Annotated in this window: 57 protein-coding genes; 33 read left to right on the plus strand and 24 right to left on the minus strand. The window is 62.8% G+C overall.

Annotated features, from left to right (window positions below; all coding sequences use genetic code 11):
• On the minus strand, positions 1–1,160 hold a 1,160-nt coding region (locus ACQ5BM_RS22125; RefSeq protein WP_429815969.1), incomplete at its 3' end, for a glycine C-acetyltransferase.
• Between the two features lie 330 nt (positions 1,161–1,490).
• Between ACQ5BM_RS22125 and ACQ5BM_RS22130 the strand changes: the two genes are divergently transcribed.
• Positions 1,491–1,781, plus strand: a complete 291-nt coding sequence (locus tag ACQ5BM_RS22130; protein WP_429815972.1) for a GIY-YIG nuclease family protein — start codon at positions 1,491–1,493, stop codon at positions 1,779–1,781.
• Positions 1,782–1,995: 214 nt separating this feature from the next.
• Here ACQ5BM_RS22130 and recQ read toward each other — a convergent pair whose 3' ends face one another.
• On the minus strand, positions 1,996–3,873 hold the full coding sequence (recQ, locus tag ACQ5BM_RS22135; protein ID WP_429815975.1) for a DNA helicase RecQ: 1,878 nt from the start codon (positions 3,871–3,873) through the stop codon (positions 1,996–1,998).
• A gap of 202 nt (positions 3,874–4,075) precedes the next feature.
• Here recQ and ACQ5BM_RS22140 point away from each other — a divergent pair, with 202 nt between their 5' ends.
• A complete protein-coding gene (locus ACQ5BM_RS22140; RefSeq protein ID WP_429815978.1) occupies positions 4,076–4,915 on the plus strand; it encodes a glycosyl transferase in 840 nt (279 codons plus the stop codon).
• 55 nt (positions 4,916–4,970) lie between these two features.
• On the opposite strand, the gene dnaG is transcribed toward ACQ5BM_RS22140, so the two are convergent.
• Together dnaG and ACQ5BM_RS22150 are read right to left on the minus strand one after the other, a co-directional pair.
• Positions 4,971–6,983, minus strand: a complete 2,013-nt coding sequence (gene dnaG, locus ACQ5BM_RS22145) for a DNA primase (RefSeq protein WP_429815981.1) — start codon at positions 6,981–6,983, stop codon at positions 4,971–4,973.
• Between the two features lie 336 nt (positions 6,984–7,319).
• Complete coding sequence (locus ACQ5BM_RS22150) at positions 7,320–7,769, minus strand: GatB/YqeY domain-containing protein (protein ID WP_429815984.1); 450 nt, start codon at positions 7,767–7,769, stop codon at positions 7,320–7,322.
• Positions 7,770–8,096: 327 nt separating this feature from the next.
• On the opposite strand from ACQ5BM_RS22150, the gene carA reads away from it, so the two are divergent.
• Together carA and ACQ5BM_RS22160 are read left to right on the plus strand one after the other, a co-directional pair.
• Positions 8,097–9,302 carry a glutamine-hydrolyzing carbamoyl-phosphate synthase small subunit gene (gene carA, locus ACQ5BM_RS22155; protein WP_429815987.1) on the plus strand — a complete coding sequence of 402 codons (1,206 nt, stop codon included), beginning with the start codon at positions 8,097–8,099 and terminating at the stop codon, positions 9,300–9,302.
• 136 nt (positions 9,303–9,438) lie between these two features.
• A complete protein-coding gene (locus ACQ5BM_RS22160; RefSeq protein WP_429815990.1) occupies positions 9,439–10,077 on the plus strand; it encodes a glutathione S-transferase family protein in 639 nt (212 codons plus the stop codon).
• A gap of 30 nt (positions 10,078–10,107) precedes the next feature.
• Here the strand turns inward: ACQ5BM_RS22160 and ACQ5BM_RS22165 are convergent, their stop codons facing one another.
• Together ACQ5BM_RS22165 and ACQ5BM_RS22170 are read right to left on the minus strand one after the other, a co-directional pair.
• On the minus strand, positions 10,108–10,995 hold the full coding sequence (locus tag ACQ5BM_RS22165; RefSeq protein WP_429816638.1) for a LysR substrate-binding domain-containing protein: 888 nt from the start codon (positions 10,993–10,995) through the stop codon (positions 10,108–10,110).
• Between the two features lie 255 nt (positions 10,996–11,250).
• Entirely contained in the window at positions 11,251–12,453 is a 1,203-nt protein-coding gene (locus tag ACQ5BM_RS22170) for a pyridoxal phosphate-dependent aminotransferase (RefSeq protein ID WP_429815993.1), read from the minus strand.
• A gap of 164 nt (positions 12,454–12,617) precedes the next feature.
• Between ACQ5BM_RS22170 and ACQ5BM_RS22175 the strand changes: the two genes are divergently transcribed.
• The 4 genes from ACQ5BM_RS22175 (at position 12,618) to ACQ5BM_RS22190 (ending at position 17,197) form a co-directional block, all read left to right on the plus strand.
• On the plus strand, positions 12,618–12,944 hold the full coding sequence (locus tag ACQ5BM_RS22175; RefSeq protein WP_429815996.1) for a hypothetical protein: 327 nt from the start codon (positions 12,618–12,620) through the stop codon (positions 12,942–12,944).
• Positions 12,914–15,268, plus strand: a complete 2,355-nt coding sequence (locus ACQ5BM_RS22180) for a marine proteobacterial sortase target protein (RefSeq protein ID WP_429815999.1) — start codon at positions 12,914–12,916, stop codon at positions 15,266–15,268. The genes ACQ5BM_RS22175 and ACQ5BM_RS22180 overlap by 31 nt, the downstream gene beginning before the upstream one ends.
• Positions 15,225–15,926, plus strand: coding sequence for a class GN sortase (locus tag ACQ5BM_RS22185; RefSeq protein ID WP_429816001.1), 702 nt, complete (start codon positions 15,225–15,227; stop codon positions 15,924–15,926). Before ACQ5BM_RS22180 ends, ACQ5BM_RS22185 begins: the two co-directional genes overlap by 44 nt.
• 83 nt (positions 15,927–16,009) lie before the next feature.
• A complete protein-coding gene (locus ACQ5BM_RS22190; protein WP_429816004.1) occupies positions 16,010–17,197 on the plus strand; it encodes a PQQ-dependent sugar dehydrogenase in 1,188 nt (395 codons plus the stop codon).
• A 23-nt stretch (positions 17,198–17,220) separates the two neighbouring features.
• Here ACQ5BM_RS22190 and ACQ5BM_RS22195 read toward each other — a convergent pair whose 3' ends face one another.
• Entirely contained in the window at positions 17,221–17,652 is a 432-nt protein-coding gene (locus ACQ5BM_RS22195) for a hypothetical protein (protein ID WP_429816007.1), read from the minus strand.
• A gap of 92 nt (positions 17,653–17,744) precedes the next feature.
• On the opposite strand from ACQ5BM_RS22195, the gene ACQ5BM_RS22200 reads away from it, so the two are divergent.
• The 3 genes from ACQ5BM_RS22200 (at position 17,745) to ACQ5BM_RS22210 (ending at position 20,128) form a co-directional block, all read left to right on the plus strand.
• The gene (locus ACQ5BM_RS22200; protein ID WP_429816010.1) at positions 17,745–18,641 is read left to right on the plus strand and encodes a DMT family transporter; all 897 of its coding nucleotides are present in this window, start codon (positions 17,745–17,747) and stop codon (positions 18,639–18,641) included.
• A 701-nt stretch (positions 18,642–19,342) separates the two neighbouring features.
• Positions 19,343–19,558, plus strand: coding sequence for a cold-shock protein (locus ACQ5BM_RS22205; protein ID WP_057253168.1), 216 nt, complete (start codon positions 19,343–19,345; stop codon positions 19,556–19,558).
• Between the two features lie 147 nt (positions 19,559–19,705).
• Positions 19,706–20,128: a BA14K family protein gene (locus tag ACQ5BM_RS22210; RefSeq protein WP_429816013.1), complete on the plus strand. Its 423-nt coding sequence runs from the start codon at positions 19,706–19,708 to the stop codon at positions 20,126–20,128.
• 181 nt (positions 20,129–20,309) lie between these two features.
• Here the strand turns inward: ACQ5BM_RS22210 and ACQ5BM_RS22215 are convergent, their stop codons facing one another.
• On the minus strand, positions 20,310–20,951 hold the full coding sequence (locus ACQ5BM_RS22215; RefSeq protein WP_429816016.1) for an MBL fold metallo-hydrolase: 642 nt from the start codon (positions 20,949–20,951) through the stop codon (positions 20,310–20,312).
• 67 nt (positions 20,952–21,018) lie between these two features.
• The gene (locus tag ACQ5BM_RS22220; RefSeq protein WP_429816019.1) at positions 21,019–21,183 is read right to left on the minus strand and encodes a hypothetical protein; all 165 of its coding nucleotides are present in this window, start codon (positions 21,181–21,183) and stop codon (positions 21,019–21,021) included.
• Positions 21,184–21,332: 149 nt separating this feature from the next.
• Between ACQ5BM_RS22220 and ACQ5BM_RS22225 the strand changes: the two genes are divergently transcribed.
• Both ACQ5BM_RS22225 and ACQ5BM_RS22230 read left to right on the plus strand, forming a co-directional pair.
• The gene (locus ACQ5BM_RS22225; protein WP_429816022.1) at positions 21,333–21,956 is read left to right on the plus strand and encodes a DUF1236 domain-containing protein; all 624 of its coding nucleotides are present in this window, start codon (positions 21,333–21,335) and stop codon (positions 21,954–21,956) included.
• 336 nt (positions 21,957–22,292) lie between these two features.
• A complete protein-coding gene (locus tag ACQ5BM_RS22230) occupies positions 22,293–22,559 on the plus strand; it encodes a hypothetical protein (protein WP_429816025.1) in 267 nt (88 codons plus the stop codon).
• A 73-nt stretch (positions 22,560–22,632) separates the two neighbouring features.
• On the opposite strand, the gene ACQ5BM_RS22235 is transcribed toward ACQ5BM_RS22230, so the two are convergent.
• Positions 22,633–23,523: a branched-chain amino acid aminotransferase gene (locus ACQ5BM_RS22235; RefSeq protein WP_429816028.1), complete on the minus strand. Its 891-nt coding sequence runs from the start codon at positions 23,521–23,523 to the stop codon at positions 22,633–22,635.
• A 269-nt stretch (positions 23,524–23,792) separates the two neighbouring features.
• On the opposite strand from ACQ5BM_RS22235, the gene ACQ5BM_RS22240 reads away from it, so the two are divergent.
• Genes ACQ5BM_RS22240 through ACQ5BM_RS22255 form a run of 4 tightly spaced genes read left to right on the plus strand, consistent with a single transcriptional unit; the run spans position 23,793 to position 27,001 of the window.
• The gene (locus ACQ5BM_RS22240; RefSeq protein ID WP_429816031.1) at positions 23,793–24,269 is read left to right on the plus strand and encodes a MarR family winged helix-turn-helix transcriptional regulator; all 477 of its coding nucleotides are present in this window, start codon (positions 23,793–23,795) and stop codon (positions 24,267–24,269) included.
• A 55-nt stretch (positions 24,270–24,324) separates the two neighbouring features.
• Entirely contained in the window at positions 24,325–25,026 is a 702-nt protein-coding gene (locus tag ACQ5BM_RS22245) for a response regulator (RefSeq protein WP_065775033.1), read from the plus strand.
• Between the two features lie 32 nt (positions 25,027–25,058).
• Entirely contained in the window at positions 25,059–26,441 is a 1,383-nt protein-coding gene (locus ACQ5BM_RS22250; RefSeq protein WP_429816034.1) for an ATP-binding protein, read from the plus strand.
• Between the two features lie 56 nt (positions 26,442–26,497).
• A complete protein-coding gene (locus ACQ5BM_RS22255) occupies positions 26,498–27,001 on the plus strand; it encodes a tetratricopeptide repeat protein (protein ID WP_429816037.1) in 504 nt (167 codons plus the stop codon).
• Positions 27,002–27,004: 3 nt separating this feature from the next.
• Here ACQ5BM_RS22255 and ACQ5BM_RS22260 read toward each other — a convergent pair whose 3' ends face one another.
• The 5 genes from ACQ5BM_RS22260 to ACQ5BM_RS22280 form a co-directional block, all read right to left on the minus strand.
• On the minus strand, positions 27,005–27,568 hold the full coding sequence (locus ACQ5BM_RS22260) for a protein tyrosine phosphatase (protein WP_429816040.1): 564 nt from the start codon (positions 27,566–27,568) through the stop codon (positions 27,005–27,007).
• 5 nt (positions 27,569–27,573) lie between these two features.
• Entirely contained in the window at positions 27,574–27,915 is a 342-nt protein-coding gene (locus ACQ5BM_RS22265) for a tRNA-binding protein (protein WP_429816641.1), read from the minus strand.
• A gap of 278 nt (positions 27,916–28,193) precedes the next feature.
• Complete coding sequence (gene proC / locus ACQ5BM_RS22270; RefSeq protein WP_429816043.1) at positions 28,194–29,012, minus strand: pyrroline-5-carboxylate reductase; 819 nt, start codon at positions 29,010–29,012, stop codon at positions 28,194–28,196.
• Between the two features lie 2 nt (positions 29,013–29,014).
• Positions 29,015–29,515 (minus strand): YbjN domain-containing protein, encoded by a 501-nt coding sequence (locus tag ACQ5BM_RS22275; RefSeq protein WP_043618087.1) that lies wholly within the window; start codon positions 29,513–29,515, stop codon positions 29,015–29,017.
• A gap of 448 nt (positions 29,516–29,963) precedes the next feature.
• Positions 29,964–30,224, minus strand: a complete 261-nt coding sequence (locus tag ACQ5BM_RS22280; RefSeq protein WP_275024421.1) for an accessory factor UbiK family protein — start codon at positions 30,222–30,224, stop codon at positions 29,964–29,966.
• Positions 30,225–30,439: 215 nt separating this feature from the next.
• On the opposite strand from ACQ5BM_RS22280, the gene lgt reads away from it, so the two are divergent.
• Positions 30,440–31,279 (plus strand): prolipoprotein diacylglyceryl transferase, encoded by an 840-nt coding sequence (gene lgt / locus ACQ5BM_RS22285; protein ID WP_429816046.1) that lies wholly within the window; start codon positions 30,440–30,442, stop codon positions 31,277–31,279.
• A gap of 62 nt (positions 31,280–31,341) precedes the next feature.
• Positions 31,342–32,445, plus strand: a complete 1,104-nt coding sequence (locus ACQ5BM_RS22290; RefSeq protein ID WP_429816049.1) for a class I SAM-dependent methyltransferase — start codon at positions 31,342–31,344, stop codon at positions 32,443–32,445.
• A 27-nt stretch (positions 32,446–32,472) separates the two neighbouring features.
• Here the strand turns inward: ACQ5BM_RS22290 and ACQ5BM_RS22295 are convergent, their stop codons facing one another.
• The 3 genes from ACQ5BM_RS22295 to ACQ5BM_RS22305 form a co-directional block, all read right to left on the minus strand.
• Positions 32,473–34,221 (minus strand): TRAP transporter large permease, encoded by a 1,749-nt coding sequence (locus ACQ5BM_RS22295; RefSeq protein WP_429816052.1) that lies wholly within the window; start codon positions 34,219–34,221, stop codon positions 32,473–32,475.
• Complete coding sequence (locus ACQ5BM_RS22300; RefSeq protein WP_429816055.1) at positions 34,218–34,886, minus strand: TRAP transporter small permease subunit; 669 nt, start codon at positions 34,884–34,886, stop codon at positions 34,218–34,220. The genes ACQ5BM_RS22295 and ACQ5BM_RS22300 overlap by 4 nt, the downstream gene beginning before the upstream one ends.
• 168 nt (positions 34,887–35,054) lie before the next feature.
• Positions 35,055–36,197, minus strand: coding sequence for a TRAP transporter substrate-binding protein (locus tag ACQ5BM_RS22305; protein WP_429816058.1), 1,143 nt, complete (start codon positions 36,195–36,197; stop codon positions 35,055–35,057).
• A gap of 368 nt (positions 36,198–36,565) precedes the next feature.
• On the opposite strand from ACQ5BM_RS22305, the gene pgeF reads away from it, so the two are divergent.
• The 4 genes from pgeF (at position 36,566) to ACQ5BM_RS22325 (ending at position 40,547) form a co-directional block, all read left to right on the plus strand.
• Complete coding sequence (gene pgeF / locus ACQ5BM_RS22310) at positions 36,566–37,360, plus strand: peptidoglycan editing factor PgeF (protein ID WP_429816061.1); 795 nt, start codon at positions 36,566–36,568, stop codon at positions 37,358–37,360.
• A 1-nt stretch (position 37,361) separates the two neighbouring features.
• Positions 37,362–38,513, plus strand: a complete 1,152-nt coding sequence (locus tag ACQ5BM_RS22315; protein WP_429816065.1) for a M24 family metallopeptidase — start codon at positions 37,362–37,364, stop codon at positions 38,511–38,513.
• An 84-nt stretch (positions 38,514–38,597) separates the two neighbouring features.
• A complete protein-coding gene (locus ACQ5BM_RS22320; protein WP_429816068.1) occupies positions 38,598–39,407 on the plus strand; it encodes a hypothetical protein in 810 nt (269 codons plus the stop codon).
• A gap of 207 nt (positions 39,408–39,614) precedes the next feature.
• Positions 39,615–40,547, plus strand: a complete 933-nt coding sequence (locus ACQ5BM_RS22325) for a ribose-phosphate pyrophosphokinase (RefSeq protein ID WP_065775021.1) — start codon at positions 39,615–39,617, stop codon at positions 40,545–40,547.
• 70 nt (positions 40,548–40,617) lie between these two features.
• Here ACQ5BM_RS22325 and ACQ5BM_RS22330 read toward each other — a convergent pair whose 3' ends face one another.
• On the minus strand, positions 40,618–41,646 hold the full coding sequence (locus tag ACQ5BM_RS22330; protein WP_429816071.1) for an aldo/keto reductase: 1,029 nt from the start codon (positions 41,644–41,646) through the stop codon (positions 40,618–40,620).
• 116 nt (positions 41,647–41,762) lie between these two features.
• Here ACQ5BM_RS22330 and ACQ5BM_RS22335 point away from each other — a divergent pair, with 116 nt between their 5' ends.
• Together ACQ5BM_RS22335 and ACQ5BM_RS22340 are read left to right on the plus strand one after the other, a co-directional pair.
• Positions 41,763–42,668: a LysR family transcriptional regulator gene (locus tag ACQ5BM_RS22335; protein WP_429816074.1), complete on the plus strand. Its 906-nt coding sequence runs from the start codon at positions 41,763–41,765 to the stop codon at positions 42,666–42,668.
• 115 nt (positions 42,669–42,783) lie between these two features.
• Positions 42,784–43,491: an NYN domain-containing protein gene (locus tag ACQ5BM_RS22340; protein WP_429816077.1), complete on the plus strand. Its 708-nt coding sequence runs from the start codon at positions 42,784–42,786 to the stop codon at positions 43,489–43,491.
• 25 nt (positions 43,492–43,516) lie between these two features.
• On the opposite strand, the gene ACQ5BM_RS22345 is transcribed toward ACQ5BM_RS22340, so the two are convergent.
• The 3 genes from ACQ5BM_RS22345 to ACQ5BM_RS22355 form a co-directional block, all read right to left on the minus strand.
• Entirely contained in the window at positions 43,517–43,909 is a 393-nt protein-coding gene (locus ACQ5BM_RS22345; RefSeq protein ID WP_429816079.1) for a DUF779 domain-containing protein, read from the minus strand.
• A gap of 153 nt (positions 43,910–44,062) precedes the next feature.
• Positions 44,063–45,571, minus strand: coding sequence for an aldehyde dehydrogenase (gene adh, locus ACQ5BM_RS22350; protein WP_429816082.1), 1,509 nt, complete (start codon positions 45,569–45,571; stop codon positions 44,063–44,065).
• Positions 45,572–45,825: 254 nt separating this feature from the next.
• A complete protein-coding gene (locus ACQ5BM_RS22355; RefSeq protein ID WP_429816085.1) occupies positions 45,826–46,782 on the minus strand; it encodes a helix-turn-helix domain-containing protein in 957 nt (318 codons plus the stop codon).
• A gap of 248 nt (positions 46,783–47,030) precedes the next feature.
• Between ACQ5BM_RS22355 and ACQ5BM_RS22360 the strand changes: the two genes are divergently transcribed.
• The 6 genes from ACQ5BM_RS22360 (at position 47,031) to ACQ5BM_RS22385 (ending at position 53,692) form a co-directional block, all read left to right on the plus strand.
• On the plus strand, positions 47,031–48,212 hold the full coding sequence (locus tag ACQ5BM_RS22360; protein WP_429816088.1) for a benzoate/H(+) symporter BenE family transporter: 1,182 nt from the start codon (positions 47,031–47,033) through the stop codon (positions 48,210–48,212).
• A gap of 155 nt (positions 48,213–48,367) precedes the next feature.
• Entirely contained in the window at positions 48,368–48,976 is a 609-nt protein-coding gene (locus tag ACQ5BM_RS22365) for a 50S ribosomal protein L25/general stress protein Ctc (RefSeq protein WP_429816091.1), read from the plus strand.
• A 261-nt stretch (positions 48,977–49,237) separates the two neighbouring features.
• The gene (locus tag ACQ5BM_RS22370; RefSeq protein ID WP_429816644.1) at positions 49,238–51,622 is read left to right on the plus strand and encodes a putative bifunctional diguanylate cyclase/phosphodiesterase; all 2,385 of its coding nucleotides are present in this window, start codon (positions 49,238–49,240) and stop codon (positions 51,620–51,622) included.
• 92 nt (positions 51,623–51,714) lie between these two features.
• Positions 51,715–52,449 carry a substrate-binding periplasmic protein gene (locus ACQ5BM_RS22375; protein ID WP_429816094.1) on the plus strand — a complete coding sequence of 245 codons (735 nt, stop codon included), beginning with the start codon at positions 51,715–51,717 and terminating at the stop codon, positions 52,447–52,449.
• 67 nt (positions 52,450–52,516) lie between these two features.
• Complete coding sequence (gene pth, locus ACQ5BM_RS22380) at positions 52,517–53,236, plus strand: aminoacyl-tRNA hydrolase (protein WP_429816097.1); 720 nt, start codon at positions 52,517–52,519, stop codon at positions 53,234–53,236.
• 3 nt (positions 53,237–53,239) lie between these two features.
• Entirely contained in the window at positions 53,240–53,692 is a 453-nt protein-coding gene (locus ACQ5BM_RS22385) for a GNAT family N-acetyltransferase (protein ID WP_429816100.1), read from the plus strand.
• 3 nt (positions 53,693–53,695) lie between these two features.
• Here the strand turns inward: ACQ5BM_RS22385 and ACQ5BM_RS22390 are convergent, their stop codons facing one another.
• The gene (locus ACQ5BM_RS22390; protein WP_429816103.1) at positions 53,696–54,403 is read right to left on the minus strand and encodes a TetR/AcrR family transcriptional regulator; all 708 of its coding nucleotides are present in this window, start codon (positions 54,401–54,403) and stop codon (positions 53,696–53,698) included.
• A gap of 119 nt (positions 54,404–54,522) precedes the next feature.
• Between ACQ5BM_RS22390 and ACQ5BM_RS22395 the strand changes: the two genes are divergently transcribed.
• Positions 54,523–55,083, plus strand: coding sequence for a GFA family protein (locus tag ACQ5BM_RS22395; protein WP_429816106.1), 561 nt, complete (start codon positions 54,523–54,525; stop codon positions 55,081–55,083).
• A complete protein-coding gene (locus ACQ5BM_RS22400) occupies positions 55,067–55,369 on the plus strand; it encodes a DUF6958 family protein (RefSeq protein ID WP_429816109.1) in 303 nt (100 codons plus the stop codon). The genes ACQ5BM_RS22395 and ACQ5BM_RS22400 overlap by 17 nt, the downstream gene beginning before the upstream one ends.
• Before the next feature lie 39 nt (positions 55,370–55,408).
• Here the strand turns inward: ACQ5BM_RS22400 and clpS are convergent, their stop codons facing one another.
• Positions 55,409–55,720: an ATP-dependent Clp protease adapter ClpS gene (gene clpS / locus ACQ5BM_RS22405; protein WP_057253114.1), complete on the minus strand. Its 312-nt coding sequence runs from the start codon at positions 55,718–55,720 to the stop codon at positions 55,409–55,411.
• Positions 55,721–55,737 lie beyond the last annotated feature (17 nt).

The raw sequence follows: 55,737 nt of genomic DNA on the forward strand, positions 1-55,737 counted from the left end.
TCTTCGAAGGCGGCGATCGCCCGGCGCACGTCGTTGTCGCTGTGCGCCGCCGACATCTGCGTGCGGATGCGCGCCTGCCCCTTCGGCACCACCGGGAAGGAGAAGCCGATGACATAGACGCCCTTCTTGAGCATGCGCGCCGCCATCTCCTGGGCGAGCGCCGCATCGCCGAGCATGACCGGGATGATCGGATGCCCCTCGCCGGCAAGCGTGAAGCCGAGTTTCGACATCTCGGTGCGAAACAGCGCCGCATTGGCATAGAGCCGCGCGCGCAAGCCAGCGCCGTTCTCGATCAGGTCGAAGACCTTGAGCGAGGCCGCAGCGATCACCGGCGCCAGCGTGTTGGAGAACAGATAGGGGCGCGAACGCTGCCTGAGCCACTCGACCACCTCGGCCTTGGCCGCGGTATAGCCGCCGGAGGCGCCGCCGAGCGCCTTGCCGAGCGTGCCGGTGATGATGTCGATCCGGCCCTCGACGCCGCAGTGCTCGGCCGAGCCGCGGCCATTCCTGCCGACGAAACCGACCGCGTGGCTGTCATCGACCATGACCATGGCGCCGTATTTGTCGGCGAGGTCGCAGACCCCTTTGAGATTGGCGATGATGCCGTCCATCGAGAACACGCCGTCGGTGGCGATCAGCTTGAAACGGCTGCCCTCGGCCTTCTTCAGTTCCTCCTCCAGCGCCGCCATGTCGTTGTTGGCATAGCGGAAGCGCTTGGCCTTGGAGAGGCGCACGCCGTCGATGATCGAGGCATGGTTGAGCGCATCGGAGATGATCGCGTCCTCCTCGCCAAGCAGCGTCTCGAACAGGCCGCCATTGGCATCGAAGCAGGAGGAATAGAGGATCGTGTCTTCCATGCCGAGGAACGACGAGATGCGGGCTTCCAGCTGCTTGTGCTCCTCCTGCGTGCCGCAGATGAAGCGCACCGACGCCATGCCGTAGCCGTAGCGGTCGAGCGCCGTCTTGCCGGCCTCCGCCAGCGCCTCGTTGTCGGCAAGGCCGAGATAGTTGTTGGCGCAGAAGTTGAGCACCCGGTCGCCCGAGGCGACCGCGATCTCGCCCGCCTGCTTCGAGGTGATGACGCGCTCGGACTTGTAGAGCCCGGCCGTCTTCAGGCCCTCGAGTTCTAAACGAAGATGAGACAGAAAGGCTGAAGTCATGGCCGCTCTCGCTGTAAAAGAACATCGCGTGCCTGACGAGTACCATGACGGCTGGTGACTTGCAGCAAAATCCCACGCCCTTAGGGATCGAGCGCGAAAACGACAGAGCATTTCACGGCGGCATGGCGAGGCGGACATATTGTGTCGCAAGCATTGAAGCAAGCGACGCTTTCTTTCCGATGGCGACAGCCATGTCTGCCTCCCTCGCGCCGCCGACGCGGCGTTGCTGGATTCCTGTGACAAGCACAGGAATGAGGGCGGAGTTTGAGCCCTCCCTAGAGTTGCCAACTTTCGCTTGAACCGTTTGCGGAGATTGACAATCTTTGCGAGATGAAGGGTTACGTCTACATCCTTGCATCAAAGCGAAACGGCACGCTCTACATAGGCGTAACGCGGAATCTTCCGAGCCGGCTATACGAGCATCAAAACGAGCTTACGCCGGGGTTTACATCCAAATACGGTGTGAAAACCCTTGTCTGGTTTGAAGAGTTCGATCTGCTGACGACGGCAATCACGCGCGAAAAGACAATGAAAAAGTGGCCGCGCAAATGGAAAGTGAACCTGATCGAAGCGACCAATCCGGAATGGCTGGACATTTCGCACTATCTCCACGCGTTGTAAGTCTTCTCTCGATCTGCGGCGCAGACGGCGCGGCCCTCTTGTGAGTGGTCGCACGCGGTCGCTGATCCCCTCCTCCCTCATTCCTGTGCTTGTCACAGGAATCCAGCCGCGCCGCGTCGGCGGCGCGAGAGACCATCAAATACGAAACCGCAGTCGCTTCAACCGCTTGCGATCCGGAAGCCGCGCGACGGGACGATCGTGAACGCGACTGCCCTCACCCGTCGAGATAGCCGTCGATGACCGCGAGGAATGCCTCGCCGTAGCGTTCGCGTTTGCTTTCGCCGATGCCGGGGATGTCAAGCAGTTCGTCGAAATCCCGCGGGCGCTCCTTGGCGAGTGCGATGAGCGTCGCGTCGGGGAAGACGACATAAGGTGGGACGTTCAGGTCCTTGGCGATCGAGAAGCGCTCGGCGCGCAGCAGTTCGAACAGTTCGAGATCGGAGCCGGCGAGATCGGCGCGCTCGCGCTGCGAGCCCGACTTTGCGCCCCGCGCGGCCTTGCCGGAGGTCGGACGGTCCTTGCGGAAAAACACCTGACGCTCGCGCTTGAAGACGGCGCGCGCCTCCGGTTCCAGCTTCATCGCGCCGAAGGCCGTGTGATCGACGCTGATCAGCCCGGTCGCCAGCAACTGCCGGAAGACCGATTGCCAGGTGCGGGCGGGAAGATCCTTGCCGGCGCCGAAGACCGGCATATCGACATGGCCGAAGCGCTCGGTCTTCTCGTTGACCGTCCCCATCAGCACATCGATCACATGGCCGGTGCCGAAGCGCTCGCCGGTGCGATAGACCGCCGCCAGCGCCTTGATCGCGGCTTCCGTTCCGTCCCAGGTCTCGACCGGCTTCAGGCAGGTGTCGCAATGGCCGCAGCGCCCGGGATGAGCTTCGCCGAAATGCGCGAGGATCGCCTGGCGGCGGCAGCCGGCGGTCTCGCAGATCGCGAGCAGCGCATTGAGCTTGCCGCGCTCGATGCGCTTGATGTCGTCTGCCGCCCCGCCCTCGTCGATCATGCGGCAGCGTTGCAATACATCGGCCATGCCATAGGCCATCCAGACCTCCGACGGCTGGCCGTCGCGGCCGGCGCGCCCGGTCTCCTGGTAATAGGCCTCCACCGATCCCGGCAGATCGAGATGGGCGACATAGCGCACGTCGGGCTTGTCGATGCCCATGCCGAAGGCGACGGTCGCAACAAGGCAGAGGCTCTCCTCTTTCAGAAACGCGTCCTGATGCTTGTCCCTGAGCGTCCGATCCATACCGGCATGATAGGGCAGCGCCCGGATACCCTGCGCGTTCAGCCACTCGGCCGTATCCTCGACCTTCGCCCGCGACAGGCAATAGACGATGCCGGACGAACCTTTGAAGCGCGAAAGGAAGCGCAGCAATTGCTGGCGCGGCTGATCGCGCTCGACGATTTCATAGGCGATGTTCGGCCGGTCGAAACTGGTGGTGAAGACCTTGGCGTTGGTCAGCGCCAGCCGGTCGACAATGTCGTCCCGCGTGTGCGGATCGGCAGTCGCCGTCAGGGCAATACGCGGCACGCCGGGATAACGCTCCGCCAGCAACCCGAGCGCGCGGTATTCCGGACGAAAATCATGGCCCCATTGCGAAACGCAATGGGCCTCGTCGATGGCGAACAGCGCGATGCGGGCATCGCCGAGGAGATCGGTGAAGCCGTCGGTGACGATCCGCTCCGGCGTCACATAGAGAAGGTCGAGCGTGCCGTCATAGACCTGCCGCCGCACGGCGATCGCTTCCTCGCGGGTCAGCGACGAATTGAGGGCCGCGGCATTGACGCCGAGCTGCCTCAGCGCCTCCACCTGATCGCGCATCAGCGCAATCAAGGGCGAAACGACGATGCCGAGCCCGGGACGGCAGAGCGCCGGGATCTGGAAGCAGAGCGATTTTCCGGCTCCAGTCGGAAAGAGAACGACGGCATCGCCGCCGCCGGTCACATGCTCGACCACTTCCTGCTGTTTGCCGCGAAAGGCGGAATAACCATAGACGCGCTTCAGCACATCGAGCGGCGCCGGGCCGGCGTCGTCGAAGAGATGGCTGGCAGCGCTTGCGGCGCGCTTCGCCCTTTCGACAAACTCCATCACGTCTCCTTCACGGGAATCACTGTCTGCAATCATCGCAAGATGCGACCGCAATGCCATAGCCGTCAGGGCAAATGAAGAGAACGCCGTAATAATCCCGCGCGATCAGCAAGCTTCCCAAGGTCGGGGATTGAGCCTTTTGCCAGCTTGACCTTGACAACGCACCGGTACTTTAGTGGCTCGCAAAAATCAGGAAGTCATCATGGCGAACATTTTAGCGGCGAGCGGCGGCGTCAAGCAGATCATCTGCATCAACTGGGGTACGAAGTACGGCGCCCCGTTCATCAACCGGCTATATGCCATGGTGGCGCGCAACATCACCCCGCCCTTCACCTTCACCTGTTTCACCGACAGTTTCGAAGGGTTGCGCCCGGAAATTCTCTGCGAGGACCTGCCGCCGCTCAACATCGCGGACATGCCCACGAACACGCCGGGCATCTGGCAGAAGTCGCGGCTCTGGGGGCCGAAGCTCGGCAATCTCAAAGGCCCGGTTCTCTTTCTCGACCTCGACCTCGTCATTGTCGGATCGCTCGATTCCTTCTTCGAACTCGGCGAACCCGATGATGTGATTCTTGCCAGAAACCAGACGACACCCTTCGAGCGGCTCGGGCAGACCTCGCTGTTCCGCTTCCCCGTGGGCAAACTCGTGCCCCTGCAGCAGAAATTTGGCGCCAATCCCCAGGCGATTGCCGACGAATACCGTTTCGAGCAGCGTTTCGTCACGCGCAATGCACCCGGTGGCGTAAAGCTTTTTCCAAGGCGCTGGGTCCTGCATTTTCGGCAGGACTGTCATTGGACCTTCCCGCTCAATTACTTCTTCGCACCCCGCCTCCCGTCCGATGCGCGCGTGGTGCTTTTCCCGCGCAGCCTGCTGCCGCAACATGCGATCGATGGGCAATATGGCTATCGCGGCCGCATCGACACGCCGCTTGGACATATCCGCCGCCTGTTCAACGGCGACCGCCGCGAGAAGAATCCGTTCCGCTACCTGCGCCACTATATCCGCCCTGCTCCCTGGGTAGCCGAACATTGGCGCGAATAGTCGGAATTCCGTTAAGATCGGATCGGGCTTTGGCGGGGCGGCGCAGCTTTTTGGGTTAGCGTGCCGCCGGCCCCTTCACGCGGCCGGAAAGCACTCCGAAACCCTCGATGATCGCTTCCTGGTTTTCAAGTCGCGTCACTTCGAGCTGCACTTCCTGAAGCGTGCGCAGCAGTTGCGGCACCGCCTCGAGGTCGCCCTCCTCGGTCGCATGCGCAAGCTCGCGCTCCAGTTCACGTCGCTGCCAGTGCAGCGCCTTGGACCGCTGGTGCAAGGCCAGGGCCTGCAGATAGCCTTCGCGGGCATCCTCGGGTGCGGCCGCCGTCGTCGCGGTCCAGAGCCGCGCATAGCGGATCTGCTGGTCGATCGCGCCGATCAGCGGACCAAAGCCTTCCGCCTCCAATTGCTCGATCAGGCCTTCGCGCGTCAGGCGCGGCCCGTGCGCGGCGGCAGCATTCAGCACCGCCGCCCAGCAGCGTTGCAGATCGCGATGGTCGAACTCGATCGTCGAGATCTCGTCATACTCGTCGAACAGCAATTGCGGGTGGTTGACGATGGTGAGCGCCAGCACGCTTTCGCGCAGCAACGGCGCAATCTGCTGCCCGCTGACGAGCGAAGACCGCGCCAGCCGATCGGAAATCGCCGTGGGTCCGGCCGCATTCGGTCCCCTCGCCCCGCCGGCGCCTCGTGGTCCGCCGCCTTGGCGGCCGCCACGCTCGAAGGGACGCCGCTCGCCCCGCCCCGCCCCTGACGATTGCAGGAAAGCGTTCAGACGGTCCCGCATGTCCTGGCCATAGTGGCGGCGCACGCTTTCGTCGGCGATGACGGCAGTCACCTGCTTCAACCGCGCTTCGAGCTCGGCGCGCTTTTCCGGCGTGTCGAAAGAGCCGCCCTGGATCTCGCGCTGCCAGACCATGTCGGCAAGGGATCGTGCATTGGCGAGCACCTTGTCGAAGGGCGCCCGGCCCTCGTGGCGCACCAGATCGTCGGGGTCCTTGCCATCGGGCAGCATGGCGAAACGCACCGAGCGGCCGGGCTTCAGATGCGGCAGCGCCAGGTCGACGCCGCGGTTGGCGGCGCGGATGCCGGCGCCATCGCCGTCGAAGCACAGCACCGGCTGCGACGTCATCTTCCAGAGCAGGTCGAGCTGGTTTTCGGTCAAGGCCGTGCCGAGCGGCGCGACCGCGTTCTCGACGCCCGCCTGATGCAGCGCGATCACGTCCATATAGCCTTCGACCGCGATGATCGTTCCGGCAGCATCGTCCGGCCCGGCATCACCCACGCGGGAAGCGCCTTGCGCCGCGCGGCGGGCGCGGGCGAAATTGTAGAGCACATTGCCCTTGTGGAAGAGCTCGGTCTCGTTCGAGTTCAAATATTTCGCCGGCGCATCCGGCGACATGGCGCGGCCGCCGAAGGCGATGACCTTCTCGCGGGACGACAGGATCGGAAACATGATGCGGTCGCGGAAACGATCGTAGGAAACGGGCACGTCAGGTCCGTGCACCACGAGGCCGCAAGCCTCGATCTGCTCCTTGCCGATGCCCTTGCCGGCGAGAAATTCCTTGAGCGCATTGCGGCTATCGGGCGCATAGCCCAGGCGAAAGGTCTCGATCGTGCGGCCGGTCAACCCGCGCTCGCGCAGATAGGCGCGCGCCTTGGCGCCGTTGGCGGTCTGGAGCTGGTCCTCGAAAAACTGCGTCGCCAGTTCCATGACGTCGAGAAGGCTGGTGCGCTCCTTCTCCCGTCGTTCGGCCTGCGGATCGGGTTGCGGCATCGCAACGCCCGCCATGTCGGCGATCTGCTGCACGGCTTCCGGGAAGCTCAAGCCTTCGAGGTCGGTGAGGAAGCGAAAATGGTCGCCAGAAACGCCGCAGCCGAAACAATGGTAGCGGCCCTTGCGGTCCTCGCAGTGAAAGCTCGGCGATTTCTCCCCGTGAAAAGGGCAGCAGGCCCAATAGTCGCCGCGCGAAACATTGGTCTTGCGCCGGTCCCAGGTGACGCGCTTGGCGATCACGTCCGAAATCGGCACGCGATCGCGTATCTCGTCAAGGAAGGACTGTGAAAAGCGCATCAATACCTCTGGATCGCAGCGAGCCTGGTGCGATCCAGGTTCATCGCGATGGATTGCGGAAGCGGACGGGTCGCAGACAAGGCATCCTACGCTCGCCCACGCGCGATCGCCCATATAAGCAGCATGACGCGAGGAAGCCATCGCTTCCACCCGCCTTTCACGCAATTCACAGATCAAGCGATCGCCGACGACGGCGAGAAAGCGTGCCCGCCTCTTTCGAGACGGGCCTGCTGCATGTTTCCTTTAATCGTAGCCGGTTAAAGGACAAAGACATGCAGCAATTCAAAGTGCTACAGCGACCTTTGCGCGTCTGATAAGACGCGCGGCGCTGTAGGATTACTTCAGCAGTTCCTTCACCAGACCGGAAGCCTTGGCGAAGTCCATCTGGCCGGGATAACGCTCCTTGAGCACGTTCATGCACTTGCCCATATCGCGCAGGCCCTGCGCACCGGTTTCCTGGATGACCGCGGTGCAAAGCTCGCGAACCTCCTCTTCCGACAATTGGGCCGGAAGGAACTGGTTGATGATGCCGATTTCCTGGCGCTCCTGCTCGGCAAGCTCCGGCCGGCCGCCCTCGTCGTAGATGCGGGCCGACTCCTCGCGCTGCTTGATCATCTTGGCGAGGATCTGCAGGATTTCGTCATCGCTGACCGGGTCCTTGCCCTGGCCGCGATTGGCGATGTCCCGGTCCTTGATCGCCGCCTGGATCAGCCGCACGGTCGAGGTACGCCGTGCGTCCTTGGCTTTCAGGGCTTCCTTCAGTGCGTCAGCGAACTGGTCGCGCATGTTCATACTCCATGTCGAAACCGGCCCGCGGTGCTCTGCCCGGAACCGGTTCGAAACCATCATTGTTATCGTCGTCTTAAACCAGTGTGACAGGCGCAATCAAACGGAATACGCAACCGATTGAATTATAAGGAATTTTATTTCCTGACAATTCACTGCGGCCGGTTGACCCGGATAAGCGCTTTGGGTATTTTCCCGCACCTGCACAACATCGGCATGAGAGCACTTTCCGCGGGGTTTCCGCGCGTCCATGCCTGAGCACATGAAATGGCGATCGACCGCCGGGCTTTCAAGTCCCGCGCTTCACGCCGCAACGGGATAGGAACGATGACCGCGACACCCGCATGGACCACTGAAAAACCAACCGCACTGCTCGTTCTGGCCGACGGCACCGTGATCGAAGGCAAGGGCATCGGCGCGACCGGCAAGGTGCAGGCGGAAGTCTGCTTCAACACCGCACTGACCGGCTACCAGGAAATCCTGACGGACCCTTCCTATCTCGGCCAGATCGTCACCTTCACCTTCCCGCATATCGGCAACATCGGCGCCAATGACGAGGATATCGAGGACCTGACGCCGGCAGCCCGTCATGGCGCGGTCGGCGTCATCTTCAAGGCCGATATCACCGAGCCGTCCAACTACCGCGCCGCCAAGCACCTCGACGCCTGGCTGAAGGCGCGCGGCATCATCGGCCTCTGCGGCATCGACACCCGCGCGCTCACCGCCTGGATCCGCGAGAACGGCATGCCGAACGCCGTCATCGCCCACGACCCCGCAGGTGTCTTCGACATCGAAACGCTGAAGGCCGAAGCCAAGGCCTGGAGCGGCCTCGAAGGCCTCGACCTCGCCAAGGTCGCAACCTCGGGCCAGTCCTCGCGCTGGGACGAGAAGCCCTGGGTCTGGAACGAAGGCTATTCGACGCTCGGCGAAACCGATGCGGCCTACCACATCGTCGCGCTCGACTACGGCGTGAAGCGCAACATCCTGCGCCTATTCGCCGGCCTCGACGCCCGCGTCACCGTCATGCCGGCCTCGACCAGCGCCAATGACGTGCTGGCGCAGAAGCCGGACGGCATCTTCCTTTCCAACGGCCCGGGCGACCCGGCAGCAACTGGCGAATACGCCGTGCCGGTCATCCAGGACCTGCTGAAGACCGATATCCCGGTCTTCGGCATCTGCCTCGGCCACCAGATGCTGGCGCTCGCCCTCGGCGGCAAGACCGAAAAGATGCACCAGGGCCACCACGGCGCCAATCACCCGGTCAAGGACCACACGACAGGCAAGGTCGAGATCGTCTCGATGAACCACGGCTTCGCGGTGGATTCGAAGTCGCTGCCGGAAGGCGTTGAAGAGACTCACATTTCGCTCTTCGACGGCACGAATTGCGGCCTGCGCGTCGCCGGCAAGCCGGTCTTCTCCGTCCAGCATCACCCGGAAGCCTCGCCCGGTCCGCAGGACAGCCACTATCTCTTCCGCCGCTTCATGAACCTGGTGCGCGAGAAGAAGGGCGAACCGGCACTTGCCGAGCGCTGACGGAACCCGACAAAAGCGGTAGGGCCGCGTCCCTGCCGCCCCAGAATCAAACCCCTCTTGGCACTTGCCGGGAGGGGTTTTTTATGTCCGACATACCAGCGCGTACCGCAGAACCATTGCTGGAAGGGAGCAGGTCATGGCCAATCCCGTTGTGTTCGGCGCCGACTACAGCGTCTATGTCAGAACCGTTCGCCTGACACTCGAGGAAAAGGGCGTCGGCTATCGGCTGGTGCCCGTCGACGTCTTTGCCGCGGGCGGTCCTCCACGCGACTATCTTGAACGGCAGCCGTTCGGTCGCATTCCCGCCTTCGAACATGACGGCTTCAGGCTCTATGAGACGAGCGCGATCATTCGCTACGTCGACGAAGCCTTCGAGGGGCCGGCGCTCCAGGCTACGGATTTGCGGCAAAGGGCCCGCGGCAACCAGATCATCAGCATGATGGACGCCTATGGCTACCCGGTCATGGTGTGGGGCATCTACGTCGAGCGGATATCGAAACCCGCTGAAGGCGGCCTGACCGACGAAGCGCGCGTCAGAGAAAACCTCACAAAGGCCGCCACCCTGCTCAAGGCATTGAGCGACCTCATGCAGGACGCGCCCTGGCTTACGGGTGATCGGCTGACCTTGACCGATCTGCACACGGCTTCCGTGTTCGCCTATTTCCTCCTGACCCCGGAGGGCCAGACGCTCATCAAGGACCATCCCAATCTGGTGGATTGGTGGTCCCGAATATCCGAACGGCAGAGCGTGCTGGCCACGCGCCCCACGGCCTGACGGTTCGGTCAGCCGTTTCCTGGACGGGGATCACTCGCCGAGGCGCTCGGCGATGAAATCGACGACCGTGCGGACCGAGGGAAGCTGGCCGCGCCGGTGCGGCATCAAGAGCGTCGTCGTCACCAGCCCCGCCTGCCAATCGGGCAGCACCCGCACGAGGCTGCCATTGTCGATTTCGGCGCGGCACAGTTTGCGCGGCAGGGCGGTGATGCCGAGGCCTGAGAGCGCCGCCTCGAGGAGAACGCGGGACTCGTCGGCGACAAAACGCGGCTTCGGGCGAACGGAGGCGGCAACGCCATCCTGATTGTGAAGCCTCCAGCCGTCGCTTGCGAGCGACGTCAGCAGGCCATCATGGTCGTCGAGATCGCCGGGCTGGAGTGACGTGCCGCGCCGGGCAAGATAATCGGGCGCGGCAACCAGCCAGATGACCTCCGTTGCCACCCGCCGCTGGACGAGACCGGAATCGGGCAAGGGCGCGAAATGATCGCGCACCGCGATATCGAAGCCTTCCTGGATGAGGTCGACGAAGCGGTCGGTCGCGTGCAGCACCACCCGCATCTTGGGATAGGCCAGTGCCAGTTGCGGCAGCAGCCCGGCCAATGTCATTTGCGCCGTCGGCACCGAGGCGGTGATACGCACCGTGCCGCTCGGTTCCGCAAGCCTGCCCTTGACGACCGCCTCCGCCGCTTCCGCTTCGATCAGCATCGCCGCAGCGTGCCGATAGAAGTCCTCGCCGATCTCGGTCACGGTAAAACGCCTGGACGTGCGGTTGATGAGGCGTACGCCGAGCCTCTTTTCAAGCTCCCCCACGCGCTTGCTGAGCGTCGACTTCGGCACGTTGAGGACACGCGCCGCCGGCGCAAAGCCCTTGTGGTCGACGACATGGGCGAAGATGATGAAGTCGTTGAGATTGCGCATCATGGCTCGCCTCCTGTCCATAGGCGTGGACGATATATCCACGACAGCGCGAGATTCGCAACGTCGTCCACGAAACTTACCGGACATCGGATCGGGGCGATCTTCGAAAGAAGATCCGGCGGAAGAAGTGATTCTGTTTTCAGCGGCTTGGCCGGCCGATTTGAATCGGCTTGCTCGCGCCTTCTATCAAAGCACGAATGAAAAAGGGCCCGCCGGAGACGGCAGGCCCACTGTTTGTCTCGGCGTCGACCGAGCTTACTTGCAGGCAGCGCAGAAACGCTGGATGCGGCGGCAGGCTTCCTCAAGCTGCGCTTCCGAGGTCGCGTAGGAGATGCGGAAGTTCGGGCCGAGACCGAAGGCCGAACCATGCACGACGGCCACGCCTTCGGCTTCCAGCAGTTCGGAGACGAAGTCTTCGTCCGTCTCGATGACCTTGCCCGACGGCGCGGTCTTGCCGATCAGGCCGGCGCAGGACGGGTAGACGTAGAAGGCGCCTTCCGGCGTCGGGCACGAGATGCCCTTGGCCTGGTTCAGCATCGACACCACGAGATCGCGGCGGCCTTCGAAGATCTTCTTGTTCGCGGGGATGAAGTCCTGCGTGCCGTTCAGCGCCTCGACGGCAGCCCACTGCGCGATCGAGGTGGCGCCCGAGGTCTGCTGGCCCTGGATCATGTCCATGGCCTTGATGAGCTGCAGCGGGCCGGCAGCGTAGCCGATGCGCCAGCCGGTCATGGCGTAGGCCTTGGAAACGCCGTTCATGGTGAGCGTGCGGTCGTAGAGGCCGGGCTCGACTTCGACCGGGGTCGCGAACTTGAAGTCGCCATAGGTCAGGTGCTCGTACATGTCGTCGGTGAGCACCCAGACATGCGGATGTTTCATCAGCACGTCGGTCAGCGCCTTGAGCTCGGCATGGCTGTAGGCAGCGCCCGACGGGTTGGACGGCGAGTTGAAGATGAACCACTTGGTCTTCGGCGTAATCGCCTTTTCGAGATCCTCGGCCTTGAGCTTGAAGTTGTTTTCCTGCTTGGTCGAGACGAAGACCGGCGTGCCGCCGCACAGCGCCACCATTTCCGGATAGGAAACCCAGTAGGGTGCCGGGATGACCACTTCATCGCCCGCGTTCAGCGTCGCCATGAAGGCGTTGAAAAGAATCTGCTTTCCGCCGGTGCCGACGATTGTCTGGGCCGCCGTGTAGTCGAGGTTGTTCTCGCGCTTGAACTTCTTGGCGATGGCTTCGCGCAGTTCCGGAATGCCGGAGACCGGCGTGTACTTCGTCTCGCCGCGGTTGATCGCGTCGATCGCAGCCTTCTTGATATTGTCGGGCGTATCGAAGTCCGGCTCCCCGGCGCCAAGGCCGATCACATCGCGGCCTTTCGCTTTCAGCTCACGGGCTTTCTGCGAAACGGCGATGGTGGCGGAAGGCTTTACACGGGAAAGGGCATCGGCAAGGAAGGCCATGGGTGAAGGTCCTGATCGTTTCGAGACGAGGTGATCGCTACGGAACGTAAAAAACCAGGCTCCATAGCGGTTAGGTCTATGTCGAAAGACGCCCGGTCTTGCAAGCGCCGGAACGGCAAAAACGCCGGAAACGCGGGCAAAAAGCGTCACCATGACAAAGTTTCATGAATGCCATCAGCACGGTCGATCGCGCGCAGGCCCCGAACGAAGCTCGGTCGTGGGTCGACGGCAGCGAAAAACGGAATTATGGCGACCGTTTGATCGACCACGAAACGTATCAGCCGGAAACGGTTGTTGATCGCGATTTATTCAAAAAAATCAGCGCAATCGCACAATTTCGCAAATGCCATAATTTGGCCACGACAACTGTCGCGGAACGCCGCAATTCCGTCCTGCAAGAGCCGGTTTCCGGGCCTCTTCTTCGATCATCCGAACACATTCGCATTACGGGGGTTATGCAATGTTTCTCGACGACGAAATCGCCTCATTAAAGACCGGACGGAATGAAGCGCGCTGGGGCATGTATCTGGCGATCGCGGCGCTCGCCGCCTGCATCCTGATGCTCATCGGCCTGATGACCCAGGCTGCCGCGCAAACGCCAGACGCCAAACCCCAGCAGATGGCAGGCTATGTTCGCCCCAACGATCTGGGCACCGGCGCCCTGCTCTTTCCGTCGAAGGAACCCGGCTATTTCGTCGAGGCGCCGCGGCTGGCGACGGACGTGACGATCGACGTCAACGGCCCGATCATGCGCACCCGCGTGACCCAGCGCTTCGAGAACCCCAGCAAGGGCTGGGTCGAAGGCACCTATGTCTTTCCGCTCCCCGAGGACTCGGCCGTCGATACGCTGAAGATGCAAATCGGTGACCGCTTCATCGAGGGCCAGATCAAACCACGTCAGGAAGCCAAGGAGATTTACGAGCAGGCGAAGGCCGAGGGCAAGAAGGCGGCACTGCTGGAACAGCAGCGCCCGAACATCTTCACCAACCAGGTCGCCAATATCGGCCCCGGCGAAACGGTCGTCGTGCAGATCGAGTATCAGAGCGCGGTCCGCCAATCGAACGGGCTTTATTCCCTCCGCTTCCCGATGGTCGTGGCACCCCGCTTCAACCCGCAGCCGATCGTTCAGACCGTCGATCTCGACAGCCGCACCGGTTATGCCGTCAACGATCCGGTTCCCGATCGCGAAAAGATCGAGGCTCCGGTTCTCGATCCCAAGGAGAACGCCAAGGTCAACCCCGTCACGCTGACGGTCAATCTCAAGGCAGGCTTCCCGCTCGGCGAGGTGAAATCCGCCTACCACGACGTCGATATCGCCAACCTCGACGATCTCAGCCGCCGTGTGACGTTGAAGGGCGACAGTGTTCCAGCCGACCGCGACTTCGAGCTCACCTGGAAGGCGATCGAGGGCAAGAGCCCCTATGCCGGCCTCTTTCGTGAGACGGTGGGCAAGAAGACCTATCTGCTCTCCTTCGTGACGCCGCCGGCCGCAGCAGCCGACGCCGGCGCCAAGCCGGTCAAGCGCGAGATCGTTTTCGTCATCGACAACTCCGGCTCCATGGCCGGCCCCTCGATGGAGCAGGCCAAGGAAAGCCTGGCGCTGGCGATCTCGAGGCTGAAGCCCGAGGACCGCTTCAACGTCATCCGCTTCGACGACACGATGACCGTGCATTTCCCTGATCTCGTCGAGGCGACGCCGGACAAGCGCGAGGATGCGATCGCCTATGTCCGCGGCCTGACCGCCGACGGCGGTACGGAAATGCTGCCGGCGCTTGAAGCGGCGCTGCGCAGCCAGGGTCCGGTTCAGGCCGGCGCCCTTCGCCAGGTCGTCTTCCTGACCGATGGCGCGATCGGCAACGAGACGCAGCTCTTTGACGAGATCCAGAAGAACCGCGGCGACGCCCGTGTCTTTACCGTCGGCATCGGCTCGGCCCCGAACAGCCATTTCATGACCAAGGCCGCCGAATACGGCCGCGGCAGCTTCACGCTGATCGGTTCGGAAAACCAGGTGGCCGAGCGCATGGGCGAGCTCTTCACCAAGCTCGAAAGCCCTGCGATGACCGATATCTCCGCGAGCTTCGAGGGCGCATCGGCAAGCGACATCACGCCGAACCCGATGCCCGATCTCTACCGCGGCGAACCGGTGGTGCTGACGGCCGAACTCGACGGCGCCGCACCCGCGGGCAAGCTGCAGATTCTCGGCAAGGCCGGCGACCAGCCCTGGCGGGTCGAAATGGACATCGCCAAGGCCTCGACCGGTCAGGGTATCGCCAAGCTCTGGGCGCGTCGCAAGATCGATGATCTCGAGGCAAGCGCCGCTTCGATTGCCGATCCCGCCACGCTCGACAAGCGGATCGAGACCGTCGCACTCGCCCACCACCTTGTTTCCCGCGTCACCAGCCTCGTCGCGGTCGATGCCACGCCGTCGCGCCCGGCGGGCGAGCCGCAGGCCGAAACGAAGCTGCCGCTCAACCTTCCGGCCGGCTGGGACTTCGGCAAGGTGTTCGGCGAAAAGCCCGCCGGGAGCACCCCCGGCAAGGTTGACGAACGCGACGCCGCGATCGAAAGCCGGACCAAGCTTGCCATGGCGACGGCAGACCGGATGCTGGCGGCACCGACGGCGCGTGCAGCGGGCCTGATCGCCGAGGCCAACAATCAGGTAAACCTGCCGCAGACGGCAACGGAAGCGGACAAGCAGATCCTGATCGGCCTGATGCTGCTGGCTTTCGCTCTCCTCGCCGGCACGGCGTTCGTCTTCTGGCGCGCGCCGATTGCCGCCGTCGTGCTCGCGGGAGTGCGCCGTCGTGGCCGCTGACAATCAAAGGCCCGAGCCTCGCCCGGGCTTTCTCGCCCGCCTCTCGGCGGTCGAAACGATCGTGCTCGCGGTGATCGCCCTCATTGCCCTTGCCGGCCTGATGCTGATCGGCAAGGGCTTCTACATGAAGGCCAAGGCCGAAGTCTCCCAGGTGCTTCTGAAGCGCACCTTCGAGGCGCAACTGCACGGCAACCCGGACGGCAAGCCCTGGCCTTGGGCCGACTTCCAGACGACGGCTGAAATCACCGCGCCACGGCTCAACCGTTCGGCGATCGTGCTCGAAGGCGCGAGCGGCGAGGCGCTGGCCTTCGGCCCCGCCTGGCTGACGACGACGCCGCTGCCCGGCGACGAAGGCACCTCCGTCATCGCCGCCCACCGCGACACGCATTTCCGCTGGCTGAAGGACGTCAACCCCGGCGATCTCCTGGTGCTGACACGCAAGGATGGCCGGCGCTTCCTGTTCCGGGCCGGCGAGAGCCGCGTCGCCCGCTGGGACGAAAGCGGCATCAACGCATCGGCCACCGGACACCATCTGGCGCTCGCCACCTGCTGGCCCTTCGATGCGGTCGAACGGGGGCCGATGCGCTACATCGTCAATGCCGATCTCATTGGCGAACAACGGCCTGTGCCGCTGACGACAGGCTCGATCTCGAAATAAACCGCTTTTGATCGGATGTGACTTGAACCGCTTCGTCTCCCGCTCCAGCTTGCCTGTTGAACGAATCGGCCCGGAGAAGCGGAATGCGGCGAGCGGATGCAGAAGCGTCGAGACACTTGGGCAAGCGGCGGCGCATCCCGGCGTTCGCGGTGCTCGCCGCTCTGGCCACGATCGTCGCGCCCTCCGGCGCCCGCTCCCAGGAGGCGCGTGAATTCCCGAGCCAGCACGGCACCCTGCGGGTCGAAACCCTGGCGACCGGCCTCGAACACCCGTGGTCCGTCGAAGCGCTTCCCGGCGGCGGCCTGATCGTCAGCGAACGTCCCGGCCGGTTGAGGATCCTGCGTGATGGCAAGCTGTCGAAACCCCTGAAGGGCGTGCCCGAGGTCGCCGAACACGGCCAGGGCGGCCTGCTCGACATCGCCCTCGACCCCGGCTTCGCCGAGAACAGGACGCTCTATCTGACCTTGGCCGCCAACGGCAAGGGCGGCTATGGCACCGCCGTCGTACGGGCAAAACTGGCCGATGACGAGAGCGGCCTTGCCGACGTCAAGGAACTCTTCCGGATGAAGAAATTCACCGGCAAGGGACAGCATTTCGGTTCCCGGATCGCAATCGCAGCCGACGGCAGCCTGTTCTTCGGCATCGGCGACCGCGGCGAAGGCGATCGGGCCCAGGACCCGCGCGATCATGCCGGCGCCATCCTGCACATCAACGCCGATGGCAGCATTCCCGGATCGAACCCCTATCGCGGCGGCACCGGGGGACTGGCGGAGATCTGGTCGAAGGGCCACCGCAATCCCCAGGGCATCGCCTTCGACCCGAAGGACGGCACGCTGCTGACCGTCGAGCACGGTGCCCGCGGTGGCGACGAGATCAACAATCCGCAGGCCGGCCACAACTACGGCTGGCCGATCATCACCTACGGCAAGGACTATTCCGGCGCCGAGATTGGCGAAGGCACCGCGAAGGAAGGCCTCGATCAGCCGCTCTTCTATTGGGATCCCTCGATCGCCCCCGGTGCGCTTGCCGTCTATCGCGGCAAGATGTTTCCTGAGTGGGATGGTGACCTGCTGGTCGCCGCGCTGAAGTACCAGCTTCTCGTCCGCCTGGAGCGTGACGACAGCGGCGCCATCGGCTCCGAAGAGCGGCTGTTCGACGGCGAGTTCGGCCGCATCCGCGACGTCGTCGTCGCGCCGGACGGTGCATTGCTGATGGTGACCGACGAGGAGGACGGCGCCGTTCTGCGCGTCTCCAAGGGCGCGACGCAGTAGGAATTCAGGCCTTCGCTCTCACCTCACGACAGCCGGTCGCGAAACTCCCTGCGGAACATGAACTTCAGCCCGGACCAGACCGCATCGACGGCGCAGACCTTCACGTCGACGAGGCCGAGTGGCAGGAAGACGTCGCGCAGCACATCCTCCGTCAAGGTCGTCGGCACCTTCGACGCCTTCTTCGGCCAGGAAATCCAGAGCATGCCGTCAGGCCTCAGCCGGGCCGCAACCTCCGGCGCCAGGCCATCCAATAGGGACCTCTGCGCCTCGAACACGTGGATATAGTCGTAGTCGCGCCCGGCGGCGCGACTGATCGAGCTTTCGCGGGTCGAGAAGCCGGAAAAGTCCGTGATTTCGCCGAGCCCGAGCGGAACGCCAAGGAGCAGCGCCGCCTGCCCCGTTTTCAAGCCGAGCTTGCGGGCAAGCGGGGTGCCGGAATATCCGCTGTCATTCATCGCCATCTCCGAGCGCCATGAACGCCGACGATGAGCCTTGCCCGCCCAGAACGCAACTGCTAGACGGCGGCCTGTCCGAGGAGAGAAACGACATGCCCCGCATTCAGGCCAATCTGCTGCTGTTGATATCAGGCGCGATCTGGGGCGCCGGCTTCGTCGCGCAGTCGACGGCCATGGATACGATCAGCCCGCTGTGGTTCATCACGCTTCGTTTTGCGATCGCGACATTGGTTGCGATGCCCTTCGCCGTCATCGAAACGAGGCGCGCGGCCGAGCCTCTGCGGCTGGCGACCGTGCGCAATTTCATCTTCATCGGCCTCGCACTTTTTGCCGGCGCAGCGACCCAGCAGTTCGGCCTTCTCGACACCAGCGTCACCAATTCCGGCTTCCTGACCGGGCTCTATGTCGTCTTCGTCCCCGTGCTGACGGTCGTCTTCCTGCGCCGCAAGCCGCATTGGGTCATCTGGCCAGGCGCGCTGATGGCTCTCTTCGGCATCTTCCTCTTGAGCGGCGGCACCCTGTCGGCATTGAGCGGCGGCGACTACCTGACGATCCTGTGCGCCCTCTGCTGGGCGGTGCAGTTGCTGCTCGTCGGCCTCTTCGCCCCCAGCAGCGGCCGGCCGATGTTGCTCTCCATGACGCAGTTCGCCGTCTGCGCGGTGCTCGGTTTCCTCCTCGCGGTGAAGACGGGGCCGTTGAGCCTTGCGGCCGTGGAGGGCGCCCTCTTCGAAATCCTCTATGCCGGCATCTTCTCCAGCGGCCTCGCCTTCATCCTGCAGGTGGTGGGCCAGCGCTACACCACGGCGCCGCAGGCCGCCATCTTCCTTTCAAGCGAGGCGCTTTTTGCCGCCCTCTTCGGCGTTCTCCTGCTTGGCGAAGTCATCACGCCGATCGGCTATGCTGGCTGCGCCATCATCTTCGCGGCAATGCTTGCGGTTGAGATCATACCCGAGCTGACCAGAAATCGCCGCGCGGAAGCCGCCACCTGAAACCGGACATTGCGGCCGCAGCCGACGCTGCGCCATGAACTATATCAGCAGCCGGTCCGGCGTCGGGCTGATGCTTTACTTACTATTGTACCGGGCCATCAAAGCCGTTGCTTCGGCGTAGCGCGCAAGGCGCGGCGCAATCGACCGGTCCAATCCATACCTGCAGACTTTCTGCAAGATTCTCGCATAAAAACCGCACGACGCGAGAAGCATCAAATATATCAGACAGTTGCGAATGCCGGGCTGAGCCGGCGTTCAATGAGCCTCCTTGCGGCTGCATCGAAAAACGGCAAAAACCCACTCAATTTTGCAGCACTCATTTTCAAAAAGCTGTGATTTCAACAGCTTGCGATATATCTTGAAGGAGGGACAACAACCGCGGAAATGACCGGTTTTTGAGCAATGACAAGACGCAATACCACGCCTGAAAAGTTTTGCTTGCCAATTCAAAATAAACCCATCACTCTTACTCTGTTCGGGCAATCTGCGAACACGGGAAGATCTTGAAATAAAAGCGGGCCGGAGACGCAAAACTCCGGGCGGCCAGACCGGGGAGACGCATGAAAATGCAACTTCTCCAATGGCTGGCTGCGGTAACAGGACCCTTTCCTCAGACGTCGAGAACTGCCTGCCAACGCCCATCCGGGCAAACTGCAATGCCGCCCGTCCGTCAAACGGGTGGAGAGAAAAGGACCTGACGCATGGCCGAAACTGGCACTGTAAAATTCTTCAACACCGACAAGGGCTTTGGTTTCATCAAGCCTGACAACGGTGGTGCAGATATCTTCGTACACATTTCCGCAGTCCAGGCTTCCGGCCTGAACGGTCTGACGGAAAACCAGAAGGTGAGCTTCGACACCGAACCGGATCGCCGCGGCAAGGGCCCGAAGGCGGTCAACCTGCAGATCGCCGGCTAACGCCGACATCTGCTGACAGATTCACAGTTGAAGCCCGGCAAACTTGCCGGGTTTTTTTTGTTCAGGCTCGGTTCATGGTGGCGGCATTAACCTCCCCTCATCATGAAATCCGGATTGATCCGGTCCATGCGATAGGATTTGAAGCCCATGAACAAGTTCATCAAAGCAGCCGTTCTTTCGGTCGCCGCCGCCGCCATGGTCATCCCGACCTTCGGCGTCGCCCAAGCAACCCACCGGCATCACGACAACAGCGATGCATGGGCGGCAGGCGCAGCGGGCCTCGTCGCCGGCACGCTGATCGGCGGCGCGATCGCCTCGCAGCCGCGCTCCTACGGCGGCTACGACGACCGTGTCTATGTCGATCCGGAACCCGAATATTACGAGCCGCGGCCGGTCTACCGTGCCCGCCCGGTCTATCGTGAGGTATATCGCCCGGTCGCCGTCGAGACCTATGGCGTCGAGCCTTGGACGCCGGCATGGTACCGCTATTGCTCGCAGCGCTACCGCTCATTCGATCCGGACAGCGGCACGTACATCGGCTATGACGGCCGCAGCCGTCTCTGCCGCTGAGTGAGATCTATAGCGCCGCGCGCCTCAGACGCGCAAAGGTCACTGTAGGACTTTGATTTGCTGCATGTCTTCGTCGTTAAATCGAGGTCGTTTAAGGCGACATGCAGTAGAACTTGAAAAGCACATGTCTCGCCCGAGGCATGTGCTTTTTTCTTGCGATGCAGGCATCGCAGGCGTGCTGTCAGAGCCCGCGCAGATAAGGATTGGTGCGGCGTTCCTCGCCGATCTGGCCGCCGGGGCCATGGCCGCAGATGAAGCCGACATTGTCGCCGAGCGGCAGGATCTTGTCACGGATGGAATCGAGCAGTTGCTGGTGATTGCCACCCGGCAGGTCGGTGCGTCCGATCGAGCCGTGGAAGAGAACGTCGCCGACATGGACGAAATTCTGTGCCCGGTTGAAGTAGACGACATGGCCGGGTGCGTGGCCGGGGCAATGCAGGACCTCGAAGACATGATCGCCGAAGGAAACGGTATCGCCCTCTTCGAGCCAGCGATCCGGAATGACGTTCTGGACCTTCATCGCCAGTCCGAAACGCTCCGCCTGGCTCTCCAGCCGTTCGAGCAAAGGCAGGTCGTCCTTGTGCGGGCCGATGATTTCGAGCCCGAGCGCATCCTTCAATTCCTTGGCACCGCCGGCGTGGTCGATATGGCCATGGGTGATCCAGATCGCCGTCAGCGTAATGCCGTTCTCGCGAACCGTCTGCAGGATGATATCGACATCGCCACCAGGATCGACGACAACGCCCTCCTTGGTTTCGCTGTCGAACAGCACCGTGCAATTCTGCTCGAAATGGGTAACTGGAATGATGCCCGCCTGTAACATGCGCGTCTGCCTCTATAGGATCTGTTGTTCTTCCTATAACGGCAATTGGCGCCGGTGACAGCGCCAATCAGCGCAGAATGGCGACTTGGCTCGTGGCGACTTGCGGCGCCGGCCATTGCACGGTCGTCATCAGCAGCGCCGAAATTGCCAGTTCGGCGGCAACGATGATGCGCACGACGGGCTTCAGGCTGCGGGCCGTGACGTTGTTTTGATCCTGTTGAATATCCTGCATTTTCGTCCCCTCTCCTGCTGCCAGTTCTTCAGGCGCTCGGGCCGCGGCAGCAGCGAGAGAATGTCACGGCGTCACATTTCGTGACGTTCCCGGGGGAACATCCGCGCGCACGCGGGCGTTTCGCCTTCATCAATAAGAGGAGAAAGATGATGGTGAAGCTTACCCGCCCCCTGTTGCGAGCCGCTGCGGCCGCGGGTTTGGTGTTGACGGTCGGCATACCGGCCGCCTTTGCAGCCATGACCGCCACCACAGTCACGGATCTCAACATTCGCACGGGTCCGGGCCCTCAATATCCGACAGTCGGCCTGGCGACCCGCGGTAGCACCGCGGTCATCGACGGCTGCATCGAAGGCAGCAAATGGTGCCGCATCGACATCAATGGCGTACGCGGCTGGGTCTATGCGCAATATCTGACGACTGACCTCGGCGGTTCGGCCGTCGTGGTACAGGAACGGCGCGCCGACCTCGCGATTCCCGCCGTCACTTATGAGGCGCAGCCAAGCGATCCGGTGATCGTCAGCAGCGGCGATGAGCTGATCGGCCCGGTCGAAGAGATCGACCCGATCGTGCCGCCGGAGACCGTACGCACCTACATCGCGTCGAACCCTGGCGAAACCGTCTACCTCGATGGTGAAGTCGTGGTTGGCGCCGAGTTGCCCCAGACGGTCGCGGTTCACCGCGTGCCTGACTATAACTACGACTATGTCAGCATCAACGGCCAGCCCGTGCTGGTCGAGCCGGCGACGCGGCGTATCGTCTACGTCTATCGATAACGGGGCCCCTTGCTACTCCGGCGATCAAGCGGTCGCCGGAGAATACCGTGCCTTCCGCCTCTTCTCCCATCATTCGACCTCCACACGAATCACGCGTTTCGTTTCAACGCAGACCGAGAACCGATCGTTCTCGATACCAGAGCGTGCTTTCCTCCCTGCCACCGCGAAACGCGGCTTCCGGCTGAAATCAAACCATTTCAATAGGTAAGGTACCGGCCATCGGGGCGGCGATTTCGTTCAAATTGACAATAATCCAGATTCGGCTTCAACCTATCGGTGCCGGATCATCGGCTTTTGGTGGCTCGTCCACGACGAGCCACGACACGGGAGGGATCAATGGAAGCATTAATGCCTATCATTACCCAATTGATCGCGGGGGCGGTTGGCGGCAACGCAGCCAGCGCAGTGTTGAAGCAGCAGGCATTCGGTATCGTCGCACGGACAATCGTCGGCGCGATCGGCGGCCTGGGCGGAGGGTTCCTCATTCAGATGCTCGGCGGCGAAGCCGCCGCGACCGGCCTTGCCGTGGAGGCCATCGGCGGCCTGGTCGGTGGCGGCGTGCTGAGCGGCATTGTCGGGCAGTTCCTCGGCAAGACCGCCTGACCCGATCATCCGTAGCAAGACAAAAGGCGGCCCGGGGCCGCCTTTTCTGCATCCGAGACAATTCCAGATGGCGTTACTCGGCGGCCGCCGCAACCGGGTAGACTTCCTTCATGTAGTCGTTCATCAACGTCTCGGAGATCGTCGCCGGGGTGAAGCGATAGGGGCCGATTTCGGAAACCGGCGTAACTTCGGCGGCGGAGCCGGTCAGGAAGCACTCGGTGAAACCGGACAGTTCCTCCGGCATGATCGCCCGCTCGACAACCTCATAGCCGCGGCGCTTGGCAAGCTCGATGACCGTGCGGCGGGTAATGCCGTCGAGGAAGCAATCCGGCACCGGCGTATGGATGACGCCGTCCTTGACGAAGAAGATGTTGGCACCCGTCGCTTCGGCCACCCGGCCGCGATAGTCGAGCATCATCGCATCCGCATAGCCCTTGGCTTCCGCCGCATGCTTGGAGATGGTGCAGATCATGTAGAGGCCGGCGGCCTTGGACTTCGAGGGCGCGGTCTGCGGATCCGGGCGGCGATACTCGGCGATGTCGAGCCGGATGCCCTTCAGTTTTTCCGCCGGGTTGAAGTAGCTGCCCCATTGCCAGATGGCGATGGCGACATTGATGCGGTTATTCTGTGCCGAAACGCCCATGCTCTCGCTGCCGCGCCAGGCAATCGGCCGCACATAGGCTTCGGAGAAGCCCTGGCGCTTCAGGAGCTCCACGCTCGCCTCATCCAGTTCTTCCACCGAATAGGGAATCTTGAAGCCGAGGATATCGGCCGACTTGTGAAGGCGCTGGTTGTGTTCCGTCAGCTTGAAGATGCGTCCGCCATAGGCGCGCTCACCCTCGAAAACGGCGCTGGCATAGTGCAGGCCATGGGTCAGCACGTGAATCTTGGCGTCCTTCCATGCGACGAACTCGCCGTTGAACCAGATCTCTCCGTCCAACTGATCAAATGGAACCGCTGCCATAGTGTCATCCTCCGGCGCATATGCGCCATTCTCTGTTGATTATCGTCCTGCTTTCAGTCTATCGGCAAACTGACTGAGGGAAAATTCAATTTCGTGATTTTGGATTTGCGATCGGAACGGCGGGGCTTATCCTTTCAAGGTGTTGCCAACGCCAAATGTCTCGCTTACCGAGCGAGGACGCTAATGACGCGGTAAAAATATGTCAATAAAGCTGACGTATTTTTCCGAATGTTTCGCAAGTTGCAATCTGGCTGAAAGGAAATGACCGCGTGGCCGGCCAATCCAAAGAGAACACCCGGTATCTCAGCGATGCCGCCGCCGATGATGACACGATCGATTTCGAGATCATCGAGTTGCTCTTCTTTGCCTATCGCGACTTCACCTCCGACCCGGATGCGATCCTTGAAAAGAGCGGCTTCGGGCGGGCACATCACCGGGTCGTGCACTTTGTCGACCGTGAGCCCGGCATGACCGTCGCCGACCTTCTCGACACGTTGAAGATCACCAAGCAGAGCCTTGCCCGCGTCCTCAAGCAATTGATCGACTCGGGTTACATCCGCCAGGAAACCGGCCCTGAAGACCGCCGCCAGCGCATGCTCTATACAACCGAGGAAGGCCAAGCGCTGGCGCGTGCGCTGGCCGAGCCACAGTCCCGCCGCATAGCCGATGCATTGGCAAGATCGGGTCCGGGCGCGCGGGAAACGGTCAAGCGCTTTCTCGCCGGGATGAAGAACGCCGCAGACTGACACGAGGCTCGCCGCCGGCAGACGGCGCGGGAGCCTGGAATTTGGGAAGCGTGGAATGACGACAAAAGCGACTGTCTCGGACGATGCGGCTCACCTTCTGGTCGTCGACGACGACCGGCGCATCCGCGACCTCCTCAACCGCTACCTGGTCGAACAAGGATTCCGGGTGACGACCGCGTCCGATGCGGACGAGGCGCGACGCAAGCTCGTCGGCCTCGACTTCGATCTTCTGATCGTCGACGTGATGATGCCGGGCGAGAGCGGCATCTCGCTGACCCACAGCCTCCGGCAGATCAAGACCGTGCCGATCCTGATGCTGACGGCCCTGGCGGAATCCAATTCCCGCATAGAAGGTCTCGAGGCCGGGGCCGACGACTATCTGTCGAAGCCCTTCGAACCCCGCGAACTGGTGCTGCGTATCAACAACATCCTGCGCCGCAACCAGCCGGCGCAAGCGCCCAAGGTCGACCAGGTCATCTTCGGTCCCTACACTTTTTCGGTGGTGCGCAAGGAACTCCGGCGCGGCGCCGATCATATCCGCCTCACCGACCGCGAACAGGAGATCATGACGCTCTTCTCGCAGCGCGCCGGAGAGACCATCCCGCGCCACGAACTGATCGGCGACGATGCCGAAGTCGGCGAGCGCACGATCGATGTGCAGATCAACCGCCTCCGGCGCAAGATCGAGGACGATCCGTCCAATCCGGTCTGGCTGCAGACGGTGCGCGGCATCGGCTACCGGCTGAGCGTGGACTGAGATGGCAGCCCTTCCGATGAGCGCAGCGTCCTATGGCAAGCTTTGACGGTATAGAGCGCGGGGCGGCGGGTTCCAACGACAATGCCTGGCGGCGCTTCACGCGCTGGCTGCGCCGCCGCCTGCCGATGGGCCTTTATGCCCGTTCGCTGCTCATCGTCATCATCCCCATGGTCCTCCTGCAGTCGGTCGTCGCCTTCATCTTCATGGAGCGCCACTGGCAACTGGTAACGCAGCGCCTGTCGGCCGCCGTGACCGGCGACATCGCCGCGATCGTCGATCTCATCGATACCTTTCCCGATGATCGCAACATTGCCGAGATCATCCGCATCGCCCGCGAGCAACTCGATCTCAGCATCTCCGTCGATCCGCCTGGCGAACTGCCGCCGCCGCGCCCAAGCCCCTTCTTCGAAATCCTCGATCAGATCCTCGGCGAGGAAATCTCCAACCAGGTCCGCCGCCCCTTCTGGATCGATACGGTCGGCAACTCCAAGCTCGTCGAGATCCGCATCAAGCTCGACGACGGCCGTATTCTGCGTGTCTACGCCCGGCGCAACCAGGCCTATGCCTCGAACACCCACATCTTCCTCGTGTGGATGGTGGCGGCATCGCTGGTGCTGCTGGCGATCGCGATCCTGTTCCTGCGCGGCCAGATCCGGCCCATCCTGGCGCTGACCAAGGCAGCCGAAAGCTTCGGCAAGGGCCAGAAGATCGACGACTTCGCGCCGCGCGGCGCCGATGAGATCCGCCGCGCCGGCCTTGCCTTCATCCTGATGCGCGAGCGCATCGAGCGCCAGATCGAGCAGCGCACCGCAATGCTGACCGGCGTCAGTCACGACCTCAGAACCATCCTCACCCGCTTCAAGCTGCAGTTGGCGTTGGCCGGCAACAATCCGGATCTCGAAAGCCTGAACCAGGATGTCGAGGACATGCAGAACATGCTTGAAGGCTACCTCGCTTTCGCCCGTGGCGAAGCGGAAGAGGACGTCGGCCAGTTGAAACTCAGCGACCTGATGACGCGTCTTGCTGCGGAAGCCGAACTGCTCGGCAAGACGCTGACCACCTCGATCGAGGGCGAGGACGAGGTTCGCGTCCGGCCGAACGCCTTCACCCGCCTCGTCGCCAATCTCGCCTCGAACGCATATCGCTACGCCAATACCGTCAACGTCGATGCCCGCCACAGCGCCAAATGGGTCACGATCACCGTCGACGACGACGGTCCAGGCATTCCCGAGCGATCGCGCGAAGACGTTTTCAAACCCTTCTTCCGCCTTGACGAGGCACGCAATCTCGACAGTTCCGGCACCGGCCTTGGCCTTGCGATCGCCCGCGACATCGCCCGCAGCCACGGCGGCAACGTTACTCTGGGCGACAGTCCGCTCGGCGGCCTCAGGGCAACGGTGCGCGTGCCGGCTTGACCTCGCTGCGCTGACGGGCCACTGCTCGCCCGGGAATTGGGGCAGAGGGACGGAACATGTCGGGCGCTATCGACTGGAATGACTGGGAACGACGGCTGGCTGAACTCTGGGCTGCCTTCGGCGCCACCGACGCCGAAACCTTCGTCGCACGCATCGAGGCGCTGGCGGCCGAACTGCCGGAAAACCACGCCATAGGCCTGTTCGAGCGAGCCTGTGCACAGGACTCGACCGGCCATGAGACGGAAGCCGAACCTCTCTATCGGCAGGCGCTTGAAACCGGTCTCACCGGCATCCGCCGCCGGCGCGCCACCATTCAGCTTGCCAGCACCTTGCGCAATCTCGGCCGGGCCGGCGAAGGCATCGCTTTGCTCAGCGCCGAGCGGACGGAACCATCGGACGAGTTCGACGATGCGGTCGTCGCGTTCCTGGCTCTTTGCCTGGTCGATGCCGGACGCGCCCAGGAGGCGGCTGCGCTTTCGCTCGGCGCCCTGTCGCGCCACCTCCCCCGCTACAACCGGTCGCTCAAGCGCTATGCCGACGCGCTGCTGTCTGACGCGTAAGCACTACCGCTTGTAGATCGACGTCAGGCCGCGGCGTTCGTTGAAGCGGTGCCAGGCGTCGATGCGGCGCGGGTGGCGGGCGCGCATGACATCGAGCGGCGCCAGAAGCCGGCCCTCGCGGCCGAGGGCTTCGTCGAGGATCTCGATGATCCGCCGGTTCGGCCAGGGCTTGCGGGTGATCGTCAGCAGCGCCCGGAAGGCTTCGTCCTCGCGGCCCGCGCCGAACTGATGGGCAATCAGCCCATAGGCGAAGGCGGTGGAACGGCTGACGCCGGCGTGGCAATGCACGAGAATGCGGCTCGACGCATCCTCGGCCGCGGGGCGCATCGCCTCGAACACGTCCAACACCAGATCCGGAAAATGCTGGGTGGCGGTCGGGTTTTCCTGGTCGCGCATGCGCACGACCCGGTGGCTCGCGTCAGTGATGACAGGCACGTTGGCATCCGGCAGCTCCGGATCGAGCAGCGAAAGCACGTGGCTCGCGCGCCAGTCGCGCGCAGCATCAGCAGCGCGCCAGAGACAGGAGACCTTGACGCGTTCGGAGACCACTTCGAATGAAATCGTCATAGGGATCACATCAGTTTTTTGCCGTTGGGGACCGACCGTTCGGTGGCAGCGAGTACGATCGCGCCGGCCTCGTCTTCAAAGCCCAGCGTCAGCACTTCGGAGCGGACAGGCCCGATCTGGCGTGGCGGAAAATTGACCACGCCCAGCACCTGCCGCCCGACGAGATCTTCCGGACGATAGTGCACGGTGATTTGCGCCGATGACTTTTTTATGCCGATCTCCGGGCCAAAATCGATCTTCAGCTTGAAGGCCGGCTTGCGCGCTTCCGGAAAGGGCTCGGCCTCCACAATCGTGCCCACGCGAATGTCGACGCGCTCGAAATCAGCAAATTCAATAGTTTCAGCCATAACAATGTCCTTAGTGAAACGGTCTTCGCCGCCGGGCTTAAAGCATCCGGCGAGATTCCGGAAGGTTCCGCGCCGCAGCGGCGCCATTGAAGCAGCAATCGTCGACGCCCACGAAATGGATCGGCCCCACGACGATGTCGCGGGGCCGCAATCTGCATTTGGTTGGCGTGCGCGCTCTAGTAGGCCGTGCGTTCATAAGAACGCACAAAGGATGCTCTAGCACTTTGATTCTAGGCCATCTTTCCGCTTTCAAGTGATTCCACTTGAAACTGGATGCTCTAGCCCGCCAGCTCTTCCGCCCGTTTGCGCGCAGCCGCGATCGCCTTGTCGAACAGCGGCTGCATGCCATCGTCGGCCATCAACACGGAGAGTGCGGCCGCCGTCGTGCCGCCGGGCGACGTCACGTTCTGGCGTAGCCTTGCCGCTTCGTCCGGGGATTGGTGCAACAATTCTCCCGCCCCCGCGACGGTTTCCCGTGCGAGCCGCATGGCGAGGTCCGCCTCGAGGCCGGCCTTGCGCCCGGCCTCCGCCATGCACTCGACGAGATAGAAGACATAGGCCGGACCGCTGCCCGAAACGGCCGTCACGGCATCGATCTCGGCTTCGGTCCTGACCCATTCGACCGGACCGCTCACCTTCAAGAGATCGTGAACCTGGGCGCGCTGCGCTTCGCTGACGCGCGCATTGGCAAAGGCGCCGGTGACGCCGCGGCCGATCATCGCCGGCGTGTTCGGCATGGCGCGAACCGTGGCCGCTGCGGCGAGATGCGTTTCGATGAAGGCGAGCGTCTTGCCGGCCGCGACCGATACGATGACCGTGTCCGGCCCGACGAGCGGCTTCAGCGGCGGCAGCACGGTTTCCATCACCTGCGGCTTGACCGCCAGGAAGATCACGCCCGCCTGGACACCGGATGGCGCCGAGGTCGCATGGGTCACGCCGTTATCGGCGATGAGCTTGGCCATGGCCGGCGGCGGGCCGGGATCGACGACGAGCACGTCGGCGCCCTTGACGCCGCTTTTCAGCCAGCCGGAAAGCATGGCGCCGCCCATATTGCCGGCGCCGACGAGGACGATGGGACCGGAAGCGGCATTCGTCATGATCAGGCCTCTCCAACCGTTTCAAACAGGACCGCATCGACGGCGCGCTGCGCGTCCATGCCGGACCAGACGACGAATTGAAACGCCTGATAATAGGATTCGCAAGCGTCGAGTGCGCTCGAAAGCAGAACTTCGACCTGCTGGTTGGTGGGCTCGGCGCCGCCGGCAAGCAGCAGCGACTGGCGGAAGATCACCACTTCCTCCTGGCGCCACAGGTCGAAGTGGCCCATCAGCACCTGTCCGTTGATATGGGAGAGCAGGCGGATGACTTCGTTGACCCGGCTTTCCGGAACCTTGATGTCGAAGGCGCAGGCGAGATGCAGAGCCTCGAATTCCTCCATCCAGGAGAAGGAAACGTGGTAGTCCGCCCACTTGCCTTCGACCGTCATGGCGATTTCGTCTTCGCCGGATCGTTCGAACGACCAGTCGTTGTTTGCGGCCACGAACTCGATCATATCGACCGGGTTGGATTGGCGCTCGACTTCCATTTCCAAAAGGCTCATGCATCACCCTGTATAGGTGTGGCGCAGACGTGCATCATCACGCTCACAAGACGCAACGCTGCAAACCCGACACCGATTACAAACACACTATGATTGCTGAACTCACATCCATCCTGGCTGACTTACCCTGCCCGGAGCTTGCGTGGTTCGTTTCGAATCATCATTTAAAATCAGTGTATAATGGCGGAGTCAGGCTGCCAGCCCCCGGGCCGAAAAATAGCCGGGATGAATCGCGTCCACGTTGTCATTTGGATGAAGCGCGAGAGCTTAACCGACTCTGCCATAAGGGTTTTTTGGCAGTGTCCACAGGTGGAAAACTTTTCAGGTTTTATTAACCAGCCTTAACGGCGTTTCAGACGATCCAGGACAAACGACAGCAAAACGCCCGCGAAACCAGTTCGCGGGCGAAGTAAAAACGCTGAAATACCGTTATTTCGGCGGAATCGCGTTACTTGCCGGCCTCGGCGAGACGCGCTTCCAAAGCCTCGATGCGGGCGAGCAGCGCATCGTTTTCCTCGCGCGCCTTGATCGCCATTTCCTTGACCATCTCGAACTCCTCGCGCTTGACCACGTCGAGCGAGTTCAGCGCCCGTTCGGCCTGCGCGCGGAAGGCGGTCTCGACCTCGCGGCGCACGCCTTGGGCGGCACCTGCGGCATCGGTCATCATCTTGGCAAAGTCATCCAGAATGCGGTTGGCGCCTGTGCTCATCGTCGCGATCTCCATTTCAGCCATCGCCTCGCATTGCGATGCGGTCATGAATTTCAGGTAGGGTCAGCGGCGAGCGGATGCAAGGAAAATCACATGCCAAATCACGCCGCCGTGTACCAGGCGCGCGCATAGGCGCCTTGACCCGGCGGAAATCGCTCGCCATGTTCCGCCAGACAATCGGCCCTTGCACAAGAAAATAGATACGAGAACATATCTTGGAAACTTTAGCGGCCCGCCTCGCCATACTTCCCTTCCCCGAAATCGACCCCGTCATCTTCCAGATCGGGCCGCTTGCCGTTCATTGGTACGGGCTCGCCTATGTCGCGGGCATCCTGATCGGCTGGTTCTATGCGCGCCGCCTCGCGATGAATACTGCGCTCTGGCGCAACGAGACCCCCGCCGTCACGCTGCAGCAACTCGACGACTTCCTGCTCTGGGCCGCCGGCGGCATCGTTCTCGGCGGTCGCATCGGCTACATCCTCTTCTACGATCTCGGCTCCGTGCTCGCCAATCCGATCCGCGCCATTGAGATCTGGAACGGCGGCATGTCGTTCCATGGCGGTTTCCTCGGCACCACGCTCGCCATGATCATCTTCGCGCGGCGCAACGGCATCGTGCTCTGGAGCCTGTTCGATATCGTCGCTGCCGTCGTCCCGATCGGCCTGTTCTTCGGCCGCATTGCCAATTTCATCAACGGCGAACTCTGGGGCCGGCTGTCGTCGATGCCCTGGGCAATCGTCTTCCCGACCGGCGGGCCCTTCGCCCGCCACCCGAGCCAGCTTTACGAAGCGGCGCTTGAAGGCCTGGTGCTGCTCTGCGTACTCGCCTGGTTCATTTACCGCCGCCAGGCGTTGAAATCGCCGGGCCTTGTCACCGGCATCTTCGTGCTTGGCTACGCCTTGAGCCGTATTTTCGTCGAATTCTTCCGCGAACCGGACGCCCAGATCGGCTATCTTGTCGGCGGCTGGCTGACGATGGGCATGCTGCTCTCGCTGCCGATGGCACTGGCCGGCATCTGGGCGATCGCCCGGGCGCGCCGCGCGGCCGCAGCCTAAGCGCGGAATGAGGAGGAACGGTGCGTGCGGCTCCTGCCGCACCCCGTCAACTGGGCGAACGCATGACGACACCACTCGCGGACAAGATCAAGGCGCTGATCAAGGCTCACGGGCCGATCAGCGTCACCGATTATTTCTCGCTTTGCCTTGCGGATCCGGAGCACGGTTATTACCGGGTGCACGAGCCTTTCGGCAGGGAGGGCGATTTCACCACGGCGCCGGAAATCAGCCAGCTCTTCGGCGAAATGATCGGCATCTTCCTCGTCCACGCCTGGCAGCAGCACGGCAAGCCCGAAGGTGCCGTCATCGCCGAGATCGGCCCCGGCCGCGGCACGATGATGGCCGACATGCTGCGCGTCGTGCGTCGCCTCGCACCGGAACTCTATGCGTCCGCTGGCGTGCATCTCGTCGAAACCAGTGAGCGCCTGCGCAAGATCCAGTCCGAAACCCTTGCCGCCCATGGCAACAAGGTCGAATGGCACGCAAGCTTCGAGACTTTGCCCGAAGGCTTCCTGCTGCTTGCCGCCAACGAGCTGTTCGATGCCATCCCGATCCGGCAATTCGTACGCACCGCACAAGGGTTCCGTGAGCGCATGGTCGGCCTCGACGCCAACGACGAACTGACCTTTGCTGCCGGCGTCGCCCGCATCGACCCGAGCCTGCTGCCGACGCCGGCACAGGGCGTCGCCGAAGGCACGATCTTCGAGATCGCCCCTGCCCGCGATGCCGTGATGTCCGCCCTTTGCGAGCGGCTGAAGGTCAGCGGCGGTACCGCCGTGATCATCGATTACGGCCATCTTGCCACCGGCTATGGCGATACGCTGCAGGCCGTTCGCAATCACGAGTATGATCCGCCACTCGCCAATCCAGGGCGGGCCGATCTCACCAGTCATGTCGATTTCGAGCAGCTCGCCCGCCGCGCCAAGACCGACGACGTGCAGATCAACGGCCTTGCCCACCAGGGCGATTTCCTCGTGGGGCTCGGTCTTCTCGACCGTGCCGCGGCACTTGGCCGCGACAAGGACGCCGCGACGCAAGAGAGCATCCGCCAGGACGTGGAAAGGCTCGCCGGCGCCGGTGCCGGAAAGATGGGCGAACTCTTCAAGGTCCTCGCCGTCAGCAGCCCGCCGGTACTCCTGTCACCCTTCCGAAGACCGAAGGCCTGACGCGGCAGCCCAACGCACGGTCATTCCTTAGCCGCCGTAGAGATAGTTCGGGAGCCAGAGGGTTATCCCGGGCCAGATATACATGATGACCATGCAGAGCACGACGATCAGCATATAGGGCATCATGCCGGCGAAGATCTGGTTGATCGTCACATGCGGCGGCGAGACCCCCTTGAGGTAGAAGGCGGACATCGCGACCGGGGGCGACAGGAAGGCCGCCTGCAGGTTGACGAAGACGAGAACGCCCCAGACCACCGGATCGATGTCGAAGTGCTTTAGCAGCGGCAGGAAAATCGGCACGAAGATGATGATGATCTCGGTCCATTCGAGCGGCCAGCCGAGCAGGAAGATGATCGCCTGCGACAGGAACATGAACTGCACGGACGTCAGATCGAGCGACAGCACCCATTGCTCGATCAGCGCTTGGCCGCCAAGTATGGCGAAGACGGCGGAGAACAAGGCCGAGCCCACGAAGAGCCAACACACCATGGCCGTGGTCTTCGCCGTCAGGAACACTGCTTCCTTGGTGCGCTGCCAGTTGAGCGTGCGGGCCTGAAATGCGAGCAGGAAAGCCCCCGCGGCGCCGACGGCCGCCGACTCGGTCGCAGTCGTGATCCCGAACAGGATCACGCCGAGCACGACGATGGTGAGGATGCCGAGCGGCATGACCGAGGAGACCAGAAGCTTCACCACCTGCAGCCGCTCCGCGTCCATGTTGCGGTAGTAGCGGACAAGCACCACCGCGGCGATTGCGGCAATCAGCCAGAATGACGCGTAGAAGCTCGTCGTCGGCCCGTTGATGGTGGCCGGTCCCGCATCCGCCGCCGGCATGCCAAGCTGTTCCAGCCCTTCCGGCGCCTCCGCTTCTGCCGATGCCTGCGGATGGATGACCACATACCACCACACGAGCGCCATGGAGGAAGCCGTCAGCGCGAGCGGAACCAAGGCAGCACCGAAATTCTTGACGATTGCCCAGTAGGTGAGAGGCCCCTCCTCCGTGTCGAGAGCCAGCGCCCTTGCCGGCGAGACCAATGCGCGAGAAAGCCCGGCCAGCATGTTGCGCGACGAGTACGACGCTTGCAGGGCACGCATCCACGCACTGACGGGCACCTTGGTCTGTTCCTCAGGCAGCGCCGGAGCGATCTTCGGACTGATGACCGCCCAGCCGAGAATATAGGCAAGGTAGAGGAGTGAGAGGAAAAAACCGGGGAACATCGCGGCGGCGTAGAGCTTCACCACGGATTGTCCCGCCACCGCCGCATAGACGATGATCATCACCGAGGGCGGGATCAGGATGCCGAGCGTGCCGCCTGCGGTGATCACACCGGAGGCAAGTTTCACGTCATAGCCGGCGCGCAACATCGGATTGAACGCAATCACCCCCATCAGCACGACCACCGCACCGACGAGGCCGCTGGCGATGCCCCAGAAGGTGCAGACGATGAGCGTGGCGACGGCGAGCGACGCAGGCACCCACTTGAACGCAAGCTGGATGCTGTAGAACATCTTGTCGACGAGCGCCCCCCGCTCCATCACATAGCCCATGAGCACGAACAACGGGATCGAGATCAGAACGTCATTGGTCATCGCCCCATAGGTGCGCTGCACCATCAGGTCGAAGACGCGATTGTCGATCCAGTGCTCGGCCGGATTGTAGAAGGCGTAGAAGCCGAAGAGCATGCCGAGCCCCATAAGCGTAAACGCCGTCGGAAATCCCATCATGATGACCACCACGATGAGCATCAGCATCGTCAATCCGAGGAGTGGATCGCTCACGTCTCGCCGTCTCCCCTCATTCCCCGTTGCCGCGCTGCCCGGTCGATCTCCTGCGCCCGCCCGATCGCTGCCTCGCGCGTTTGCGCGTCCACATGCTCGCTATGCTCGAGCTGCTCGGCGACGACGTCGAGCTCCTCGACATCCTTGAGCCGATCTGGCCATTCACCGGTCCGCAGGCAAACGATGCAACGGATGATCTCGGCCAATCCCTGCAGCAGGACGAGACCGCCGGCGACCGGAATGACGGTCTTGAAGTAGTAGATGGGCGGCCCCTCCGCCGTCACGGTGGAATGCTCGCCGATCCGCCAGGAAAGCGCTGCGTAATCGTAGCCGGCGTAAACGAGAGCGGTGACGCCGGGGAGGAAGAAGAGGATGTAGAGGACCAGATCAAGAGCAGCCTGCGTGCGCGGCCTCATGGAACTGTAGAGGAAGTCGCCGCGCACATGGGCATTCTGCGCCAGGGCGTATGCGCCTGCGAGCATGAACAGCGTCCCGTAGAACATGTTGCTGGCGTCGAATATCCAGGCCGTCGGCATGTTCAGGATGTAGCGCTTGACGACCTCGACGCAGACCATCGTCATCAGCCCGATGATCAGCCAGGCTGCGGCTTTGCCGATCCACACGCTGGTCGCATCGACCTTGAGCAGAAAATGCTGAACGTTCACGCGGGGCCCTCGGCTGCAAGAGGGGGCGCCACAGCAGCGTGCCTTCAAAGGCACGGAGATCGCTGCAACGCTTCGATTTATCGAGTATGTGACCCTTTCCGGCTGTTTGCGCTGTGCGGAGGCCGTCTTTCGCCGGCGTCGCGTCTGTTGCACGCCAGGCGAGCGGCATCAGAGATCCTTCGCCACGCCCTCCTGTCCGAAGTAATGGTCGAACACCAGCCGTCGGCCGACGACGGTATCCTGCTCCCAGCGCGTGGTCCGGGCGGCAAAGGCGATCTGAGATTCGAGGATCTCCTTGAACAGCGGGTTTTCCGCTGCCTTCTTCTTCACCACCTCGTCGTAGACCTCGAGCTGCTTCTTCAGAATGCTTTCCGGGGTCTTGTAGAACTTGACCTTGTCGACCGTCTGCATCTCCAAATAGTCCTTGGAATAGCGATCGATCGCCTTCCAGGCCATGTCCTGAGATGCCGCCTCGACGGCATTGGTGATAATCGCCTTCATCTGTTCAGGCAGGCTGTCGTATTTCGGCTTGTTGAACAGCACTTCGAACTGCTCGGCATTCTGGTGATAGCTCTGCAGCATGCAAACCTTCGACACATCCGGGAAGCCGAGCACCCGGTCGGACGAGGCATTGTTGAACTCGGCCGCGTCGAGCAGGCCGCGGTCGAGTGCCGCAACGATTTCGCCGCCCGGCAGCGCATTGACCGCCGCACCGAGCCCGGTGAAGACGTCGATCGAGATGCCCACGGTACGGAACTTCAGGCCTTGGAGATCCTCGGGCTTTGCGACCGGCTTCTTGAACCAGCCGAGTGGCTGCGTCGGCATCGGCCCATAGGGGAACGAAACCACGTTGGCGCCGATCGACTCATAGAGTTTTGCCAGCAGCTCCTTGCCGCCGCCGTATTTATGCCAGGCGAGCAGCATGTTGGCATCCATGGCGAAGCCCGGCCCGGAGCCCCAGAGCGCCAGCGCCGCCTGCTTGCCGTAATGGTAGACGAGGACGCCGTGGCCGCCGTCAAGTGTTCCTTGCGATACGGCATCAAGCAGCCCGAAGGCCGGCACCACGGCACCGGCGGGCAGCACCTCTATCTTCAAGTCGCCGCCGGTCATATCATTGACCTTCTTGGCGAAATCGAGCGCGAATTCGTGAAAGATGTCCTTGGAGGGCCAGGTGCTTTGCCAACGCATGCTGATCGGCCCCTGCGCCCTGACAACGTTCGGCGCGGCGACCATTGCAACCCCGGCCATTGCGGCTCCGCCCAGGAATTTGCGACGCGACGTTCGACCCTCGATCTGGGTTCTTCGTTTCATCTTCTCCTCCCGGAAGCTCAGCCATTTCATTATATTAGACAATACTCCTATAAAGGGTCCCACGCAAAGATTGCAGGCGCCATTGCTCGAAAACCTGAAGGCAGAAACCATACCTAGACTTCCCGGTTTTCCGCTTTGCCTCGTGCCGGTGGGCGTTGGAAAGGTGCTGTCGTCAACGCGTATCGCGCGGTGAACGAGCTTCAGCCGTCCTTGAAGATTGCAGGCTGTCGGCATCCCCCGTCGTTCGGGAATTGACAGCCCAGCCATCGCGGGTCAACATCGCGCCGGCAAATCAGCCGTCAGTCGCCGGGCCGGAGCGCGCCCCCAAACCCATTGAATTTATTCATAAAGCAAAGGCAAATATACTGATGCAGCATGACGCCGCGCTTTCTCCCGTGCAAAGCTCGCTTTTCAGCGAGAAGGTCGGGCCGGCAATCGCCCACGGCTATTTCACCCGCCAGGGCGGCGTTTCCGAAGGGCTCTACCGCGGCCTCAATGTCGGCCTTGGCTCGAAGGACGAAAGAGCCCATGTCAACGAGAATCGCACCCGCGTCGCCGGCTGGTTCGGAGCGCCGCTGGAGCGGCTGGCGACCGTGCACCAGGTCCATTCTCCAGACGCCGTCATCATTGACGGAAGCTATGACGGCGCGCGGCCCGAGGCCGACGCGCTGGTGACGGCGACACCGGGCATCGTGCTCGGCGTTCTGACGGCCGATTGCGGCCCCATTCTCTTTGCCGATCCTGGAGCCAATGTCATCGGCGCGGCCCATGCCGGCTGGAAGGGGGCGCTCGGCGGCGTGCTCGAAAGCACGATCGACGCGATGGTGACGCTCGGCGCCCGGCGCGATCGCATCGTCGCCTGCCTAGGCCCGTCGATCAGCCGCCGCAACTACGAGGTCGGCGCCGAATTCGTCCAGCGCTTCGTCTCGTCGAACGAGAGCTACGCATCCTATTTCAGGCCGTCCGACCGCGACGGCCACGCAATGTTCGATCTGCCGGGCCTCACGATCCGCAGGTTGACCGAAGCCGGCGTTACCGCCGAAAATCTCGATATCTGCACCTATGCCGACGAGGAGCGTTTCTTCTCCTACCGTCGGACGACCCACAGGCAGGAACCGGACTACGGCCGACAGATTTCCGCCATTTGCATACAGGGGACCTGACATGGCGCTTCATTTTGCCCAGGAAGAATATGCAAGCCGTCTTGAGCGGCTGACGGAGAAGATGCGCGAGGAGAAGCTCGATGCGATGCTGCTCTTCGCCCAGGAGAGCATGTACTGGCTGACGGGCTACGATACCTTCGGCTACTGCTTCTTCCAGACGCTGGTCGTGAAGAAGGACGGCTCGATGGTCCTGCTGACGCGCTCGGCCGACCTGCGCCAGGCACGCCACACCTCCAATATCGAGCGCATCGAGATCTGGGTGGACCGGGCCAATGCCGATCCGACCCTGGACCTCAAGAACCTCTTGAGCGAACTCGATCTGCTCGGCTGCCGCATCGGCGTCGAATATGACACGCACGGCATGACCGGCCGCGTCGCCCGTCTGCTCGACCGCCAGCTCCAGACCTTCGGCGAACTGATCGACGCCTCGCTCCTCGTCAGCCGTCTGCGCCTCATCAAGAGCGACGCCGAGATCGCCTATGTCGAGAAGGCGGCCAGCCTCGCCGACGATGCGCTCGAAGCCGCGCTGCCGCTGATCCGTCCCGGCGGCAACGAGGCCGACATCCTCGCGGCGATGCAGGGCAAGATCCTCGCCGGCGGCGGCGACTATCCGGCCAACGAGTTCATCATCGGCTCCGGCGCCGACGCGCTGCTCTGCCGCTACAAGTCCGGGCGCCGCGTGCTCGACAGCCAGGACCAGCTCACGCTCGAATGGGCCGGCGTCAGCGCCCACTATCATGCCGCGATGATGCGCACCGTCGTCATCGGCGAGCCGACCAACCGTCACCGCGAACTCTACAGCGCCTGCCGCGAAACCATCCAGGCGATCGAGATGGTGCTTCGTCCCGGCAACACCTTCGGCACCGTCTTCGACATGCATGCCAAGATCATCGACGAGCGCGGCCTCGCCCGCCACCGCCTGAATGCCTGTGGCTATTCGCTCGGCGCCCGCTTCTCGCCCTCCTGGATGGAGCACCAGATGTTCCATGCCGGCAACCCGCAGGAGATCGAGCCGAACATGTCGCTGTTCGTGCACATGATCATCATGGATTCCGACAGCGGCACCGCCATGACCCTCGGCCAGACCTATCTCACCACCACGGATACGCCACGCGCGCTGTCGCGTTACGGCCTGGACTTCATTTCTGCTTAGGGAAATCCGCCTAGAATTGCTTTGAACTGGCAGACGACAGGAGACCATTTCAGGAAACTGCCGCGAAGAAACGGACGGTTGACCATGCGAAAGCTCTCGACGCCCCTTTTCAGCCTTGGCCTGCTCATCGCCTTGGCCGGCTGCAACAGCACCGACATGCTGACGCCGCAGGTCGACGTCGGTGGCGGGACCTTCCGCTCGCCGCCGGTGACGCAATCCGACCTCGACTCGATGTCCAGCCAGACCGCCGTCGCTCCGGTGCAACGGGCGCCCGTCAGCCAGACCACGGCCTTCACCACGGAGCCGGCCCCGTCGAACACGCCGACGGCCTATGCCACGGGCGACGCGACCTATACCGATCCGGCCGGCACGCTCGAGGGCCAGGCAAACAGGCTCGCCGCCGGTTCCGCTCCGGTACAGAGCATGACTCAAGCCCAACCGACGCCGGTGCAGCAGACCGCGGCCGCAGCCGAGACCATCCAGAACCAACCGAGCGTCGCTTCGCTGCCGAAGGCAAGCGCGGCCGCCAGCGGATCGATCCGTTTCCTGCCGATCATCGGCGCGCCGGTTCAGGCGGTCACGCCGCTTTCCAAACAGCTCGGTACCGAGGCACGCGCACATGGCCTGACGATCAAGGGCTCGGCCGACGCCAGCAGCGAACATATCCTCAAGGGCTATTTCTCGACCCTGAAGGACGGCGACAAGACCACCGTCGTCTATGTCTGGGACGTGCTCGACGGCAGCGGCAACCGCCTGCACCGCATCCAGGGACAGGAATCGGTTCCCGGCGGCGGCGCCGACTTGTGGAGCGGAGTACCGGCGACAACCATGCAGGGAATCGCGACAAAAACCATCAACGCCTACCTCGAATGGCGGCAATCTCAGGCCGGTTGACACAAAGTTTTTAGGATATTGGCCTTCGCGGCGCAGCATTCCCCTTGCATTCAAGTTCAGTCTCGCTAAAAAGCGGCCGATCAGCTCTGAACGGCGGCCATCCGCAAAGAATGTCCGCGATTGGAATGGCTCTCGGAATCTGCGCGGAACACGCCGCTCCCGGAAAAGTGCCGGACGGTGACCGCGCCAGCTCAAGGCGGTCCGTCAATGAAGGTTTTCGCAGGCAATTCGAACCGGCTCCTGGCCGAAGCGATCTGCAACTATCTCAACCTGCCCCTCGGCAAAGCGACAGTACGCCGTTTCGCCGATCAGGAAATCTTCGTCGAAATCGGCGAAAACGTGCGCGGCGAGGATGTCTTCATCATCCAGTCGACCTCCTTCCCCACCAACGATCACCTGATGGAACTGCTCATCATGATCGACGCGGTGCGCCGCTCCTCCGCCCGCCGCATCACCGCCGTGCTTCCCTATTTCGGCTATGCTCGCCAGGACCGCAAACCCGGTCCGCGCACGCCGATCTCCGCCAAGCTCGTCGCCAACCTGATCACCGAAGCCGGCGCCGACCGCGTGCTGACCCTCGATCTTCATGCCGGACAGATCCAGGGCTTCTTCGATATCCCGACCGATAATCTCTATGCGATCCCGATCCTGGCGCGTGACGTCAAGGAAAACTACGACCTCAAGAACGTCATGGTCGTTTCGCCGGATGTCGGTGGCGTGGTTCGCGCCCGCGCACTCGCCAAGCGCCTCGACTGTCTGCTGGCGATCGTCGACAAGCGCCGCGACCGTCCGGGTGAATCGGAAGTCATGAACGTCATCGGCGACGTGAAGGGCAAGGACTGCCTGCTGATCGACGACATCGTCGATTCCGGCGGCACGCTCTGCAACGCGGCCGAAGCGCTGCTGAAGAACGGCGCAACCAGCGTCACCGCCTACATCACCCACGGCGTCCTCTCCGGCGGCGCGGTTGCCCGTGTCACCTCGTCGATGCTGAAGGAACTGGTCATCACCGACTCGATCCAGCCGACAACGGCCGTCCAGTCCGCCCACAATATCCGGGTGATCACGACGGCAGGCCTGCTCGGCGAAGCTATCAGCCGCACCAGCCAGGAAGAGTCGGTATCGAGCCTCTTCGACTGAGGTCGTTTCCAACTCGGCAATTCATGAACGCCGGCGCCAAGCGCCGGCGTTTTTTGTTGTGGAGATGCCGCTATTTCCCGAGAGCCTGCGCCACCGGCTGGTCGACGAGATTGTCGATGAACCAGTTCGGATAAACCGGCGCGGGCACGGTCTCGGCATCGAGCGCGGCGATTTCCGCTGGCGTCAACGCCAGATCGGCCGCGCCGAGATTGTCCTTGAGCTGGTGCGGCTTGGAGGCGCCGAGCAGCACGCTCGTCACCGCCTTCTTTGCCAGCAGCCAGGCGATCGCCACCTGCGCCACGCTCGCCCCATGGTGATCGGCGATCATCCGCATGCGCTCCACCAGTTTGAAGCCCTGCTCCTTGTCAAAGGGCAGGATGTCGAAGCCGGAATAGCGGTTGTCCGGATCGCCGAGATTTTCGCGCGTGTATTTGCCGGAGAGAAAGCCTGAAGCGAGCGGGCTCCAGACCGTCAGCCCGAGCCCGTACCGCTGCATCATCGGGATGACGTCACGCTCCACATCGCGACCAAGCAAGGAATAATGCATCTGGCCATGGGTGAAGGATGCCAGCCCGTTGGCCTTCTGGATCTCCATTGCCGCCGCCACCTTCCAGGCCGACCAGTTGGAAAAGCCGATGTAGCGCACCTTGCCGGACCGTACGACCGCGTCGAGCGCGGAAAGCGTTTCCTCGAGCGGCGTGTACGGATCCTCCTTGTGGACGATATAGGTATCGATCCAGTCCGTACCGAGGCGCTTGAGGCTCTGGTCGACCGACCAGAGAATATGGCGGCGCGAGAGGCCAGCCTGGGTGAACGGCGATCCGGTGCGAAAACCGACCTTGGTGGCGATCACCACCTCGTCGCGACGCGACTTGAGCGCTTCGCCGAGGATGCGTTCCGACTGCCCGGAGGCATAGGCGTCGGCCGTGTCGAAGAAATTGATGCCCGCATCCAGCGCCTGCCCGACAAGGGCGTCGGCCACTTCGGTATCAGTCTTGTAGACGGCACCAAGGCTGCGATCGCCGGCGGTAAAGGTCATGGCGCCGAAAGCAAGGCGCGAGACCACGAGACCGGTATTTCCAAGCGTCGTATATTGCATGTCGTTCTCCATCTTCCTCATAGACCGATTGGGTGCAGAGAACATGCCGAAGTTGATTATTGCGAAAAACAGGCTTTATCTTTAAACCTCTGGAAGAAAATATTCATAATCGGCAAATGGCGGACGATCCCTTCAACGGATTGCGGGAATTTCTGGCGGTCGCGGAGCACAACAGCTTCACGGCGGCGGCGGCGACGCTTGGCGTCACGCCCAATGCCGTCAGCCAGACGATCAGGGCGCTGGAAACCCGTCTCGGCCTGCAACTCTTCGTCCGCACCACGCGGCGCGTCGCGCTGACCGAAGCCGGCAGCGCTTTTCTCAAGCGCGTGCGCCCAGCCGCCACCGAGATCGTCGATGCCTATGAATTGCTCGGCGACTTTCGCGACCGACCCATGGGCAACCTGCGGCTGACCGTGCCGCGCATGGCGATCCCGCTGGTTCTGACCCCGCTGCTACCGCGCTTCCGGCAGGCTCATCCCGATGTGTCGGTGGAAGTGGCGATCGACGATGCGGCAGTCGACATCACCGAGCGCGGCTTCGATGCCGGCATCCGCATCGGCGAAGCGGTCGAACGGGACATGATCGCAGTGCGGCTGACACCCGACATCACCTGGGCCGTGGTCGGCTCACCCGCCTACTTCGTGAAGCGAGGCCGGCCGCAAACGCCCGAAGAGCTGACGCGCCACGAGGCGATCCGTTATCGCTACCCGGCGTCCGGCACGATCTACCGCTGGGAGTTCGAGCGGGAGGGACGTGACTTCTCGGTCGACGTACCCGGCGGGCTGACCGTCAACGACTTCCAGATGCTCGTGGAGATGGCGGAAGCCGGCACCGGGCTTGCCTATCTGCCGAATCTCTCCGTGCACGACGCAGTCACAGGCGGGCGCCTCGAACGGGTGCTCGAAGCCTACCTGCCGACGTCGCCCGGCCTCTTCATTTATTTCCCGGCCAAAGCCCAGACTCAGCCCAAGTTGCGGGCGTTCCTTGATCTGGCGGCAAAGATGGTGCGGGAGCGGAGGTAGGTCGCTCCATCCACCAATTTCGCAACCACGCCTGAAACGCAAGCACATTGACAATTCTAAGGTGCAGGCCTCATAAATTAGCTAATTTAGATAAGAGACATGTCCGGGTGTAAGCATGGAACTTGGCTCTCCGGGGCGACGCGATCGCCTTGCGATATTGGTGGATGCCGACAACATCAGCTCCGATTTTCTGCCGTTCATTGTCCAAGAGGCATCGGCCATCGGCACCGCTATCATCAAGCGCGTTTACGGACACTTTGGCAGTGCTGCCATGGCAGCCTGGCAGCCTCTGCTCCATGAATATGCGTTCTCGTCGGTTCACGTCGTACCCGCCGCGAAGAGCAAGAACGCCACCGACTTGAAGCTGGCGATCGAAGCGATGGATATCTTGCATCGCGGACAAGTCGACGGTTTTTGCATCGCTTCCAGCGACAGCGATTTCACCTCACTCGCAAGCCGAATCCGAGAAGACGGCTTGTCCGTCTATGGCTTTGGCGAAAAGAAGGCTCCCAAGCCCTACGCGAATTCATGCAACCAGTTCATTTATTGCGATCACCTTCTTGTGAAAGGTGCAAAAGGCGATTTTAGTTCGAATAAGCCGGCAAAGCTGCCTCTAAAAGAAATCTTGACAGTTATTGACGAAGTGTTGGGCGACGACGGGTGGGCTCATCTCGGCAAAGTCGGTAGCGTGCTCAACAAACGCATATCGAATTTCTCGCCCCGAAAACACGGATTTGAGAACCTCAAGGCGCTGATGAAGAGTATTTCGTGCCTGGAGCACCGGCAGACCAGTCGCACGTCGTTCCACGTAAGGCGGAAATGAGGTTGTGTCGGCGCGTATAGGAGCGCTATTCACGCACGACGACGCACCCCTCGCCGCCATCAAACAGCCGCGACCGCGTCAGGAACCGCTTCTCCCGTCCATTGTCGAGCGAGAACATGCCGCCCCTGCCCGGCACCACGTCGATGATCAGTTGCGTGTGCTTCCAGACCTCGAACTGGCTGGCGCTGATATAGACGGGTACGCCGCCGATCTCGCCGAGCTTCACGTCATTGTCGCCGACGATGTAATCATCGGCCGGATAACACATGGGTGACGAGCCGTCGCAGCAACCGCCGGACTGGTGAAACAGGATATCGGGGTGAGCGCGCCGGATCTCGGCGATGAGATCGAGTGCCGCATCCGTCGCCAGCACGCGCGGTTCGTTGACCTCTGTTGTTCCTGTCATTTCGATGGGCATCGCAAGCCTCCCTGATCGGGCGCATTCTGCATTGGCCGGCTGAGGCGCGGGTGGAGAGCACGCCTCAGCCGCCGCTCGAGCTCGAGGAAGGGTGGAGACGACCTCCCTCCCGCTCGTGTTGCCTTCCCCGGCGGCGGGGAAGGCAGGTTCCGATCAGAAGAAGCCGAGCGCCTTCGGGCTGTAGCTCACCAGCATGTTCTTGGTCTGCTGGTAGTGATCGAGCATCATCTTGTGCGTCTCGCGGCCGATGCCGGACTGCTTGTAGCCGCCGAAGGCCGCGTGGGCCGGATAGGCGTGATAGCAATTGGTCCAGACGCGGCCGGCCTGGATTTCACGGCCGAAGCGGTAGCAGCGGTTGGCATCGCGGCTCCAGACGCCGGCACCGAGGCCGTAGAGCGTGTCGTTGGCGATCTCCAGCGCCTCGGCTTCCGTCTTGAAGGTGGTGACCGAGACGACCGGCCCGAAGATTTCCTCCTGGAAGATCCGCATCCTGTTGTGCCCGCGGAAGACGGTCGGCTTGACGTAGAAGCCTTCCGCCAGTTCGCCTTCCAGCACATTGCGGCCGCCGCCGGTCAGCACTTCGGCGCCCTCCTGCTTGCCGATGTCGATATAGGAGAGGATCTTCTCGAGCTGCTCGCTCGACGCCTGCGCGCCGATCATCGTGGCGCTGTCGAGCGGATTGCCCTGGCGGATCGCCTCGACGCGCTTCACTGCCCGCTCCATGAAGCGGTCATAGATGCTCTCCTGCACCAGCGCGCGGCTCGGGCAGGTGCAGACTTCGCCCTGGTTCAGCGCGAACATGGCAAAGCCTTCGAGTGCCTTGTCGAAATAGTCGTCGTCCTCGGCGAGCACGTCGGCGAAGAAGATGTTCGGCGACTTGCCGCCGAGTTCCAGCGTCACCGGAATGAGGTTCTGGCTGGCATATTGCATGATCAGCCGGCCGGTCGTGGTCTCGCCGGTAAAGGCGATCTTGGCAATGCGCGGGCTGGTGGCGAGCGGCTTGCCGGCCTCAAGGCCGAAGCCGTTGACGATGTTGAGCACGCCCGCCGGCAGCAGATCGCCGATCAGTTCCGCCCAGACGAGGATCGAGGCCGGCGTCTGCTCGGCCGGCTTCAACACGACGCAGTTGCCGGCGGCAAGCGCCGGCGCCAGCTTCCACGCCGCCATCAGGATCGGGAAGTTCCAGGGAATGATCTGGCCGACGACGCCGAGCGGCTCGTGGAAGTGATAGGCGACCGTGTCGTGGTCGATCTCGCCGATCGAGCCTTCCTGGGCGCGGATGCAGGCGGCGAAGTAGCGGAAATGATCGATGGCGAGCGGAATGTCGGCGGCCATGGTCTCGCGGATCGGCTTGCCGTTGTCGAAGGTTTCGGCCCGCGCCAGGAGTTCGAGATTGTCCTCCATGCGGCCGGCGATCTTCATCAGGATGTTGGAGCGCTCGGCGGCCGAGGTCCGGCCCCATTTCTCGCGAACCGCATGGGCGGCATCAAGCGCCAGCTCGATATCGGCGGCGTCCGAGCGTGCCACCTGGCAAAGCACACCGCCCGTCACCGGCGTCGTGTTGTCAAAGTAGCGGCCGGCCACCGGCTCGCGCCATTCGCCGCCGATGAAGTTGCCGTATTTCTGCTTGAACGGGCTTTCGACGATCTTCTGATGCAACATGGTCATTCCTCCCTGAGAACCAGCAACCGAGCTGTGAGAGGAAGGTGAGGCGGATCCGTCATCTTCGATAGTGAGGCGCAATCGCCCGCAAGACGATCTGTTTCAGAATTGAGACAGCTTGGCTCCATCGAGCGTGCTGCAATGCAGCAAACAGGGAACGGCAACCGTCAGAAGCTGCCCGCCATCTTCGGGGACCTTCTCCCCGTCACAACGGGGAGAAGGTCGGGATGAGGGCATTCTCCACGATGAGGAGATCAATTCACCGAAAGCCGCTTCATCTTGCGGTAAAGCGTGGCGCGGCTGATGCCGAGCAGTTCTGCCGCCATGGAGACGTTGCCGTTGGCGCGCGAAAGCACACGTCGAAGCGCGGCACGTTCCGCATCGGGAAGCTCGGCGGCATCGCCGGACGTGTCTTCCCTCAGAAGATCGGAGGCCGGAACCCCGGCAGCAATGCGTTTGTCGTCGAGATCGAGCCATTGCCGCGCAGCACGTGTGGCGCCGAGCACGAGGTCATCGCGGTCGACGGCGAGAAGCGCTGGCCCGGCGCGATCCACCGGCACCAGCACGATGCGCGCACTGGCAAAGGCGCGGCGGAAGAGGCCGGCCTCGATGCGCGCGGCGGCATCGCGAACCGCCTGCGACAGGATCGACATGGTGATCTCGGAGGCATCGTCGCGGCAGGTGGAAATGTCGATGGCCGCCGCCAGCCGGCCGCGATGGTCGCGGATCGGCGCGGTCGCACAGCTCAGACCGATGTTGCGGCTGAGGAAATGCTGGTCGCGCTGGATGACGACGGCGCGCTCGTCGGCAATCGCCGTGCCGATGCCGTTGGTGCCGACGCTCGCCTCGCTCCACACCGTTCCCGACCAGAGCCCGACGCCCCGAAAATCCGCGTCGTCGCCGACCGCGCCGCGCCGTTCGAGCGCCACGCCATCATTATCCGTGAGGAGCAGGCAGCAGCCGGCCTTGCCGACGGTCGCAAACAACCGGTCGAGCTCGATGCCGGCCTCCGCCAGCAATTCACCCGAACGTTCGCGGACGGAGAGAAACTCGCTGTCCAAGAGCCGAAGCGGCGTACGCGCTTCCTCCGGAGCAAGCTTGTGCAGGGTCATGCAGCGGCGCCAGGACGCCGCCACCGGCGAACTCGCCGCGGCCGAAGACTGGTGCGCGACCCGATAGACAAGTTCCGAATGATCCCTGACGACAGGCATCGCCTTCCTCCCTGAAAGCGTCGACCGGCGAAGACCGATGCGGCCGATCTCCCAAACGGCGCACCTGCTTGGGCGGCACTATAGCCAACGATCTCCGCAAAGGTCCAGCCAGACGAAGGTTCGAGATCCCAAGTACCCGTCAGCGAGTTTGATCGGTGCATCACGCCGCCGATATCGACAGCCGGCCCGAATGTGGTAGGCGAAAGGATCAATCGCCGCGACTCAACCAACAACAGCCGGTTGCCGCCATGTTTCGTGACTTTTCGCTCCAGAGCCTTTTCATGGGCCTGCTGATCGCCTTCGTCGGCTTCGCCAGTTCCTTCGCCGTCGTTCTGCATGGGCTGACCGGCGTCGGCGCCAGCGAAGCACAGGCCGCCTCCGGGCTGATGGCGCTGTCGATCTCCATGGGCGTCTGCGCGATCGTCATCAGCGCCGTCACGCGGCTGCCGGTCAGCATCGCCTGGTCGACGCCGGGTGCCGCGCTGCTCGCGAGCGCCGGGATCATCGAGGGCGGCTTCAATGCTGCCGTCGGCGCCTTTCTCGTCTGTGGATTGCTCGTCGTCATCGCCGGCCTCTGGAAACCGCTCGGCCGTCTGGTTTCGACCATCCCTGCCCCGCTCGCCAATGCCATGCTCGCCGGCGTGCTGCTCAGCCTCTGCTTCGCGCCGGTCAAGGCGATTGCCTTCAATCCTCTCTTGGGATTGCCGATCCTGATTGCCTGGGCAGTCGTCGGCAGCGTCAACAAGCTCTATGCGGTGCCTGCCGCGCTCGTCGCCTTCGTGCTCGTCATCGCCTTCGGTGTCGAGATCCCCGAAGGAGCCCTTTCCTCCCTGTCATCCGCGCTGGTGCCGACCGTCGAGTTCGTGACCCCGCAGTTCAATGTCGCCGCCATGGTCAGCATTGCCCTGCCGCTCTTCATCGTCACCATGGCCTCGCAGAACATCCCCGGCATCGCGGTCCTGAAGGTCAACGACTATCACCCCGCCCCCGGCCCGCTGTTCGCGACGACCGGTGTCTTCTCCATGCTGAGCGCTCCCTTTGGCGGCCATGCCGTCAACCTTGCGGCGATCACGGCGGCCATGTGCGCCGGCAGCGATTCCCATCCCGATCGCGGCAGGCGCTACTGGTCCGCGATCAATGCCGGCGCCTTCTATATTCTCTTCGGCCTGCTTGCCGGCGTCGTCACCACCTTCGTCAGCCTTGCGCCCTCCATCCTGATCGAGGCGGTCGCCGGTCTCGCCCTCGTCGGCGCCTTCGCCAGTTCCGCCATGGCCGCCTTCACCGAGGCGAAGACCCGCGAGGCCGCGGCCATCACCTTCCTGGTCACGGCCTCCGGCGTCAGTTTCGGCGGCGTTTCCGGCGCCTTCTGGGGTCTGATCGCCGGCGGGTTGATGCTGGCGCTGGCGCGCCTCACCCGCAAAAAGGCCTGAACCCGCGGCAAAGCTTGCATTTGCGGGCGATCTCGTCTATGCACCGCGCGTCCGCGTAGACACCCTTGGAGGCAACGCGGATGAAGCCCATGCGGCTTCGGTTCATCCGGCGTGTCGGATGAGCTCTCCAGAATTAGACATAGAAAGGTCTACCCATGAGCCACGCAACTTACGAGCTCAAGGCCGAGACGCGCGAACGGGTTGGTAAGGGGTCCTCCCGTGAACTTCGCCGCAACGGTCTTATCCCGGCTGTCATCTACGGTGACAAGCAGGCCCCCCTTTCCATCGCACTCTCCACCAAGGAAGTGACGATGAAGATCCACGCCGGCGGTTTCATGACCACCGTCGCAACCATCGACGTCAACGGCGAAAAGATCCGCGTCCTGCCGAAGGACTACCAGCTGGATCCGGTCCGCGACTTCACCATGCATGTCGACTTCCTGCGCGTCTCCAAGGACAGCCAGGTCACCGTTGAAGTTCCGGTTCACTTCGTGAACGAAGAAAAGTCCCCGGGCCTCAAGGCCGGCGGCGTTCTCAACATCGTTCGCCACGAAGTCGAGCTCAACGTTTCGGCTGACGACATTCCGGAATTCCTGACCGTCGATCTCTCCGGCCTCAAGGTCGGCGACGCCGTTCACATTTCCAACATCAAGCTGCCGAAGGGTGCGACCCCGGTCATCACCGACCGCGATTTCACCGTTGCAACGCTTGTTGCTCCGGCCGGTGGCGTGAAGGAAGAAGCCGAAGGCGAAGCAGAAGCCTGATTGGCTTTCGGGTGACTGGCGAAAAGCCAGTCCCGCCGCACTTCATCGAGAGCCCGTCCCATTCGTTTGGGGCGGGCTTTTTGCATTGATCCACAGGCCCGTCGTCACCTGGCGCCGGCATCGCGTCTCATCATTTATCACGAAGCGATTTCAGCAACATTTAAGGTTTTGATGATGTTCTTCTGGCGGGGAAACTGGGGCTCAGACTGAAGAGAATCCGAATATGAGATGCGTGGCAGCACCTTCAAAGGCGTGCATCCGATGATGCACTCCGTGGAGAACCGATTTATTGCGATTGTCTGTGGCGCAATGCTCGTTTTCATTGCCCCGCTGCTCGTCCTCTTCCTGAGCATTTCCAGCGAACGCATCGCACGCGAGCGGATTCACAATATCGAACTGCTGATGGCCGCAAGCGCCGAGGCGCTGGGCAAGCCGATCTGGGATTTCGACAGCGACGGCATCAAGCACATCGCCCGCTCGCTGATAAACGGCACCGATATCCTCTCCGTCACCGTCCGCGACCAAACCGGCTCGATCCTCGCACAGATGCCGCTTGGCGGCGCCGTGCCCGGCGCCAAGGACCGGATCCTCGGCCTGCCCATTTCCTATCAGTCCATGGATGGGATGAAGGAGGTCGGCCGCATCGAAGTGAGAGTACCGACGCCCGGCCTTCTGTCGCAATTCAGCAAGGACGAGCTGGCGATCCTCGCCATCCTGCTCTTCGCCGTCGCCATCGTCTTCGCCGCAGCACTCGTCGGCAATCGCTTCACCGTGATGCGCCCGCTGATGCGCCTGACGGCGGCGATCGAGGCGACCCGGCGGCTCGGCTCGCGTCACCGCGTCGACTGGACCTCCGACGACGAAATGGGCGCGCTTGCCGCCAACTTCAACGAGATGCAGGACCGGCTCGAGCGCGAGGAGACGGAACTGAAAAATGCGCACGAACGTGTCACCGACATCTACAACCTGACGCCGGCCATGCTGTTTTCGCTCGACGTCGACGGGCGCCTGCTCGCCGTCAGCGACTATTGGCTGCTGGCGACCGGCTATGATCGCGACGACGTCATCGGCCGCGACTTCGTCGACTTCATCGACCAGCACTGGCACGAGATCTATCGCAGTTACGCCAAGACGATCGCCGTCGGCGATCACGAGATCCGCGAGGTCACGGTGCCGTTCCGCAAGGCGGACGACGAACTGATGACGGTCCTGATCCAGGAAACGAAGGCGATCGGCGAAGGCAGCCTGTCGCTCTCGGTCATGACCGATGTCACGGCGCTGAAGCAGGCGGAGAGCCGCAACCACACCCAGGCGATCACCGACCACCTCACCGGGCTGCTCAACCGCCAGGGGTTCGAGGCAGCCCTCGACGACGCAATCCGCCAGGCCGACGAATGCGGCATGCAGCTCGGCTGCCTGTTCATCGATCTCGACCGCTTCAAGTGGATCAACGACAATTTCGGCCACGCAGCCGGCGACGACGTGCTGCGCCACACGGTCGAGCTCATCCATGACGCGCTGCGCCCCGGCGACATCATGGCCCGTCTCGGCGGCGACGAATTCGCCATCCTGATTTCCGACACGGACGCCGCGGCGCTCGCGAGCGAGATCGGCGAGCGCATCGTTTCGGCGCTTCGCGAGCCGATGCCGATTGCCGGCAACGAACTCCTCGTCAGCGCCAGCGTCGGCATCTCGGTCTACCCAGCCCATGCGGAAAACGCTTCCGACTTGCTGCTCAAGGCGGATATGGCGATGTATGCGCGCAAGCATGATGGCAAGAACGGCCTGAAGCTGTTCGACGCCAGCATGCTCGACGCTTCCCGCGAACGCCATGAGATCGAACAGTGCATCGAAGCCGGGCTGAAGGACGACCACTTCGAGGCCTGGCTGCAGCCGATCGTCAGCCTTGCCGACGGGCAGATTGCCGGCTTCGAGGCACTGATGCGCCTCAACCACCCGGAAAAGGGCCTGATGCCGCCGGGCAAGATCATCGGCATCGCCGAGGAGACCGGCACGATCGCGCGCATCGGCGACCGCATCCTCGAGAAGGCGATCCGCCATCTGGCGGCGGTCTCCGAGCTGGACGGCACGCAGGATACCTATCTGGCCGTCAACTTCTCGCCGCTGCAATTCGAGCTGACGCTGCCGCACAAGCTCGCCGCCCTGCTGCTGAAGCACCATATTTCGCCCAGCCGGATCGTTGTCGAGATCACCGAGGCCGTGCTCATGCTCGACAATCCGGAAGTACATGCGGTGCTGAAACAGCTCAACGAATTCGGCTGTCGCATCGCGCTCGACGACTTCGGCACCGGCTATTCGTCGCTGAGCTACCTCAACCGTTTCCCGGTCGATATCGTCAAGGTCGACCAGTCCTTCACCCGTTCTCTAAGCTCAGGCACCGCCGACATCCGGCGCAAGAGCCGCATGCTGATCAAGGGTATCCGCACCATCTCGCACCAGATGGGCTGCACCGTCGTCGCCGAGGGCATCGAGACGAAGGAGCAATGGCAGCTCCTGCGCAAGCTGGGCGTCGATTGCGGCCAGGGCTATCTCTTCAGCCGACCGATGCCGATCGAAAGCATGCTGAAGATGCTGGAAAGCGACTCGGAAGCAAAGGCGGCGACGGCCGCAGGCAAGCGGGCATGATGTTCGGCGCCAGCGGCCACGACCCCGATGGAGGTTCGGGACGCGGGCGTGTCGCGCGGACACCACAACAAGCGGCAAAAGGAGGAAGGCACGTGAAGGCGCTGATCCCATTGTTTTTCCTCGGTCTCTTCACGACCGCGCAGGCGCAGACGATCAAGTTCGTCACCGAGGAGTACCCGCCTTACAATTTTTCGACCGAGAACGGTCCGAGCGGCGCCGCCGTCGACCAGGTCAAGCTGATCATGGAGCGGCTGAAACAGCCTTACACGATCGAGGTCCTGCCCTGGGCGCGAGCCTTCATGCTGGCCGAAACCGATCCCGCCTATTGCGTCTTCACCACTGGCCACGACGCCGAACGCGACAGGAAGTTCCAATGGGTCGAGCCGCTGCTCGTCGATCACATGGTGATGGTTCGCCACACCGGCTCCGACATAGCGCCGGCTTCGCTGGAAGCGGCGCGTCAGTATACCGTGGGCACGCAGCGCGAGGACTTCTCCGCAACCTATCTCAGGGACCACGGCTTTCCGAAGATCGACTATGCCGCCAACCTCGATTCCAGCCTGAAGAAGCTGATCGCCGGACGCGTCGACCTGCTGATGACATCGGAAAAGACCTTCCAGATCATGCGCGCCGAGGGCAAACCGGTCGAAGCGGCGCTCGTGCTCGAGGGCAAGCTCTATGGCATCGCCTGCCACCGCGACGTATCGCGGGCAACCATCGCCGCGATGCAGCGTGAACTTGACCGGCTGGTCGGCGACGGTACCCAGGACGAGATCTTCAAGCACTATGGCCTGACGCCGAATGCCAGCCTGCATGCCGAGAAATAAGCGTTGACTTCCCCCGGGCACGATGATTTGGGATGGCTCCACCCCGAAATCATCGACGCGTGACGACATGCTGATCATCGCAGGGCTTGGCAATCCAGGTTCGAAATACGCCGCCAACCGGCACAACATCGGCTTCATGGCGGTCGACGTCATTCACCGCCGGCACGGCTTTTCCTCCTGGTCGAAGAAGTTCAAGGCCGAGATCGCCGAAGGCGAGATCGCCGGCGAGCGCGTGCTCTTGATGAAACCGCAGACGTTCATGAACCTCTCCGGCGAGGCGGTCGGCGAGGCCATGCGTTTCTACAAGCTGCAGCCGAAGGACATCACCGTCATCTATGACGAGCTCGACCTGCCCGCCGCCAAGGCGCGGATCAAGGTCGGCGGCGGCCATGGCGGCCACAACGGCATCAAGTCGATCGACGCTCATTGCGGCAAGGACTATCGTCGTCTGCGCCTCGGCATCGGCCATCCCGGCGTCAAGGATCTGGTGCACGCCCATGTGCTCGGCGATTTCGCCAAGGCCGACCAGACCTGGCTGGTGCCGCTGCTCGACGCGATCGCCGACAATGCCGACATGCTGGTGCGCGGCGAGGATTCCCAGCTCCTGAACAAGATCGCGCTCGCGACCGGCGGCAAGCCGGAAGCGGACAAGCCCGAATCCTCGAAGAAGCAGGGCGCGCAATCGCACATCCATCAGGCGCGCAATTCAGCCCAGCCGAAGAAGCTGCCGGCGACCGGCCCGATGGCCGATATGCTGAAGAAGATGTTCGGGTCGAAGGGAGACTGAGGCGTGTCGAGCCCGGCCCTGACCATCCGCACCGCATCGGCTGGCGACCTGTCCGATCTTCTTGCCCTCTACCGCGAGCTGAACCCAGACGACCCGGCGCTCGATGCGGCGCTGGCCGCCGAGCGCTTTGCAGCGATCGATGCCCAACCCGGCATGACGGTTTTCATCGGTCTTGCCGGCGATATCGCCGCCACCTCGGTCACGCTTGTCGTCGTGCCGAATCTGACGCGGGCCGGCGCGCCCTACGCATTGGTCGAAAACGTCGTCACCGCAGCCGCCTTTCGGCGGCAGGGCTTTGCCGGGGCGCTTATCCGGCACGCCATCGCCAAGGCCTGGGACACTGGTTGTTACAAGGTGATGCTGCTGACGGGATCAAAAGATCCCGCGACGTTACGATTTTATGAGAACTGTGGCTTCAAGCAGGACAAGACCGGTTATCAGATCCGGCGTCCCTGACCGTCACTCATCCGGCTCGGTCATGATGTTCGGATCGAATGGCCGTGCGGGGCATGCCTCAACCGAGACGGCCACGGCCGCGTCGTCCACTCGATGCGCAGCAAGGAAGATCCGCACCGCTTCCTCCGCATGCGATTTCAAAGCCTCCGGCGCTGGAATGGCGCTATCGCCGAGCAGCATGGCGTCGTTCACCGGTCCACCCATGACGAGCCAGTTGAAGAACCCGCCGGCCACCTCAGTATCCTTCACCCGGATGTCGCCCTTCTCGCTATAGCGCTTGAAGGCGGCCGCAAGCCGCCTGATCGAACGCATCGGCCCGCGCTCGTGCAATGCTTCGCCGAGCTGTGGAAAGCGCTCGACCTCGGCGATCACCAGGCGCCGCACCTGCATCAGCCGCGGCGTCATCACGATCGTCAGCAACTGGGTGGCATAGTCGAGCAGGAATTCCTCGATCGGCTCATCGCCTTCAGGGTCGGCGACCTGCTCCTGAAACTCGTCGCCGGCGCCACCGGTCATGCTGCGCACGACTTCCAGAAACAGCGCCTCCTTGCTCTGGAAATGGGAATACACCGTCTGTTTCGATACCTCCGCGGTCGCCGCGATCTCATCCATGTTGGTGCCGAGAAAGCCGTGCTTCAGGAAGAGATCGCTCGCCGCCGCCACGATCGCCCTGCGGGTGCGCTCCATGCGCGTCTTTGCGCCGTTGCTCAAACCTGCCCTTCCCCCTGCCTTACGTCAGCAAATCACTTGCCACCTAGGATAGGCCAGTCGGATTGACAAATCAAACTGGACGGTCCAGTCTAGTTGATGAAACGGGATCGGGGAGAGCCATGGTCAAGCCGCAAGCAAGAAATCGCATCGCCGCCTGCCGCTGCGGGCTGGTTGCCTTTGAAGCCGTCGGCGAGCCGATCGTCGGCGCCGCCTGCTACTGCACCAGTTGCCGCACCGCCGGCGAGCGCTTCGAGGCTCTGCCCGAAGCGTCGCCGGTGCTGGAAGCCGATGGCTCGACGCGCTTCGCGCTCTACCGGAAGGACAGGATCCGCTGTATCCGGGGCGGCGACCTGCTGCGCGAGCATCGGTTGACGCCAACGGCGCCGACGCGCAGGGTCATTGCGAGCTGCTGCAACGCCGCCATGTTCCTAGAATTCAAGGGCGGCCACTGGCTGAGCGTCTACAACCAGCGCTTCGCCCCGGATGACCAGCCGCCGCTCGAAATGCGGACCATGACAAAAGATCGCAAGGCGGGCGTCGAATTCACCGACACGTTGCCGAGCTACAAGACGCATTCGGGCCGGTTCATGTGGCGGCTGCTGAAGGCCTGGGCCGCCATGGGCTTCAAGGCGCCGGAGATCGACTATGTGAAAGGCGAGGCCAATGGCATCCGGGGCTGAGAAGATCGAGATCGAAAATATCGTATCGCCCGGCCACAAATACCGCGTCGACCGGGTGAAATACGAGGCGATGCGAAAAGCCTTGCTGGCGGTGCTGCCAGCGGCCGCACCGGGCCTCACAGTTGCCGAAGCGAAGGAAAAGCTGCTGCCGCTCCTGCCGCAGGACCTCTTTCCCGAGGGGGCAAAGGCCGGCTGGTGGCTGAAGGCGGCTCAGCTCGACCTCGAGGCCAAGGGCACGATCGAGCGAGAAGCGACCAAGCCGCTTCGTCTGCACAGGAACGCATAAAGCAGGCCGGCAGCAGCCGGGCATGGTCGGCGCCGGCCGCTATTCCTCGGGCTCGGTGGTGAAGAGCAATGGAAAACCCGCTTCCTTGGCGAGATCGGTCGCCGCCTTGGCCTTGGTTTCGGCAATGTCGCGCACGCAGACGACGACCACCGAAGTGCCCATCTTGTGCGCCGTCATCATCACGCGATAACCCGCCTCCTCACTCATATGGAACACGGCCTTGAGCACGCCAACGACGAATTCCCGCGGCGTGTAATCGTCATTGAGCAGCATGACCTTGTAAAGCTTCGGCCGTTCGAGCTTCGGCTTGACCTTCACTTTGACTTTTCTGGCAACTTCGTTGTCACTCATCGGAACCACCCCGTTGA

This window comes from Ensifer sp. B1-9, from assembly GCF_050474445.1.
Lineage (GTDB): Bacteria > Pseudomonadota > Alphaproteobacteria > Rhizobiales > Rhizobiaceae > Ensifer.

Coding starts and splice junctions, on each gene's coding strand:
- ACQ5BM_RS22130 (WP_429815972.1), top strand. CDS start 1,491: ATGAAGGGTTACGTCTACATCCTTGCATCAAAGCGAAACGGCACGCTC.
- recQ (WP_429815975.1), bottom strand. CDS start 3,873: ATGGAGTTTGTCGAAAGGGCGAAGCGCGCCGCAAGCGCTGCCAGCCAT.
- ACQ5BM_RS22140 (WP_429815978.1), top strand. CDS start 4,076: ATGGCGAACATTTTAGCGGCGAGCGGCGGCGTCAAGCAGATCATCTGC.
- dnaG (WP_429815981.1), bottom strand. CDS start 6,983: ATGCGCTTTTCACAGTCCTTCCTTGACGAGATACGCGATCGCGTGCCG.
- ACQ5BM_RS22150 (WP_429815984.1), bottom strand. CDS start 7,769: ATGCGCGACCAGTTCGCTGACGCACTGAAGGAAGCCCTGAAAGCCAAG.
- carA (WP_429815987.1), top strand. CDS start 8,097: ATGACCGCGACACCCGCATGGACCACTGAAAAACCAACCGCACTGCTC.
- ACQ5BM_RS22160 (WP_429815990.1), top strand. CDS start 9,439: ATGGCCAATCCCGTTGTGTTCGGCGCCGACTACAGCGTCTATGTCAGA.
- ACQ5BM_RS22165 (WP_429816638.1), bottom strand. CDS start 10,995: ATGCGCAATCTCAACGACTTCATCATCTTCGCCCATGTCGTCGACCAC.
- ACQ5BM_RS22170 (WP_429815993.1), bottom strand. CDS start 12,453: ATGGCCTTCCTTGCCGATGCCCTTTCCCGTGTAAAGCCTTCCGCCACC.
- ACQ5BM_RS22175 (WP_429815996.1), top strand. CDS start 12,618: ATGAATGCCATCAGCACGGTCGATCGCGCGCAGGCCCCGAACGAAGCT.
- ACQ5BM_RS22180 (WP_429815999.1), top strand. CDS start 12,914: ATGTTTCTCGACGACGAAATCGCCTCATTAAAGACCGGACGGAATGAA.
- ACQ5BM_RS22190 (WP_429816004.1), top strand. CDS start 16,010: ATGCGGCGAGCGGATGCAGAAGCGTCGAGACACTTGGGCAAGCGGCGG.
- ACQ5BM_RS22195 (WP_429816007.1), bottom strand. CDS start 17,652: ATGAATGACAGCGGATATTCCGGCACCCCGCTTGCCCGCAAGCTCGGC.
- ACQ5BM_RS22200 (WP_429816010.1), top strand. CDS start 17,745: ATGCCCCGCATTCAGGCCAATCTGCTGCTGTTGATATCAGGCGCGATC.
- ACQ5BM_RS22205 (WP_057253168.1), top strand. CDS start 19,343: ATGGCCGAAACTGGCACTGTAAAATTCTTCAACACCGACAAGGGCTTT.
- ACQ5BM_RS22210 (WP_429816013.1), top strand. CDS start 19,706: ATGAACAAGTTCATCAAAGCAGCCGTTCTTTCGGTCGCCGCCGCCGCC.
- ACQ5BM_RS22215 (WP_429816016.1), bottom strand. CDS start 20,951: ATGTTACAGGCGGGCATCATTCCAGTTACCCATTTCGAGCAGAATTGC.
- ACQ5BM_RS22220 (WP_429816019.1), bottom strand. CDS start 21,183: ATGCAGGATATTCAACAGGATCAAAACAACGTCACGGCCCGCAGCCTG.
- ACQ5BM_RS22225 (WP_429816022.1), top strand. CDS start 21,333: ATGGTGAAGCTTACCCGCCCCCTGTTGCGAGCCGCTGCGGCCGCGGGT.
- ACQ5BM_RS22230 (WP_429816025.1), top strand. CDS start 22,293: ATGGAAGCATTAATGCCTATCATTACCCAATTGATCGCGGGGGCGGTT.
- ACQ5BM_RS22235 (WP_429816028.1), bottom strand. CDS start 23,523: ATGGCAGCGGTTCCATTTGATCAGTTGGACGGAGAGATCTGGTTCAAC.
- ACQ5BM_RS22245 (WP_065775033.1), top strand. CDS start 24,325: ATGACGACAAAAGCGACTGTCTCGGACGATGCGGCTCACCTTCTGGTC.
- ACQ5BM_RS22250 (WP_429816034.1), top strand. CDS start 25,059: ATGGCAAGCTTTGACGGTATAGAGCGCGGGGCGGCGGGTTCCAACGAC.
- ACQ5BM_RS22255 (WP_429816037.1), top strand. CDS start 26,498: ATGTCGGGCGCTATCGACTGGAATGACTGGGAACGACGGCTGGCTGAA.
- ACQ5BM_RS22260 (WP_429816040.1), bottom strand. CDS start 27,568: ATGACGATTTCATTCGAAGTGGTCTCCGAACGCGTCAAGGTCTCCTGT.
- ACQ5BM_RS22265 (WP_429816641.1), bottom strand. CDS start 27,915: ATGGCTGAAACTATTGAATTTGCTGATTTCGAGCGCGTCGACATTCGC.
- proC (WP_429816043.1), bottom strand. CDS start 29,012: ATGACGAATGCCGCTTCCGGTCCCATCGTCCTCGTCGGCGCCGGCAAT.
- ACQ5BM_RS22275 (WP_043618087.1), bottom strand. CDS start 29,515: ATGAGCCTTTTGGAAATGGAAGTCGAGCGCCAATCCAACCCGGTCGAT.
- ACQ5BM_RS22280 (WP_275024421.1), bottom strand. CDS start 30,224: ATGAGCACAGGCGCCAACCGCATTCTGGATGACTTTGCCAAGATGATG.
- ACQ5BM_RS22290 (WP_429816049.1), top strand. CDS start 31,342: ATGACGACACCACTCGCGGACAAGATCAAGGCGCTGATCAAGGCTCAC.
- ACQ5BM_RS22305 (WP_429816058.1), bottom strand. CDS start 36,197: ATGAAACGAAGAACCCAGATCGAGGGTCGAACGTCGCGTCGCAAATTC.
- pgeF (WP_429816061.1), top strand. CDS start 36,566: ATGCAGCATGACGCCGCGCTTTCTCCCGTGCAAAGCTCGCTTTTCAGC.
- ACQ5BM_RS22315 (WP_429816065.1), top strand. CDS start 37,362: ATGGCGCTTCATTTTGCCCAGGAAGAATATGCAAGCCGTCTTGAGCGG.
- ACQ5BM_RS22320 (WP_429816068.1), top strand. CDS start 38,598: ATGCGAAAGCTCTCGACGCCCCTTTTCAGCCTTGGCCTGCTCATCGCC.
- ACQ5BM_RS22325 (WP_065775021.1), top strand. CDS start 39,615: ATGAAGGTTTTCGCAGGCAATTCGAACCGGCTCCTGGCCGAAGCGATC.
- ACQ5BM_RS22330 (WP_429816071.1), bottom strand. CDS start 41,646: ATGCAATATACGACGCTTGGAAATACCGGTCTCGTGGTCTCGCGCCTT.
- ACQ5BM_RS22335 (WP_429816074.1), top strand. CDS start 41,763: ATGGCGGACGATCCCTTCAACGGATTGCGGGAATTTCTGGCGGTCGCG.
- ACQ5BM_RS22340 (WP_429816077.1), top strand. CDS start 42,784: ATGGAACTTGGCTCTCCGGGGCGACGCGATCGCCTTGCGATATTGGTG.
- ACQ5BM_RS22345 (WP_429816079.1), bottom strand. CDS start 43,909: ATGCCCATCGAAATGACAGGAACAACAGAGGTCAACGAACCGCGCGTG.
- adh (WP_429816082.1), bottom strand. CDS start 45,571: ATGTTGCATCAGAAGATCGTCGAAAGCCCGTTCAAGCAGAAATACGGC.
- ACQ5BM_RS22355 (WP_429816085.1), bottom strand. CDS start 46,782: ATGCCTGTCGTCAGGGATCATTCGGAACTTGTCTATCGGGTCGCGCAC.
- ACQ5BM_RS22360 (WP_429816088.1), top strand. CDS start 47,031: ATGTTTCGTGACTTTTCGCTCCAGAGCCTTTTCATGGGCCTGCTGATC.
- ACQ5BM_RS22365 (WP_429816091.1), top strand. CDS start 48,368: ATGAGCCACGCAACTTACGAGCTCAAGGCCGAGACGCGCGAACGGGTT.
- ACQ5BM_RS22370 (WP_429816644.1), top strand. CDS start 49,238: ATGATGCACTCCGTGGAGAACCGATTTATTGCGATTGTCTGTGGCGCA.
- pth (WP_429816097.1), top strand. CDS start 52,517: ATGCTGATCATCGCAGGGCTTGGCAATCCAGGTTCGAAATACGCCGCC.
- ACQ5BM_RS22395 (WP_429816106.1), top strand. CDS start 54,523: ATGGTCAAGCCGCAAGCAAGAAATCGCATCGCCGCCTGCCGCTGCGGG.
- ACQ5BM_RS22400 (WP_429816109.1), top strand. CDS start 55,067: ATGGCATCCGGGGCTGAGAAGATCGAGATCGAAAATATCGTATCGCCC.
- clpS (WP_057253114.1), bottom strand. CDS start 55,720: ATGAGTGACAACGAAGTTGCCAGAAAAGTCAAAGTGAAGGTCAAGCCG.